Origin of the sequence: Marinobacter sp. RI1, assembly GCF_041155085.1 — a bacterium.
Lineage (GTDB): Bacteria > Pseudomonadota > Gammaproteobacteria > Pseudomonadales > Oleiphilaceae > Marinobacter > Marinobacter nauticus.
The window spans coordinates 1,032,201-1,089,871 of record NZ_AP031605.1 but is presented as its reverse complement, the minus strand read 5'-3'; the positions used below and the strand labels follow the sequence as shown (position 1 = coordinate 1,089,871).

Annotated in this window: 38 protein-coding genes (2 of these 38 cut by a window edge); 23 read left to right on the top strand and 15 right to left on the bottom strand. The window is 58.4% G+C overall.

What is annotated here, in order from left to right; all coding sequences use genetic code 11:
• Positions 1-1,774 carry the 5' portion of a type I secretion system permease/ATPase gene (locus ACAM27_RS04750; protein ID WP_222196558.1) on the bottom strand. 362 nt of this gene lie to the left of the window's left edge, so 1,774 of the gene's 2,136 nt are visible here — the first part of the coding sequence; the start codon lies at positions 1,772-1,774; its stop codon lies beyond the left edge, outside the window.
• Between the two features lie 31 nt (positions 1,775-1,805).
• Positions 1,806-3,638, bottom strand: coding sequence for a TolC family outer membrane protein (locus tag ACAM27_RS04745; RefSeq protein ID WP_236072736.1), 1,833 nt, complete (start codon positions 3,636-3,638; stop codon positions 1,806-1,808).
• A gap of 354 nt (positions 3,639-3,992) precedes the next feature.
• Between ACAM27_RS04745 and ACAM27_RS04740 the strand changes: the two genes are divergently transcribed.
• Positions 3,993-17,525, top strand: coding sequence for an Ig-like domain-containing protein (locus ACAM27_RS04740; RefSeq protein WP_369612636.1), 13,533 nt, complete (start codon positions 3,993-3,995; stop codon positions 17,523-17,525).
• A gap of 43 nt (positions 17,526-17,568) precedes the next feature.
• Here ACAM27_RS04740 and ACAM27_RS04735 read toward each other — a convergent pair whose 3' ends face one another.
• Entirely contained in the window at positions 17,569-19,521 is a 1,953-nt protein-coding gene (locus ACAM27_RS04735; protein WP_369612635.1) for an ion channel DMI1, read from the bottom strand.
• Between the two features lie 161 nt (positions 19,522-19,682).
• Complete coding sequence (gene dauA / locus ACAM27_RS04730; protein ID WP_369612634.1) at positions 19,683-21,419, bottom strand: C4-dicarboxylic acid transporter DauA; 1,737 nt, start codon at positions 21,417-21,419, stop codon at positions 19,683-19,685.
• A 127-nt stretch (positions 21,420-21,546) separates the two neighbouring features.
• Here dauA and ACAM27_RS04725 point away from each other — a divergent pair, with 127 nt between their 5' ends.
• The 3 genes from ACAM27_RS04725 to ACAM27_RS04715 all read left to right on the top strand — a co-directional run bounded on the left by ACAM27_RS04725 (position 21,547) and on the right by ACAM27_RS04715 (position 23,559).
• Positions 21,547-21,729, top strand: a complete 183-nt coding sequence (locus ACAM27_RS04725) for a hypothetical protein (protein WP_011786883.1) — start codon at positions 21,547-21,549, stop codon at positions 21,727-21,729.
• A 91-nt stretch (positions 21,730-21,820) separates the two neighbouring features.
• Positions 21,821-22,753 (top strand): ChaN family lipoprotein, encoded by a 933-nt coding sequence (locus ACAM27_RS04720; RefSeq protein WP_369612633.1) that lies wholly within the window; start codon positions 21,821-21,823, stop codon positions 22,751-22,753.
• A gap of 95 nt (positions 22,754-22,848) precedes the next feature.
• Positions 22,849-23,559, top strand: a complete 711-nt coding sequence (locus ACAM27_RS04715; RefSeq protein WP_023009568.1) for an SIMPL domain-containing protein — start codon at positions 22,849-22,851, stop codon at positions 23,557-23,559.
• Positions 23,560-23,573: 14 nt separating this feature from the next.
• On the opposite strand, the gene ACAM27_RS04710 is transcribed toward ACAM27_RS04715, so the two are convergent.
• Positions 23,574-24,641 (bottom strand): beta-N-acetylglucosaminidase domain-containing protein, encoded by a 1,068-nt coding sequence (locus ACAM27_RS04710; protein ID WP_369612632.1) that lies wholly within the window; start codon positions 24,639-24,641, stop codon positions 23,574-23,576.
• Between the two features lie 178 nt (positions 24,642-24,819).
• On the opposite strand from ACAM27_RS04710, the gene ACAM27_RS04705 reads away from it, so the two are divergent.
• The 7 genes from ACAM27_RS04705 to ACAM27_RS04675 all read left to right on the top strand — a co-directional run bounded on the left by ACAM27_RS04705 (position 24,820) and on the right by ACAM27_RS04675 (position 32,196).
• Positions 24,820-25,890, top strand: coding sequence for an acyltransferase family protein (locus ACAM27_RS04705; RefSeq protein WP_369612631.1), 1,071 nt, complete (start codon positions 24,820-24,822; stop codon positions 25,888-25,890).
• Positions 25,891-25,942: 52 nt separating this feature from the next.
• A complete protein-coding gene (locus ACAM27_RS04700) occupies positions 25,943-26,401 on the top strand; it encodes an ATPase (protein ID WP_369612630.1) in 459 nt (152 codons plus the stop codon).
• A 139-nt stretch (positions 26,402-26,540) separates the two neighbouring features.
• Entirely contained in the window at positions 26,541-27,617 is a 1,077-nt protein-coding gene (locus tag ACAM27_RS04695) for a TRAP transporter substrate-binding protein (protein ID WP_011786889.1), read from the top strand.
• Between the two features lie 104 nt (positions 27,618-27,721).
• Complete coding sequence (locus ACAM27_RS04690) at positions 27,722-28,267, top strand: TRAP transporter small permease subunit (protein WP_011786890.1); 546 nt, start codon at positions 27,722-27,724, stop codon at positions 28,265-28,267.
• Positions 28,264-29,562 carry a TRAP transporter large permease subunit gene (locus ACAM27_RS04685; RefSeq protein ID WP_011786891.1) on the top strand — a complete coding sequence of 433 codons (1,299 nt, stop codon included), beginning with the start codon at positions 28,264-28,266 and terminating at the stop codon, positions 29,560-29,562. Before ACAM27_RS04690 ends, ACAM27_RS04685 begins: the two co-directional genes overlap by 4 nt.
• Before the next feature lie 193 nt (positions 29,563-29,755).
• On the top strand, positions 29,756-31,072 hold the full coding sequence (locus ACAM27_RS04680; RefSeq protein ID WP_369612629.1) for a class I SAM-dependent methyltransferase: 1,317 nt from the start codon (positions 29,756-29,758) through the stop codon (positions 31,070-31,072).
• Entirely contained in the window at positions 31,072-32,196 is a 1,125-nt protein-coding gene (locus ACAM27_RS04675; RefSeq protein ID WP_369612628.1) for an NAD(P)/FAD-dependent oxidoreductase, read from the top strand. The genes ACAM27_RS04680 and ACAM27_RS04675 overlap by 1 nt, the downstream gene beginning before the upstream one ends.
• A 77-nt stretch (positions 32,197-32,273) precedes the next feature.
• Here ACAM27_RS04675 and ACAM27_RS04670 read toward each other — a convergent pair whose 3' ends face one another.
• The 4 genes from ACAM27_RS04670 to ACAM27_RS04655 all read right to left on the bottom strand — a co-directional run bounded on the left by ACAM27_RS04670 (position 32,274) and on the right by ACAM27_RS04655 (position 36,554).
• The gene (locus ACAM27_RS04670) at positions 32,274-33,218 is read right to left on the bottom strand and encodes a porin (protein ID WP_369612627.1); all 945 of its coding nucleotides are present in this window, start codon (positions 33,216-33,218) and stop codon (positions 32,274-32,276) included.
• A 33-nt stretch (positions 33,219-33,251) separates the two neighbouring features.
• A complete protein-coding gene (locus ACAM27_RS04665; protein ID WP_369612626.1) occupies positions 33,252-33,878 on the bottom strand; it encodes a DUF2057 family protein in 627 nt (208 codons plus the stop codon).
• 177 nt (positions 33,879-34,055) lie between these two features.
• Positions 34,056-35,924, bottom strand: a complete 1,869-nt coding sequence (locus tag ACAM27_RS04660) for a choice-of-anchor I family protein (protein ID WP_228224113.1) — start codon at positions 35,922-35,924, stop codon at positions 34,056-34,058.
• 156 nt (positions 35,925-36,080) lie between these two features.
• The gene (locus ACAM27_RS04655; RefSeq protein WP_222179550.1) at positions 36,081-36,554 is read right to left on the bottom strand and encodes a Dps family protein; all 474 of its coding nucleotides are present in this window, start codon (positions 36,552-36,554) and stop codon (positions 36,081-36,083) included.
• A 227-nt stretch (positions 36,555-36,781) separates the two neighbouring features.
• Here ACAM27_RS04655 and ACAM27_RS04650 point away from each other — a divergent pair, with 227 nt between their 5' ends.
• Positions 36,782-37,048, top strand: a complete 267-nt coding sequence (locus ACAM27_RS04650; RefSeq protein WP_114433780.1) for a DUF2061 domain-containing protein — start codon at positions 36,782-36,784, stop codon at positions 37,046-37,048.
• A 33-nt stretch (positions 37,049-37,081) separates the two neighbouring features.
• Here ACAM27_RS04650 and ACAM27_RS04645 read toward each other — a convergent pair whose 3' ends face one another.
• Entirely contained in the window at positions 37,082-38,521 is a 1,440-nt protein-coding gene (locus tag ACAM27_RS04645) for a dihydrolipoyl dehydrogenase (protein WP_228224114.1), read from the bottom strand.
• Between the two features lie 181 nt (positions 38,522-38,702).
• On the opposite strand from ACAM27_RS04645, the gene ACAM27_RS04640 reads away from it, so the two are divergent.
• On the top strand, positions 38,703-39,374 hold the full coding sequence (locus ACAM27_RS04640; RefSeq protein WP_011786900.1) for a LysE family translocator: 672 nt from the start codon (positions 38,703-38,705) through the stop codon (positions 39,372-39,374).
• Here the strand turns inward: ACAM27_RS04640 and ACAM27_RS04635 are convergent.
• Positions 39,319-40,371, bottom strand: a complete 1,053-nt coding sequence (locus ACAM27_RS04635) for a 3-deoxy-7-phosphoheptulonate synthase (RefSeq protein ID WP_011786901.1) — start codon at positions 40,369-40,371, stop codon at positions 39,319-39,321. The genes ACAM27_RS04640 and ACAM27_RS04635 overlap by 56 nt on opposite strands.
• Before the next feature lie 365 nt (positions 40,372-40,736).
• Between ACAM27_RS04635 and ACAM27_RS04630 the strand changes: the two genes are divergently transcribed.
• Positions 40,737-41,531: a secretin N-terminal domain-containing protein gene (locus ACAM27_RS04630; RefSeq protein WP_369612625.1), complete on the top strand. Its 795-nt coding sequence runs from the start codon at positions 40,737-40,739 to the stop codon at positions 41,529-41,531.
• Here the strand turns inward: ACAM27_RS04630 and ACAM27_RS04625 are convergent, their stop codons facing one another.
• Entirely contained in the window at positions 41,532-42,038 is a 507-nt protein-coding gene (locus ACAM27_RS04625) for a DnaJ domain-containing protein (protein ID WP_114433776.1), read from the bottom strand.
• A 285-nt stretch (positions 42,039-42,323) separates the two neighbouring features.
• Between ACAM27_RS04625 and ACAM27_RS04620 the strand changes: the two genes are divergently transcribed.
• Complete coding sequence (locus ACAM27_RS04620; RefSeq protein WP_222534023.1) at positions 42,324-43,421, top strand: efflux RND transporter periplasmic adaptor subunit; 1,098 nt, start codon at positions 42,324-42,326, stop codon at positions 43,419-43,421.
• Positions 43,421-46,510: an efflux RND transporter permease subunit gene (locus ACAM27_RS04615; protein ID WP_014422768.1), complete on the top strand. Its 3,090-nt coding sequence runs from the start codon at positions 43,421-43,423 to the stop codon at positions 46,508-46,510. Before ACAM27_RS04620 ends, ACAM27_RS04615 begins: the two co-directional genes overlap by 1 nt.
• Before the next feature lie 54 nt (positions 46,511-46,564).
• Here the strand turns inward: ACAM27_RS04615 and ACAM27_RS04610 are convergent, their stop codons facing one another.
• Positions 46,565-47,530 carry an AraC family transcriptional regulator gene (locus tag ACAM27_RS04610; protein WP_222534024.1) on the bottom strand — a complete coding sequence of 322 codons (966 nt, stop codon included), beginning with the start codon at positions 47,528-47,530 and terminating at the stop codon, positions 46,565-46,567.
• Between the two features lie 118 nt (positions 47,531-47,648).
• A complete protein-coding gene (locus ACAM27_RS04605; protein ID WP_369612624.1) occupies positions 47,649-49,307 on the bottom strand; it encodes a putative bifunctional diguanylate cyclase/phosphodiesterase in 1,659 nt (552 codons plus the stop codon).
• A 227-nt stretch (positions 49,308-49,534) separates the two neighbouring features.
• On the opposite strand from ACAM27_RS04605, the gene ACAM27_RS04600 reads away from it, so the two are divergent.
• The 5 genes from ACAM27_RS04600 (at position 49,535) to ACAM27_RS04580 (ending at position 55,139) form a co-directional block, all read left to right on the top strand.
• On the top strand, positions 49,535-51,166 hold the full coding sequence (locus ACAM27_RS04600; RefSeq protein ID WP_014422771.1) for a PAS domain-containing methyl-accepting chemotaxis protein: 1,632 nt from the start codon (positions 49,535-49,537) through the stop codon (positions 51,164-51,166).
• Positions 51,167-51,237: 71 nt separating this feature from the next.
• The gene (locus tag ACAM27_RS04595) at positions 51,238-51,549 is read left to right on the top strand and encodes a DUF3301 domain-containing protein (protein WP_023009553.1); all 312 of its coding nucleotides are present in this window, start codon (positions 51,238-51,240) and stop codon (positions 51,547-51,549) included.
• A 111-nt stretch (positions 51,550-51,660) separates the two neighbouring features.
• Positions 51,661-52,587, top strand: a complete 927-nt coding sequence (locus ACAM27_RS04590; protein WP_014422773.1) for a triacylglycerol lipase — start codon at positions 51,661-51,663, stop codon at positions 52,585-52,587.
• Between the two features lie 7 nt (positions 52,588-52,594).
• Positions 52,595-53,677 carry a lipase secretion chaperone gene (locus ACAM27_RS04585; RefSeq protein WP_369612623.1) on the top strand — a complete coding sequence of 361 codons (1,083 nt, stop codon included), beginning with the start codon at positions 52,595-52,597 and terminating at the stop codon, positions 53,675-53,677.
• Positions 53,678-53,756: 79 nt separating this feature from the next.
• On the top strand, positions 53,757-55,139 hold the full coding sequence (locus ACAM27_RS04580) for a sensor histidine kinase KdpD (protein WP_223268814.1): 1,383 nt from the start codon (positions 53,757-53,759) through the stop codon (positions 55,137-55,139).
• Here ACAM27_RS04580 and ACAM27_RS04575 read toward each other — a convergent pair.
• The gene (locus ACAM27_RS04575) at positions 55,072-55,731 is read right to left on the bottom strand and encodes a response regulator transcription factor (protein ID WP_014422776.1); all 660 of its coding nucleotides are present in this window, start codon (positions 55,729-55,731) and stop codon (positions 55,072-55,074) included. The genes ACAM27_RS04580 and ACAM27_RS04575 overlap by 68 nt on opposite strands.
• Positions 55,732-55,937: 206 nt before the next feature.
• On the opposite strand from ACAM27_RS04575, the gene ACAM27_RS04570 reads away from it, so the two are divergent.
• Complete coding sequence (locus tag ACAM27_RS04570) at positions 55,938-57,257, top strand: substrate-binding domain-containing protein (RefSeq protein ID WP_226538119.1); 1,320 nt, start codon at positions 55,938-55,940, stop codon at positions 57,255-57,257.
• Positions 57,258-57,381: 124 nt separating this feature from the next.
• Positions 57,382-57,671 carry the beginning of a pyridoxal phosphate-dependent aminotransferase gene (locus tag ACAM27_RS04565; protein ID WP_369612622.1) on the top strand. Its footprint extends 1,006 nt past the window's final position, so only the first 290 of its 1,296 coding nucleotides appear in the window; it begins with the start codon at positions 57,382-57,384; the stop codon falls past the right edge of the window.

Genomic DNA, 57,671 nt, shown 5'->3' with positions numbered 1-57,671 from the left:
AACCGCTGAGTTCTGTTACCCGAAGCAGTTCCTCATCGGACACCGGCCGGGAAAGCGTGATGTTGTCTCTGAGACTCCCGAAAAAGAGCTCCACATCTTGCGGCACATAGCCAATATTGTTTCGAAGTTCCGCCGGGTCTAACTGACGAACATCCACATTATCCAGCGACAAGGTACCTGCGGAGGGGTGGTGTAGTCCAAGCAACAGGCGCTGCAGCGTACTTTTGCCCGAGCCGTTTCGCCCCAGAACCGCCACCCGCTCACCTGGGTTCAGTTTCATTGAAACGCCGGTGAGCGCGGCCTGCCCGGATTCCGGATAACTGAAATGCACATCCCGAAGTTCTACCCGACCGCTCAAGCGAGGGCGCGAGACCCAGTCCTTTCCGGCTTCACGCTCCTGCGGCAAAGCCATGATATCATCGAGGGTTCGGAGCGCTGTCGCTGCCTGGTGATACTGAGCCAGCAAACCGGCAGCCTGACTGACCGGCGCCATGGCACGCGAGGACAACAGATAAGCAGCTATCAGGCCACCCTGGGTCAACTCGCCGTTGATGATCAGATATACCCCGAGGATGATGATTGAAACCGCAACCAGGTGCTGAACCCACTGCGCGCCATTCTGAAGACTAGCAGAGATGAATTTCAGGCGCGCTCCAACGTTGCTGATATATAGCGATGTGCGCTCATAGGCTTCCTGTATCCGGCTTTCAACGCCGAAACTCTTGACCGATTCCAGGTTCGCGAGACCCTCTACCAGGGTCGCGTTCCGCTGGGAACTCGCCGACATGCTCTCTTCGGACAAGTCCCGTAAACGGCGCTGCGCGATGGCGGCATAAACTACAAGGCCGAGCGCCCCCACCAGCACCGGAATGCCAAGGGGCCAACTGATTAGCACAATCACCACCAGGAACAGAAGCATAAACGGCAGGTCGACCAATCCCACCACGGTCATGGAACTGACAAACGAGCGCACAGACTCAAACGACTGAACATTTGCGGCAAATGCGCCCGCAGATTGTGGACGATGAGCCAGGCTGAGCCCCAACACCCGTTCCATAATCGTCGCGGACAGTTTCGCATCCGCGCGACTGGCGGCCAGGTCAATGAACCATCCTCGCATCAGGCGAAGAACCAGATCTGCACAAAGGGCGATCAGAAGCCCCACCGCCAGAACCCACAACGTATGCGTGGCATGGTTGGGCACCACGCGGTCGTAAACGTTCATGACAAACAAAGGCATGGCAACCGCGAAGACATTGATCAACAGCGCGGCGATACAGATATCACGATACAGCTTGCGATTCTCGCCAATGACACTCCAGAACCAGTGGCCGCCCTGCGCCGCCCGCGTTCTGGTGGCGCGCTGATCGAAGTGAAATCTTGGGCGACAATAGATCACCGTCCCTGAATAGAGTTCGGATAACTCTGCAGAGGAAATCTCCGTTTCTGACTCGGGCAGCTCGGGAAAAACGACCGATGCCAGCCCCCCCTCCGCATCAAGCGAGTGAACGACACACGCACGCTCATTATTCAACAAAAACACTGCAGGCAGCAGCGCGGTATTGATTGATGACAATGATTGTTGACAGACCTGGCTGCTAAAACCCAATCGCCGAGCGGCTCGGCCAAACAGCGAGGGCGTCAGTCGGCCCTGGTCAAGGGGCAATCCGGAAACAATGGATTCTCCGGACGCCTGGCGTCCATGTAATTTGCAAAGAACGCGCAGGCACGTTAGCAAGTCATCCTGCCGGTGATCTATTGCAGAAGTTTCCACGCCTCTCCTTATCTATGCCGAAATGGAGATATCAGTTTCCTGCAACCTCTTGCGCCTGCAGAACACGAATATCGACCCTGCGGTTGGCGCTCACTGCCGCCTCGGAAGGCTGGGAAAACCGGGGCTGATAAAATCCCTGACCTGTGAGCTTTAGTCGAGTTCTTTCAATAGAATAGTCGTTAACCAATGTCTCTGCGACCGCTTCAGCCCGGCGCATCGAGAGTTCCCGATTATAAACCGGCGCCCCCGTTCTGGAAGCATGGCCAACGATCTCCGCTTGCGCATCCGGATTAGACACGAGGTACTGTCCGAGATCCCTCAGGTAAGCCTCACTGGCAGACGAAATGTCGGCAGAATCATTGGCGAACTCAATCACCATTGTTTTTACCACCTCAGGGGGTTCGGCAATGGTACAGCCGCGAATATCCACCTTGCTGCCTGCCGGCGTTCCGGGACACTGATCTTTATAGTTCTTCACCCCATCACCATCGGAATCGAGCAACAACCGGACCGACTGGTCCACTTCAACGGCCGGGCACATGGCGTCTGTAAACGGGAGCGGAGAGGCGCCAAGGTCGTCCAGGGAGGGAAGACCGTTTCGAACCAGCCCCAGAGACACAACCAATTGCCCCATCTCGGCCTGAACGCGCGCCACTGCCAGTTTCTGATCGTAGATTGCATTCACATAGGCACGGCTGGCATCGAAGTATTCGTTCTCCGCATCCAACACATCCAGCAAGGTACGTTCACCAATATCAAACTGATCTTTGTAGGCCGTCCGCACCCGCGCTGACGAGAGCCGATGGTTGTTGAGAATCGGAATCTGACTCTCCAGATTGCGCACATCGTTGAAGGCAATCTGAACTTCCTGGCGAATATCAACGCAGGCCTTGTCACGAAGATCTTTAGCTACGTTGACCTTGTCGTAAGCGCTGCGCACCCTGGCCCGGTCGGCGCCACCGCGATACAGATTCATATTCAACTCAAGACCAACCCGGCCATCGGTCTCGGAATCGTCGAAGCCCAGATCGTCATACGAGCGATGACCATAGCTGGCCACCAGGTCCAGCTTGGGATGAAAGCCTGAGCGACTTTCCTCAACACTGGCCTCTGCCGCCCGGATCTGCCGATGCGCGGCACGGAAGGACGGATTCGCTTCATAAGCAATACCCATAGCCTCCTGTGCAGTCGCTGGTACAAGCTCAACCCCGATCATGACCTCATCCGGCTGACTGGGGGCTTTTTCTCCTATGATTCTGAGATAGCGCGCCCGAACGTCGTGCAAATTACTGGCGACCGTGAACAGATTGGCTTCAGCCAGTGATAAACGACCATTGATCTGTTCGAGGTCTGCTGCTCGCGCAACACCCGCCTCGGCGCTTGAGCTTACCTGTTCATACACATCCTGGTGTGTCTGTAGATTATTCCTGGCCAGCTCCAGAAGCTCTTGCTGACGGCTAACGTCAAGATACGCTCGCAGGGCTTCAAGGCTGGTATCTTCAATCTGGGCGAGCAGCTCAAAATAACTGACCAGTTGTTCCTCTTCAAAGCGCTGAACGGCACTTCGGGTCTGAAAGCCATCGTAGAGCATCTGGGTCAGGGTCAAACGACCATCGTAGCCATCAAACTCACTGACTTCGCCATAATTGCGATGCTCCCAGCCATAACGGGCTGTCGCGTCCAGAGAGGGCTTGTAATCCCCCTTTGCGGCCGATTTGTCGTGGCCGGCAACCAGAAACTGGTGCCAGCTCGCCTGAACTTCCGGATTGTGCTCAATGGCATTTCTGACCGCCTCCAGCACACTGCCCTCCGCAACAAGTTGGCTGCCAGAGGTCTGCGCAGCGGTGATTGCCGGCGCAGTCATACAAGCCAAGATCGCAAACGCAACAGCCCGGCACTCCAAAACCTTTCTGACCATTAAAAACTCCAAAATCATCACACGACTCATGGCACCACGTTGTTCACTGCTGACCAACGCTCAACTTACGAGGCTAACCGCCTTGTCGCCCACCCTGCCCGGACAAAACCGGCCGACAATTGTACAGAAAGTACGCAAAAAAGGATGAATTTTACAACTGTTCACAATTCAACACGGGAAATCTACTCAACCTGTACCTGAGTCCAGTGGGCGACGATTGGCAGACAGTCTACTGTAAACGACACTACGAAGGTTCTTAAATTCATTTGCTTGTTCAGTTTTGCAATATAGAGGAACGCCATGAGCATCACGATCGCGATCGTTGTTAACGTTACCGGAAACGCCTGGGCAGAAGCTCCCGACGGGAGCCGCCGCCTGCTGCAACCGGGCGACGCACTGATGCTGGGCGAGCGACTGATTACAGCTGATGACGGGCGGGTCACGCTGGACTTTGGCTACAACAACGAAGCCACCGTCGATAGCGGCGTCTCCATACTGGCCAGCGCGGAACTGGCCAATAATTTTGCCCCAACAGCGGCCGACAATTCATTGGAAGACAGCAGCGTTGCACAGGCTCTGGCCGCCATTGAAAATGCTCTGGGCTCGAGCCTTGACGATATAGAAGCCCCCGCAGCCGGTATTGACGGTAGCAGTGCGGGCGGCAGCAGCTCCGTTCGCCTCGCAAGGATCGTTGAGAACATCAATGGCGCCGATATCAGCTTGAACCTGCAGTCGCTTGATAGCGAGACGACCCTGACTAATGACGGTGGAGTTACGACCGGGTCTACCGCCGAGGCCCAACCATTACCGGGCAGTATCGCCATTGACAACGTTTCTCAAGTGACTGGCGACAGCAACAACTTGATCATAAACGGCAACAGCAGCAACCTGTTAGCCGGCAACAGCATTATCGTTACCGTGACTGATCAAAACGGGAATTCCGTTTCACAAACAGTCACGGCAGGGCCGGATGGCAAATTTACGTCGATAATCTCCCAGTTTCCGAATCTGGTCGATGGCCCGGTTACCGTCGTGGCTTCGGCACAAGGATCGGATGGCAATCCGGTGTCTGCCACAACAGAAGGCACCCTGGATCTGATCGCCGGCAGCGTATCTGTTACATCAACGATCACGGATCACAGTAGCCAGACCCTGGGCCTGGATGGCACGACCACGGATATTGCACCAGGCAGCGCCGTGACCATTGTGGTTACCGATAGCAATAACAACAGCCTTACAACCACAGCGACGGTGGGGGATGACGGCTCGTTCTCACTCACGGGCGTCGATATATCAGGCCTGGTGGATGGCGATCTGGCCATTACCGTTACCGGCGAAGATCGCAACGGTAATGCCGTTACCGACTCGGCCAGCGGTTCTTTCGACGCGACTGCTGGTGCTCTGACTGTCTCTCTTTACACCGTGGATAACACGGCGCAAACCGCGAACCTGTCTGGTACCACCACGGACGTTGCGCCGAATGAGCAAGTTGCGATTACCATTACCGACTCTGCTGGCAATATCGTGAACGCCATCGCCACCGTCGGTGCGGATGGCTCCTACAGCCTGACCGGTGTCGACATCTCCAGCCTGGTCGATGGCAGCCTGACCGTGGAGGCCTCGGCTCAGGACCGTAATGGCAACGCCTTGACTGACTCGGCCAACGGTGCCCTCGATGCGACCGCCGGTGATCTGACGGTCTCTGTCGGCACCATCGATAACACGGCGCAAACCGTGAACCTGTCCGGCACCACCACGGACGTCGCGCCGAATGGGCAAGTTGCGATTAACATGACCGATTCGGCTGGCAATATCGTGAACGCCACCGCCACCGTCGGCGCCGATGGTTCCTACAGTCTGACCGGCGTCGACATTTCCAGTCTGGTCGACGGTGACCTGACCGTGGAGGCGTCCGCGCAGGACCGTAACGGCAATGCTGTGAGTGACTCGGCCAACGGCACCTTCGATGCCACCGCCGGTGATTTGACCGTCTCTGTCGACACTGTTGATAGCACAGCTCAAACCGCGAACCTGTCCGGCACCACCACCGACGTGGCCCTGAACAGCCAGGTTGACCTAACCGTCACCGACTCCGCCGGCAATGTCGTCACTGCCACCACGACTGTCGGCGCCGATGGTTCCTACAGTCTGACCGGCGTGGACATCTCCAGCCTGGTCGATGGCAGCCTGACGGTCGAAGCCACGGCTCAGGATCGCAACGGCAATGCCGTCACCGACTCGGCGACCGGCAGCTTTGATGCCACTGCTGGCGATCTCGCCGTGACCATTAGCAACGTCGATAATGATGCCCAGACTATCGATCTGTCCGGCTCGACCACGGACGTGGCACCAAACAGCCAGGTTAACGTGACCATCACCGATTCCGCTGGCAATCTCTTCAACACCACCACGACTGTCGGCGCCGATGGTTCCTACAGCCTGTCCGGCGTCGGCATCTCCAGCCTGGTCGATGGCGACTTGTCCGTGGAAGCCACGGCCCAGGATCGCAACGGCAATGCTGTGAGTGACTCGGCCAACGGCACCTTCGATGCCACCGCCGGTGATCTGACCGTCTCTGTCGACACCGTCGACAACACCGCGCAGACCGTGAACCTGTCCGGCACCACCACGGACGTGGCGCCAAATGGACAAATTGCGATTACCATCACCGACTCTGCTGGTAATGCCGTCAATGCCACCACCACCGTCGGCGCCGACGGTGCCTACAGCCTGACCGGCGTCGACATCTCCAGCCTGGTCGACGGCGACTTGTCCGTGGAAGCCACGACTCAGGACCGTAACGGTAACGCCGTCACTGACTCCGCCAACGGCTCCCTGGATGCCACCTCCGGTACTCTGACCGTGGCCATTGCCAATGTCGATAACGGTAACCAGACCGCCGATCTGTCCGGCTCGACCACGGACGTGGCACCAAACAGCCAGGTTAACGTGACCATCACCGACTCCGCCGGCAACGTCGTTAATACCACCGCCACGGTCGACGCTGACGGTTCCTACACCCTGACCGGCGTGGATATCGCTAGCCTGGTCGATGGCAGCCTGACCGTGGAAGCGTTAGCACAGGATCGCAACGGCAATGCCGTCACCGACTCGGCGACCGGCAGCTTTGATGCCACTGCTGGCGATCTCGCCGTGACCATTAGCAACGTCGATAATGATGCCCAGACCATCGATCTGTCGGGTACCACCACCGACGTGGCGCCAAACAGCCAGGTTAACGTGACCATCACCGATTCCGCTGGAAATCTCGTCAACACCACCACAACTGTCGGCGCCGACGGTGCCTACAGCCTGTCCGGCGTCGACATCTCCAGCCTGGTCGACGGCGACTTGTCCGTGGAAGCCACGACTCAGGACCGTAACGGTAACGCCGTCACTGACTCCGCCAACGGTTCCCTGGATGCCACCGCCGGTGATCTGACCGTGTCTCTCGACACCGTCGATAACACAGCGCAAACCGTTGACTTGTCCGGCACCACGACCGATGTGGCGCCGAATGAAGAAGTCAGCGTCACAATTACTGACTCTGCTGGCAATGTCGTCAACGCCACCACGACTGTCGGCGCCGATGGTTCCTACACCCTGACCGGTGTGGACATCTCCAGCCTGGTCGATGGCAACCTGACCGTGGAAGCGTCCGCGCAGGATCGTAACGGCAACGCTGTCTCCGACTCGGCGGCAGGCTCACTTGATGCGACTACCGGTGCTCTGACCGTCTCCATGGACACCGTCGATAACACCGCGCAAACCGTTGACCTGTCCGGCACCACCACCGACGTCGCCCCGAACAGCCAGGTTGAGGTGACCATCACCGACTCGACGGGTAGCACGGTCACTGCCACCGCCATCGTGGGCGCCGATGGCGCCTACAGCTTGAGCGGTATCGACATCTCGTCCCTCGTTGACGGCAACCTGACCGTGGAAGTGTCCGCGCAGGATCGTAATGGCAACGCCGTCACTGACTCCGCCAGCGTCTCCCTGGATGCCACCGCCGGTGATCTGACCGTGGCCATTGCCAATATCGATAACGGTACCAAGACCATCGACCTGTCGGGCACCAGCACGGACGTGGCCCCGAACAGCGAAGTTGAGGTGACCATCACCGATTCCGCTGGCAACGTCATGAACGCGACCGCCACGGTCGACGCCGATGGTTCATACACCCTGACCGGCGTGGATATTGCCAGCCTGGTCGATGGCAACCTGACCGTGGAAGCGTCCGCGCAGGATCGTAACGGTAACGCCGTCACTGACTCCGCCAGTGGTGCCCTGGATGCCACCGCTGGCGATCTCAATGTGGCCATTGCCACCATCGATAACGGTAACCAGACCGCCGATCTTTCCGGCTCGACCACGGACGTGGCGCCAAACAGCCAGGTTAACGTGACCATCACCGATTCCGCTGGCAACGTCGTGAACGCGACCGCCACCATCGGTGCGGATGGCTACTACACCCTGACCGGTGTGGACATCTCCAGCTTGGTCGATGGCAACCTGACGGTCGAAGCCACAGCTCAGGATCGTAACGGTAACGCCGTCACTGACTCCGCCAACGGTTCCCTGGATGCCACCGCCGGTGATCTGACCGTGTCTGTCGACACCGTCGATAACACAGCGCAAACCGTTGACTTGTCCGGCACCACGACCGATGTGGCGCCGAATGAAGAAGTCAGCGTCACAATTACTGACTCTGCTGGCAATGTCGTCAACGCCACCACGACTGTCGGTGCCGATGGTTCCTACAGCCTGACCGGCGTCGGCATCTCCAGCCTGGTCGATGGCGACTTGTCCGTGGAAGCCACGGCCCAGGACCGCAACGGCAATGCTGTGAGTGACTCGGCCAACGGCACCTTCGATGCCACCGCCGGTGATCTGACCGTCTCTGTCGACACCGTCGACAACACCGCGCAGACCGTGAACCTGTCCGGCACCACCACGGACGTGGCGCCAAATGGACAAATTGCGATTACCATCACCGACTCTGCTGGTAATGCCGTCAATGCCACCACCACCGTCGACGCCGATGGTTCCTACACCTTGACAGGCATGGACATCTCCAGCCTGGTCGACGGCGACTTGTCCGTGGAAGCCACCGCCCAGGATCGCAACGGCAATGCTGTGAGTGACTCGGCCAACGGAACCTTCGATGCCACCGCCGGTGATCTGACCGTCTCTGTCGACACCGTCGACAACACCGCGCAGACCGTGAACCTGTCCGGCACCACCACGGACGTGGCGCCAAATGGACAAATTGCGATTACCATCACCGACTCTGCTGGTAATGCCGTCAATGCCACCACCACCGTCGGCGCCGATGGTTCCTACACCTTGACAGGCATGGACATCTCCAGCCTGGTCGACGGCAACCTGACGGTCGAAGCCACAGCTCAGGATCGTAACGGCAACGCCGTCACTGACTCCGCCAACGGCTCCCTGGATGCCACCGCCGGTGATCTGACCGTCTCTGTCGACACCATCGACAACACGGCGCAAACCGTGAACTTGTCCGGTACTACCACTGACGTGGCGCCGAATGAGCAAGTTGCGATTACCATTACCGACTCTGCTGGTAATGCCGTCAATGCCACCACCACCGTCGACGCTGACGGTGCCTACACCTTGACAGGCATGGACATCTCCAGCCTGGTCGACGGCGACCTGACCGTGGAAGCGTCCGCGCAGGATCGCAACGGCAATGCCATCACCGACTCGGCAACCGGCACCTTCGATGCCACCACCGGTGATCTAACGGTGGCCATTGCCAATGTCGATAACGGTAACCAGACCATCGATCTGTCCGGCTCGACCACGGATGTGGCCCCGAACAGCGAAGTTGAGGTGACCATCACCGATTCCGCTGGCAACGTCGTGAACGCGACCGCCACCATCGGTGCGGATGGTTCCTACACCCTGACCGGCGTAGACATTTCCAGCCTGGTCGACGGCGACTTGTCCGTGGAAGCCACGGCCCAGGATCGCAACGGCAATGCTGTGAGTGACTCGGCCAACGGCACCTTCGATGCCACCGCCGGTGATCTGACCGTCTCTGTCGACACCGTCGACAACACCGCGCAGACCGTGAACCTGTCCGGCACCACCACGGACGTGGCGCCGAATGAGCAAGTCAGCATCACCATCACCGATTCCGCAGGCAATGTTGTCAACGCCACCGCCACTGTGGGAACTGATGGCTCCTACACTCTGACTGACGTGGACATTTCCAGCCTGATCGACGGCAACCTGACGGTCGAAGCCACAGCTCAGGATCGTAACGGTAACGCCGTCACTGACTCCGCCAACGGTTCCCTGGATGCCACCGCCGGTGATCTGACCGTGTCTGTCGACACCATCGACAACACGGCGCAAACCGTGAACTTGTCCGGTACTACCACTGACGTGGCGCCGAATGAGCAAGTTGCGATTACCATTACCGACTCTGCTGGTAATGCCGTCAATGCCACCACCACCGTCGACGCTGACGGTGCCTACACCTTGACAGGCATGGACATCTCCAGCCTGGTCGACGGCGACCTGACCGTGGATGCGTCCGCGCAGGATCGCAACGGCAATGCCATCACCGACTCGGCAACCGGCACCTTCGATGCCACCACCGGTGATCTAACGGTGGCCATTGCCAATGTCGATAACGGTAACCAGACCATCGATCTGTCCGGCTCGACCACGGATGTGGCCCCGAACAGCGAAGTTGAGGTGACCATCACCGATTCCGCTGGCAACGTCGTGAACGCGACCGCCACCATCGGTGCGGATGGCTCCTACACCCTGACCGGCGTGGATATCGCCAGCCTGGTCGATGGCAACCTGACGATCGAAGCCACAGCTCAGGATCGTAACGGCAACGCCGTCACTGACTCCGCCAACGGCTCCCTGGATGCCACCGCCGGTATTCTGACCGTGGCCATTGCCAATGTCGATAACGGTAACCAGACCGCCGATCTGTCCGGCTCGACCACGGACGTGGCACCAAACAGCCAGGTTAACGTGACCATCACCGATTCCGCTGGCAATCTCGTCAACGCCACCACGACTGTCGGTGCCGATGGTGCCTACACCCTGACCGGCGTAGACATTTCCAGCCTGGTCGACGGCAACCTGACGGTCGAAGCCACAGCTCAGGATCGTAACGGCAACCCTGTCTCCGACTCGGCCACTGGCAGCTTCGATGCCACCGCCGGTGCATTGAGTGTCTCTGTCGACACGATCGACAACACAACGCAGACCGTGAACCTGTCCGGCACCACCATGGACGTGGCGCCGAATGAAGAAGTCAGCGTCACCATCACCGATTCCGCGGGTAACACGGTCACTGCCACCGCCATCGTGGGCGCCGATGGCTCCTATGCCCTGAATGGTGTGGACATCTCCAGCCTGATCGACGGTGACTTGTCCGCGGAAGCCACGGCCCAGGATCGCAATGGCAATCCTGTGAGTGACTCGGCCAACGGCACCTTCGATGCCACCGCCGGTGCCCTGACCGTCTCTGTCGACACCGTCGATAACACGGCGCAAACCGTTGACCTGTCCGGCACCACCACCGACGTGACGCCAAATGGACAAATTGCGATTACCATCACCGACTCTGCTGGTAATGCCGTCAATGCCACCACCACCGTCGACGCCGACGGTGCCTACACCCTGACCGGCGTAGACATCTCCAGCCTGGTCGATGGCAACCTGACGGTCGAAGCCACAGCTCAGGATCGTAACGGTAACGCCGTCACTGACTCCGCCAACGGTTCCCTGGATGCCACCGCCGGTGATCTGACCGTGTCTCTCGACACCGTCGATAACACCGCGCAAACCGTTGACTTGTCCGGCACCACGACCGATGTGGCGCCGAATGAAGAAGTCAGCGTCACAATTACTGACTCTGCTGGCAATGTCGTCAACGCCACCACGACTGTCGGTGCCGATGGTGCCTACACCCTGACCGGCGTAGACATTTCCAGCCTGGTCGATGGCGACCTGACCGTGGAAGCGTCCACGCAGGATCGTAATGGCAACGCCGTGAGTGATTCGGCCAACGGTTCCCTGGATGCCACCGCCGGTGCCTTGACCGTCTCTGTCGACACCGTCGATAACACGGCGCAAACCGTTGACCTGTCCGGCACCACCACCGACGTCGCCCCGAACAGCCAGATTGAGGTGACCATCACCGACTCCGCCGGCATTGTGGTCAACGCCACCGCCATCGTGGGCGCCGATGGCTCCTACACCCTGACCGGCGTCGACATCTCCAGCCTGGTCGATGGCGACTTGTCCGTGGAAGCCACGGCCCAGGATCGCAACGGCAATGCTGTGAGTGACTCGGCCAACGGCACCTTCGATGCCACCGCCGGTGATCTGACCGTCTCTGTCGACACCGTCGACAACACCGCGCAGACCGTGAACCTGTCCGGCACCACCACGGACGTGGCGCCAAATGGACAAATTGCGATTACCATCACCGACTCTGCTGGTAATGCCGTCAATGCCACCACCACCGTCGGCGCCGATGGTGCCTACACCCTGACCGGTGTGGACATCTCCGGCCTGGTCGATGGCGACCTGACCGTGGAAGCGTCCACGCAGGATCGTAATGGCAACGCCGTGAGTGATTCGGCCAACGGCTCCCTGGATACCACCGCCGGTGCCTTGAGTGTTTCTGTCGACACGATCGACAACACAACGCAAACCGTGAACCTGTCCGGTACCACCACGGACGTGGCACCAAACAGCCAGGTTAACCTGACCATCACCGATTCCGCTGGCAACGTCGTTAATACCACCGCTACTGTCGACGCCGATGGTGCCTACATCCTGACCGGCGTGGACATCTCCAGCCTGGTCGATGGCAGCCTGACCGTGGAAGCGTCCGCTCAGGATCGCAACGGCAATGCTGTCTCCGACTCGGCCACTGGCAGCTTCGATGCCACCGCCGGTGCCTTGAGTGTCTCTGTCGACACGATCGACAACACAACGCAAACCGTGAACCTGTCCGGCACCACCATGGACGTGGCGCCGAATGAAGAAGTCAGCGTCACCATCACCGATTCCGCGGGTAACACGGTCACTGCCACCGCCATCGTGGGCGCCGATGGTGCCTACAGCTTGAGCGGTATCGACATCTCCAGCCTGGTCGACGGCGACCTGACCGTGGAAGCGTCCGCGCAGGATCGCAACGGCAATGCCATCACCGACTCGGCAACCGGCACCTTCGATGCCACCACCGGTGATCTAACGGTGGCCATTGCCAATGTCGATAACGGTAACCAGACCATCGATCTGTCCGGCTCGACCACGGACGTGGCGCCGAATGAACAGGTCGACATTGCCATCACCGATTCCGCAGGCAATGTTGTCAACGCCACCGCCACTGTGGGAACTGATGGCTCCTACACTCTGACTGACGTGGACATTTCCAGCCTGATCGACGGCAACCTGACGGTCGAAGCCACAGCTCAGGATCGTAACGGTAACGCCGTCACTGACTCCGCCAACGGTTCCCTGGATGCCACCGCCGGTGATCTGACCGTGTCTCTCGACACCGTCGATAACACAGCGCAAACCGTTGACTTGTCCGGCACCACGACCGATGTGGTGCCGAATGAAGAAGTCAGCGTCACAATTACTGACTCTGCTGGCAATGTCGTCAACGCCACCACGACTGTCGGTGCCGACGGTGCTTACACCCTGACCGGTGTGGACATCTCCAGCCTGGTCGACGGCGACTTGTCCGTGGAAGCCACGGCTCAGGACCGTAACGGCAACGCTGTCTCCGACTCGGCGGCAGGCTCACTTGATGCGACTACCGGTGATCTGACCGTGGCCATTGCCAATGTCGATAACGGTAACCAGACCATCGATCTGTCCGGCTCGACCACGGACGTGGCACCAAACAGCCAGGTTAACGTGACCATCACCGATTCCGCTGACAATCTCGTCAACACCACCACGACTGTCGGTGCCGATGGTGCCTACACCCTGACCGGCGTAGACATTTCCAGCCTGGTCGATGGCGACTTGTCCGTGGAAGCCACGGCCCAGGATCGCAACGGCAATGCTGTGAGTGACTCGGCCAACGGCACCTTCGATGCCACCGCCGGTGATCTGACCGTCTCTGTCGACACCGTCGACAACACCGCGCAGACCGTGAACCTGTCCGGCACCACCACGGACGTGGCGCCAAATGGACAAATTGCGATTACCATCACCGACTCTGCTGGTAATGCCGTCAATGCCACCACCACCGTCGACGCCGATGGTTCCTACACCCTGACCGGCGTGGACATCGCTAGCCTGGTCGATGGCAACCTGACCGTGGAAGCGTCCGCGCAGGATCGTAACGGCAATGCTGTCACTGACTCGGCAACCGGCACCTTCGATGCCACCACCGGTGATCTAACGGTGGCCATTGCCAATGTCGATAACGGTACCCTGACCATCGATCTGTCCGGCTCGACCACGGATGTGGCACCAAACAGCCAGGTTAACGTGGCCATCACCGATTCCGCTGGCAACGTCGTTAATACCACCGCTACTGTCGACGCCGACGGTGCCTACACCCTGACCGGCGTGGATATTGCCAGCCTGGTCGATGGCAACCTGACGGTCGAAGCCACGGCCCAGGATCGCAACGGCAATGCTGTGAGTGACTCGGCCAACGGCACCTTCGATGCCACCGCCGGTGATCTGACCGTCTCTGTCGACACCATCGACAACACGGCGCAAACCGTGAACTTGTCCGGTACTACCACGGACGTGGCACCAAACAGCCAGGTTGATGTGACCATCACCGACGCCGATGGCCATGTCGTTAATACCACCGCCACCGTGGGCGCCGATGGCTCCTACACCCTGGCTGGCGTGGACATTTCCAGCCTGGTCGACGGCAATCTGACGGTCGAAGCCACGGCTCAGGATCGCAACGGCAATGCCGTCAATGACTCAACCACTAGCATCCTTGATGCGACTGCCGGCGACCTGACGGTATCTCTCGACATCGTTAATAACGCGACGCAAACGGTTAACTTGTCCGGTACCACCAACGACGTGGTCCCGAATGAACAGGTCGACATCGCCGTCACCGATGCCGCTGGCAACGTCGTTAATACCACCGCCACCGTGGGTGCCGATGGCTCCTACACTCTGACTGACGTGGACATCTCCAGTCTGGTCGACGGTGCTTTGACCGTCGAAGCGTCCGCCCAGGACCGCAACGGCAACGCCGTGGCTGATTCGACCAACGGCTCCCTGGATGCCACCGCCGGTGATCTCACCGTGGCCATTGCCAACATCGATAACGGTAACCAGACCATTGATCTGTCGGGTACCACGGCGGACGTTGCGCCAAACGAACAGGTCAACATCACGATTACGGATTCCGCCGGCAACGTGGTAAATACCACCGCGACGGTAGGGGCAGACGGTTCGTATACACTGAATGATCTGGATATCAGCAGCCTTGAAAACGGTCAGATTTCTGTCAGTGCCAATGCGATTGATCGCAACGGTCAGTCGGTATCGGATTCTGACATCGATCTGCTAGACAAGAACCTTGCACCAGAAGCACAGGCAGATAGCTTCGGTGATGGAACGGTTCCGGGGCTGCTCGGGGAGTACTATGCTTACGCTCAGGGTAGTGACGGAGGCAACCTCTCCAATGTTGCCCAGGTCAAAGCCTTCATTGTCGCCAATGAGGCCGATGCCACCTTTATCGGTAGCAATATCGACTATGGCTCTGTGAGCGGAAATCTTGGCGGCAACGGTAAAGTTCAGTCGTTCCTCAAAGACGATGCCGGCTCGCTAAGCACAGATCCCGAAAACAGTTCAGATGCCATCGTGAAGCTCACCGGCAATCTGGAACTGCAGGCTGGAACCTACCAGTTCCGGGTGCGTGCAGATGATGGCTATCGAATTGAGGTTAATGGCCAGACGGTTGCCGAATACAATGGTAATCAGGGCGCGAACACCCGCACGGGCAGCGAGTTCACACTGACGGGAGATGGCCCTCATTCAGTGGAAATCGTTTACTGGGATCAGGGTGGCGCAGCGCAGTTGCGTATCGAGCTCCGGGAGCAAGATGGCGCCTACGAAATATTCGGCTCTCAGCATGCCAGCCATGGTAGCGAGAATCCGGCTTTGGTAGTAAACGAAAACCAGACCCTCGAAATTGATCCAGCCGTCCTGTTGGGCAACGATAGCGACAGTAATGGAGACATCCTGACGATCCAAAGTGTTCAGAGTGCCACCAACGGAACAGTCTCTATTAATGGCGACGGCAACATAGTATTCACCCCGGATGAACACTACTCCGGTAACGCCTCGTTCACTTACACCGCCAGTGATGGCCGTGGTGGTACCGATACCGCCACGGTCACTCTGGATGTGAAGCCTGTAGCTAGCGCACCAACCCTCAGTGTGCACGATGCCGTAAGTGCCCAGATCGGCGAAACAACGATTGCAACAGGCTCATCCGACACCGTTGTTGACCCTGATGCTTTCAATTCAGGTGATGGCATTTCAAGGGAAGCTCTGGAGAGCGAATTGAATGTCGCCCAGAACTACCTGAACAACCGGTTTGATCCCTCAGGAACGGGTGTCAATGATTCCGGAACCGTTAACATCCAGGATGGCAAACTGACAGAGTCCAGCTACAAGCTTGCTGCCGGCACCGAAATCAGCTGGGACTACACGTTTATTAACGGCGAAGACACCAGTTCAGAAGTGTCTCAAGGGTACAATGATATCGTTGCGTTGGTGGTGACCTCCCCATCAGGGGTGCGGGAAACCATCCTGGTTGACTCCTCCGAAAACAAATATCCGGACCAGAGTGCAACCGGCAGTCAGAGCTTCACGGCAAGCGAAAGCGGGCAGTACCAGTTCCAGTGGCTGGTCTTGAATGGACGAGATCAGAATAAGGATTCGTCTCTGACACTGAGTGCTCCGAGTTTCGCCCTCCCGAATGTAGCCGGCAGTTTTGGTGTACCCGTTGACCTGGCCATCAAAGCTGAATTGGCAGACCCGGACGGATCCGAAACCCTGTTGATCACTATTGCGGGTGTTCCGGCTGGAGGTGCGTTGTCTGCGGGAACGCTGAACGCGGATGGATCATGGAGCCTCGTCAGCGGCGACCTGGAAAACCTGCAACTACTGCCTCCGGCTGATTACAACGGTGACGTCCAGCTTACGATTACCGCAACAGCAACAGAATCCGCCAACGATGATTCCGCATCGGTTACGGATACCCTGTCGGTCACCATTACCCAAACAAACAATACCACTTCGGGTACAGAAGGGAATGACACACTGCAGGGGGCGGCGTCCGACGACCTTATGCGGGGTTACACTGGCAACGATTCGCTATCTGGTGGCGATGGGAACGATTATCTATTTGGCGGCGCCGGCAATGATACCCTGATCGGTGGTACGGGCAGCGATGTACTCACTGGAGGCATGGGTGCCGATGTCTTCCAGTGGGAGCTGGGGGACGCCTCCGATGCTGACCCGACTCAAGACGTCATTACCGATTTCGCACTGGATAATCAGGGATATACAGGAGCTGGAGACGGCGATCAGTTGAATTTTACCGACTTACTTCATGACGCAGACGCAGCGTCTATAAGCAATTATTTGATGGCCCAGGAAGAGGACGGCGACACGGTCATCTACGTAAATACCGGAGGCACTCTCGATAACAACACAGACAACGCAAACCAATCCATTGTTCTGAGTGGAGTCAGCATGGACGGGCAGTCGTCCGAGCAGTTTATTGATAGCCTGCTGGCAAGCAACCAGATCAAAATCGAGTAAGCGGAAACCACCGCGCCGGTGCCAATGCACCGGCGCGGACTTGTCAGGCCGTTCTACAAAGGATCACCAGGCGATCCTCTGCCCGGAGATCCAGATACTGGCTCCGGGGCAGGTTTAGCTGCAAATGCCGCCCGCGTTCATCCGCTTCGTCCCGAAAAACGCCCAGGGCAATTTCACCGCGCTCCGCCACAATCTTTTCTAACACCTGGAAATCCGCGCTGGCCGGCAACGGGTAGTCGTGGGGGTTCCGGAACTGGATTTCTGCCCCACCCTCCGTGAACAATTCATCCAGCACCACCCGCAGTTCTCGCCGCAGGGCCACCTGAGCCAGCACATGGCTGAGAATCATCGGGCTGATCAGCATTTCGCTTTTGTGGCCATACAACAGATGTCGGTTATCCGGATCACTCAGTTCCATGATGACCTGCGGGCGCTTGGGGGCGGCCGACAGAACATCTTCCAACTGTAGGTACCCCACCATGGCACGGGCATCAGCTTCCTCACCGGAACCGATTCGGTCACTGCTGAGCAGCATCACGGTATCATAGCCAGCCGGGTCAAGGCGTCTCAGTTCCTCTTCCACCATGTAGTCGGCTTCCAGCAATCGGCCATTTATCTTCGCCAGATCAACGCCATAACGCTGCATTTCCCGGTTCCGGACATCCAGCGGAATCGCCGACACCAGGTCCAGTTCAAAAGCCCGGTGACCATAGCTGGCAAACTCGGCTGCGAGAGTCGGCACCCTGCGGTTCCAGCCCAGCACCAGCACCCGGTGAACACCCGAAACCGGCTCTGTCCGGGCCTGGTTGTGTTTTCGCTCCAATATCGGCAATGCTGCCGCCTTTGGTACGGCCGCTGTATGCTCATAATCCCGTGCCAGCAGTACTACCCGGTCTTCATTACGGATGACTGTGCTGGAATCTGCCAACAGGTTTACCTGCCAACCCCCGCTCGGATTGGGATGCAACAGCCCCAGAACGATGGCATTGGGCCGCTGGCTCGCCAGCTCTGCCAAGGTCAGGCCTTCAGCGGTTTCTCCCCCACGCACAAAAATCTCGTTGCCTTCACCGGCGGTCAGCAACTCGTTGTAGACCTCGGAAAGCTTCGGGTGGATGACGTTCTGAACCATCAACCTGCTGATGGTGGCATCACCGGCCACCACTTCCACGGCCCCGGGGTAGGCCCGCTCGATAACGGGCAGTTTACGCATGTCCTGAATTTCAGCCACCACAAAGGGCAGCCGGGCGTTGTAGTGCCTGGCCTGGGCGGCGATGGACAACAGCGCCTTCACGGTTTCAACATCGGAGGTTATCAGCGAGCCGCCCTCGTGCACCTGGCTGGGCACAATCACCGCCGCCGCATCCAGGCAGGCAACCCGATGCAACGCTTCCGGCTGAATGGCAGAGCCGCTGCGCAGAATCACTTCCCGGGCTCGCCGGCCAATACCAGGCTCCCTGATCAGTTCGTGCAAATGCTCGACACCGGCCTCTTCCGCCAAAAGAACCAGCCGCAGTTTCTGGGCATCATGCTTCTCCAGAAACCGGGCCATACGCCCAGACGAACCAAATAACTCCGCTACCAGCGGCGGCGTCTGGGCGGTCCAGCCCAGCACGACGATATGGTTCTTCAACGTCACCGGGGTGAGGCCACGCTCCAGATCTTCCATCTTGGCAATCAGCCAACGGGTGAGAATGGCCACCAGGGTACCCATGAACACCACGTAGCCCATTATCGTCAGCAGGGTGGAGACAATACGTTGCCAGGTGCCCACGTCATCTCCCAGGTAACCCGGATCGGTCAAGCGCAAAAACGCCCACCAGATGGCGTGCCCGGCACTTTCAAACTCGCCAGCCTGGGGCAACACCACCAGCAGACCGCCAATCAGCGATATCAGCGCAATAAAGCAACCGACCACCAGCAACTGAAAACCAGCCCCCTTGACCAGCTGGCGCTCCACGATGAACTTGATCCGATCAACAATTCGAAATGGCAGCATTCGATCCCTTATAGCGTCGTTCCCGCGGCAAACGGTTTGCCGGTTTCTGATTCTGTCGCCTAGGATAGTTCAAACAGTCCCGGAAGGTGACCCCTGACATGATGCGGCCTTCAGGCGTTCTTGTGTTGATCACTGGCGTGTAATGCCAACTGCCTGTTTTTTTAGGTCTGCCAGTCCATCTCTGACAACTCAGCCAGCGCCGCCTCCAGAGTCGGGTAGAAATAGCTCACGCCGGGCTCCGGTTTTACGCCGGCCCGGGCCAGGGTTCTCAATGGCTGGAACTGCAAATCAGCAAATACAAGGCGGGTACCGGTTTTCCGGCAACTGGCGATCAGTTTGTTCAGCGCCGCCAGGCCGCCAGCGTCGAGGATGGTCACTCCGTCCATGTACAACACCAGGCCCTTAGCCTGCTGGGACAAGTCTGCCAGCTCGCCGAAGATGCGGTCAGCGGCCGCAAAAAACAGCGGACCATTGATCTTGAACACCTGCCAACCCTCCGGCACTCCAACCTGCTGCACTCGTTTGTTGCCGGTAATGTCTGTCACCCTGGTCATTTGTGCCATTTCCCGCATGAACAGCACAGCGGCCAGTAACACCCCGGTGGTGATGGCAATTACCATATCCAGGGCCACGGTCAGGCCGAAGCAGGTCAGGAAAACCAGGATGTCGCTGCGGGGCGCGGTTCTCAGCAGGTGCACGGCTTTCGGCGCCTCACTCATGTTCCAGGCCACCATCACCAGCAACGCGGCCATGGCCGGCATGGGCAGATAGGCAAGGATGCCGGCCAGGGAGACCAGCGCCAGCAGCACCACCAGCGCATGAATCATCGCAGCCACCGGCGATTCAGCGCCGGCCCGGTAATTGGCAGCTGACCGGGCAATGGCGGCAGTGGCCGTGATACCACCAAAGAACGGCACCACGATGTTGCCGATGCCCTGCCCCATCAGCTCACTGTTGGCACTGTGGCGTTTGCCAGTCATGCCATCCAGCACCACGGCGCACAGCAGGGATTCGATGGCACCCAGCATGGCGATGGCAAAGGCCGCCGGAATCAGCTCCCGGAACAGATCCCAGGACAGGCCAAGGGATTGTCCATCCGCCCCGGCCTGCTGCCAGGGCCAGGCGAATTCCGGTAAAAACGGAGGTATGCCAGCGCCGGTGCTACCGTCAGGAAGCAGGTAACTGAAGCGTGAGCCGACGGTCTCAATAGCCGCACCACCGGAATTCAGCCACAAGGCCAGCAGACTACCGACAATCACCGCCGGCAGATGAGGCGGCACCGGGGTTTTCAGCCTTGGCCAGAGCAGCATCACCGCCAGGGTAACCACCGCCACCAGAGTGCTCAGCCCATCCAGTGCCGGCAGTTGCCGGCCCAGAACCGCCAGCTTGTCCCAGTAGTGCTCTGGCATAGCGTCAATGGAGAGCCCGAAGAAGTCCTTCACCTGCAAAGTGGCAATCACCACGGCAATGCCACCGGTGAACCCCAGGGTGACGGATTCGGGGATATACTCAATAAAGCGGCCCAGACGCATCACCGCCATAATCACCAGCAACACACCGGACATCAGCGTAGCCAGCAGCAATCCACCTAGGCCATAGCTCTGGGCAATGGGATAGAGAATCACCACAAACGCGGCAGTAGGGCCGGAAATGCTGTAGCGGCTGCCGCCAAACAGGGCAATCAGAAAACCGGCAATAATGGCGGTATACAAGCCATACTGGGGCGCAACCCCGGAGGCAATCGCCAGCGCCATCGCCAGCGGAATAGCAATGATGCCAACGGTGACGCCGGCCATCAGGTCCTTGAGAAAGCGCCCGCCATGGTAGGGTTCATCTACGCAGGCTTCGCGAACGGCGTGAGCGGTACGAAGAGAAAACAGATGGGCGCGATGGGGCATGAACAGACTCTCTCAGGCCAGGCATTTGGTTACATTATATGCTCATCGTCTGTACACTCAATGTTAATATGATTAACATGCCAGTCTGTAACTATCTTCGCTGAACCTGTTGAGAACCAGAAACACCATGGAAAACCGAACTGCCCGGCTGACCCTGTTGATTGACCCTGAAAAGAAGAAAGTTTTCGAGGCCCTTTGCAAGCAGGAGGACGTGACTCCCTCCCAGAAGGTGCGTCAGTTCATTCGTGAATATGTGGAAGAGCGGCTCGGGCCAGACTGGCGCGAGCACAGCGGCCAGAAAACCGACTGACTCCGGCAACGTACAATCGGATATGAAAGCTTACGCCACCCGCCTTGTCCTGACGCTTGTAACCGTTGCCGCCTTCACAGGATGCACAGTCATGCGCACAGAGAACCGGCCCGCGCCCGTCAGCCAGTACGATGCCGTGATCGTCGACGCCGACACCGGCGATATCCTCACGGTCGCAGAGCTGGCCCGGCAATTGGCAGACACCGATGTGGTGGTGACGGGGGAATACCACGGCCACCATGCCTCGCACCTGTTACAGGCCCGCCTTCAACAGGCGCTGTACCGGCACAACCCCCGGCAGATCCTGACCATGGAGCAGTTCAACCTGAACCACCAGGATGCCCTGGATGCCTACCTGGCCGGACAAACCGGCGAAACGGAAATGATCGAAGACGCGGGCGCCTGGGAGAACTACAAAGGCTCCTACCGGCCCCTGGTGGAATTTGCCCGTGAACACCAGTTGCCGGTTATCGCGGCCAACGCCCCGGCAGATATCGTGCGCTGTGTCGGCCGTGAGGGGATGGACTATCTGCAACGCCTTCCAGAAGCGCAACGCGCCGCCCTGCCCGAACAGGCCTTCCTGGATACCCCGGACTACCGTGACAAATTCGTCGACGCCATTGCCGGCAGCCACGGTGCGGAACAGACAGAACTGACCGGGCGCCTGCTAAGTACCTATCAGGCCCAGCTGTTGCGGGACAACACCATGGCCGATCGGATACTGACTGCACTGAATGAACATCCCGGACATCAGGTTTTGCACACTACAGGCACCTTCCACAGCGAACAGCGGCTCGGTACCGTTGCGGTCCTTGAGCAACGGGCACCAGAACTGAGCATTGCAGTGCTCTCACCGGTTGAATGGTCGCCCCCGGAACAGGCGATGCCGGTGGCAGAAAACCGCCACAAGGGTGACTACCTTTACTTTATTCTGCCCCTGCCTCCGGAATACCGGGACGCGGAACGCCAGCGCAGCGCCATGCAGAAACGCTTCAGCCGCCATTCAGACACCCGCTGCGAGTGATCAAAGTGGCGCGTAAGGCGCGCCTTCCCAGCAGCCCCGGTTCCCGTTAACCTGCGCAGTCATCAGGACGTTTTCCGAACCGCAAGGAGTAAGCCATGAAAGTTGTCTCTGCCCTGATTATCGGCCTGTGCGCCATTGTTGCCGCTTCCCTGTTGAGCCAGGGCTTGATGGGGCTGCGCACGGCCGATCGCTACGTAACGGTCAAGGGCATGGCCGAACGGGAAGTGCAGGCAGACCTGGCGCTCTGGCCCATCCGCTTTGTTGCCACCGGTAGCACGCTGGACGAAGCACAGAACAAAGCCCGAAGCAGCCGGGAAGCCATCATGGCGTTCCTGAAACTGCAGGCCATTGACCAGTCTGCGGTTGAACTCCAGCGCCTGGATGTAACCGACACCCGTGCCAATCCCTACGCCGGCAATAACAACGAGCAACAGTACATCATCAACCAGACCCTGATGGTGCGCAGTACCGATATCGAGCGCATCCGGCAGGCGGCCCAGAACGTCAGCGAGCTGGTGGATTCCGGCGTAGTGTTGTCCTCGGACTACGGCCCGAGCGGCCCCACTTACCTGTTCAACGGCCTGAACGATATCAAACCGGCCATGATCGCCGAGGCCACAGCAGCGGCCCGTGAATCCGCCCAACAGTTCGCTCGGGATGCCGAGGCCAAACTCGGCAGCCTGCGCCGGGCCAATCAGGGTGTGTTCCAGATTCTGGCAAGGGATCAGGCACCAGGCGTGTCGGAGCAACAACAGCCGGTGAAAACCGTGCGGGTGGTCTCCACCTTCGATTACTACCTGGAGTAACCGAAAACAGGTGCCTACTGGGTGGCCACCATTTCGTCGGTCACCTGATAGTCGCCGGCCAGCCAGCGCAGGATCTCGTGAGCCGCGGGGTGATCAAACGCGTCGTAGGTGTGAATCAATGCCTGCTTTTTCTCATCGCTGATTCGTGCCAGCCCGGTGTCCTGCAGGGTCAGCAAATCCCTGTGCAACTGCCCCGCAAGCTCCAACCCCAGCACTTCCCGCGCTGCATGCAAAAACGCCTGGCCATACTGGTAGTCCGGCCCCTGGCGGTAGCATTCCGCCAGTGTGATCGCCGGGATCGTGGTCAGCACCGGCTGCAGTGCCGGATTGATGGCGTGGCCGGACAGGTAGGCGGCATTCCCGGCAGGGCGGCCGGTAAAGCTACGAAGATGCAGATGCCGGGACATGCGATCGCCATCATTCACCGGGTAATTATCCCAGAGCAGTGGCTTGCGCCCCAGCAACTTGCTGACACGTTTGAGATGGCCCGGAGAAACTTCACGGGAACAGACCTCTTCCCCGGTCCAGAAAACTCTCACTTCACGGTCCAGCTCCGCCCCCAGAGTTTCCAGATAGTCCGCCGGCCGCTGCCCGAAGACCCGGTCCAGCACCGGGTCATCGGAGTAGTAGGTGGGGCATACGCTAAGTTTGCCGGCACTGGTATTGGCTTTTACCCAGTCCATGATCTGAGCCTGGGTGCGGGCCAGGTCCGGAGTGTCCGGGTGCATATCATCAAACAGGATAGCCAGCTCCTGGATACCTAGGCGATCCAGCATTGTCAGTTTCTTCGCCAGGGCCTCCCGGGCCGCCTCATCGAAGTTATTGAAGATTTCGAACGGGCTCAGCCCGACACCAAACCGCACACCTTCACGCCGGCAGAATCTGGCAAAGTCCGCCAGTGCCTCAGCCTGCTCCGGAGGGTGCGGTTCCTGCCAGCGACGACGCAGGTAAGGGTCGGCCTTGGGGGCGTACAGATAGAAGCCGTAACCATGGGCAAGCAGGGCATTGACCAGTTGGCGCCGTTCGGACCAGGTCCACAGAGGCCCGTAAAATCCTTCAATAATTCCCAGTTCCACCGTCATAAACCTGTCGCTCCCTGTCTGCCACCCAAGCGAATACTATACCGGACCAGCTGCCTTGATGACGGGATCGTCAGATCTCAGCAAGCATACCGTATGATTAGATCCTAGCCGCTACTGTCACAACCTGCCTAGAATAAACGATCCGGTAATATGTTGAGTTTTCAGGAGCACAACTTTCATGCCCAATGGTCAAGACCGACTGCCCGCACTGGACGCGCTTCGAGGCATAGCGGCCCTGGGTGTGGTGCTGTTCCACTACCTCCCCTACTACGACAAACTCTACGGCCACAGTTTCAGCACGCCGGACACCCTCGGTTTCGGGCGCTACGGGGTTCACCTGTTTTTCATCCTCAGCGGCTTTGTCATCTTCATGACCCTGGAGCGCACACGCAGCGCCAGTTGGTTCGGACTGGCCCGGGCCTTCCGCCTGCTGCCGGCACTCTGGGCCGGCATTGTATTGACCTGGATTGCCGTTCAACTGATGGGGCCAGCTGACCGCATGGTGAGCCCGGGCTCGGCGCTACTGAACATCACCCTGCTGCACGAATACCTGGGCCACCCCCATGTCGATGGCGCCTACTGGAGCCTGGTGATTGAAGCCACGTTCTACGTCTGGATTGCCTTGCTGTTCTACGGGCTGGGAAGCTGGCAGCGCATGCAGCCAATGCTCTGGACCTGGACTCTGGCCAGCTATGCGGCAGTGATCTGGTGGAAAGCCATTCCCGATGGGCTGGAGTTCCTGATCAAGGACCTGTTGTTTACCCGCTACGCGCCCCTGTTCATCAGCGGCATGCTGATCTACCGCTGGCACCGCCACAATCGTTTGCCGGTCGCGGATCTTGCGCTATTGACACTAACCATCAGCCACTGCCTGCTCGCTTACAAGGCACCGTTCAACCTCTTTGTGCTCGGCTGTTATGGCGTTTTCGGGCTGGCCGTAGCCGGCTATCTCAACGTTCTGGCACGGCCGGGAATGCTCTGGCTGGGCAGCATTTCATACACCCTGTACCTGGTGCACCAGAACATTGGTTATGGCGTGATTGATCTGGCTTACAAATCCGGTCTACCCGGCCAACTTGGTGTGATGATGGCCCTGGCCGTCGCGATTGGTCTGGCGGCAGCCCTGCATTACGGTATCGAAAAACCCGCTCTGCGCTGGTTCCGGCAGTGGCGCAAACGTGCCGTACCGGATACTGGTCTGACGTTGATCAACGCCCCGGTACCGAAAAAAGCGGAAAATCTTGACTAGACTGAACACAACAAAAAACCTGAAACCCATTGCCTGACAAGAGTAAGACGCCATGGAAATCAAAACCTTCGCAGACCTGATTGACTGGACACGCCAGCTCCACGCCCACCTTGCCCGGTGCCTGCACGAATCCGCCCAGAAAAATCAGAACGAACGCGCCAGCGCCTTGCTCGATTACATCAGTTCCCACGAGGCACTGCTGGAAAAGGCTGTTGCCGAGTACGAGAAACAGGCCGATCCGAAAGCCATGACCACCCGCCTGTACGATTATGGCGTGCATAAACCCATCGAGAAGAACCGCACCTGCGATACCCGCTATAACGATCTGGACTTTGACGGTATCGCCCGGGAGATCTTTGATTTCCACGACCAGGTGATGGACCTGTACGACTCCCTGATCGGCAAAGCCGAGATTCCCGAGGCCAAATCCCTGCTGGAGGATCTGAAATCCCTGGAGGAGCACGAGGCCATGCTCCTGGCCAGCCAGATCGGTCGAATGAACGACATCTAACGTTAGACCAATGTCGTAGTCCGGCAATTTTTTGCTGCAGCCCACCCGCCATAGTTGCTAATCTGAACTACACTCTTGAGTTCCGGACCCCACGAGGGGCCGGGCTCTACTACAACAATGACAAGAGGTTAGAAGAGCAATGAAGATCCGTTCTGTTCTTTCCGCGGCTGTGCTGGCTGTGGCAACTACCTTTGCCGCCACCCAGGCGCTTGCCCAAGACAAGTTCACCCTGCGACTGGCAGAAACCTGGGGCCCGAACTTCCCCATTTTTGGTGACACCACCAAACGCTTCGCCGAAACCGTTAACAAGATGTCTGATGGCCGACTGACCGTCCGCATCGACTCAGCCAACAAGCACAAGGCCCCGCTGGGCGTATTCGACATGGTCAAGGCCGGTCAGTACGACATGGGCCACTCTGCCTCCTATTACTGGAAGGGCAAGGTGCCGGAAACCCTGTTCTTCACCAGCATGCCATTTGGCATGAATGCCATGGAACAGTATGCGTGGTTCTACCACGGTGGCGGTATGGAGCTGATGCAGGAAGTGTATGAGCCCCACAACATGCTGTCGTTCCCTGGCGGCAACACCGGCGTACAGATGGGCGGCTGGTTCCGCAAGGAAATCAAATCCCTGGATGACCTCAAGGGTCTGAAAATGCGTATTCCCGGCTTTGCCGGCGAAGTCTTCGCAGAAGTGGGTGTTAACCCCACTAACATCGCCCCGGGCGAGCTCTACACCGCTCTGGAGCGCAATACGATTGATGCCGTTGAGTGGGTAGGCCCGGCGCTGGATCTGCGTCTTGGTTTCCAGCAGATTGCTGACTACTACTACACCGGCTGGCACGAACCGGCAACCGAGCTGCAGTTCCTGATCAACAAGCGCGTCTGGGATCGCCTGCCGGCAGACCTTCAGGAAATCATGCGGGTAGCCATGCGTACCGCTTCCTATGACATGCTGGTTCACTCCCAGCACGCCAACGCCGAAGCCTGGGCGAACATCAAGGAAGAGTATCCGAACGTGCAGATCAAGCGTTTCCCGGATGACATTTTCCAGGCCATGTACGAGGCCAACGAGAAGCTGTTGAAAGAGGCCGCGGCAGAAAGTGAGATGGCTGCGAAGATCATTGAATCCCAGCACAATTATCTGGAGCAGAGCCGCGCTTACACCGACATTTCGGAGCGGGCTTACCTCAACACCATGGCCGAAGTCGAGTAAACTATTCGTTTATGACGAATCAGAGCCGGGATCGCTCTTCCAAGTGATCCCGGCTTTTTCATTTCCAACATTCAGAAATTCCGCGATGCGGAGGAAGAAGTTCGATGCGCTGGATTATCCGACTGGACGAGAGCCTGGCCTGGCTCTCCAAACTTTGCGGCTGGATCGCCTGTGTGGCCATGATCCTGATGGCTGCCAACGTCTTCTATGACGTCGTCGCACGCTATGCTTTCAACGATGTGTCCATCGCCATGCAGGAAATGGAATGGCACCTTTATTCAGTCGTCTTCCTGCTTGGCATTCCCTATGCCCTGCGCACTGATGGTCATGTACGTGTGGACGTTTTCTATACCAACTGGAGCCAGAAGCGCAAAGCCTGGATTAACCTGATTGGCGCCGTTCTTTTTGTTATTCCGTTCGCCTACCTGATTGCCACCTATGGCTACAGCTACGCCATGGATGCCTACCAGATGGGCGAAGGCAGCGGCGACCCCGGCGGCTTACCGCACCGCTGGGTGATCAAATCCGTGATTCCTGTCAGCGCTTTCTTTATGGGAACGGCCGGTTTGAACATGGTGACCTACGCCATCCGTGTGATGGCCGGTGACAAGCGGTACGAAGGCGAGCACAGCGCAGGAGGTCTGGCATGATCGGTATGATTATGTTCGGCGTGGCGCTGGTCATGCTGATGTTCGGTTTCCCGGTAGCCTTCACCTTCGGCGGCGTCGCACTGTTTTTCGGTATCTACGCCGAAGGCATGGATCTGTTTGCCTTCATGCCCTTCCGGATCATGAGCGTGATGCAGAACACCGTGTTGATGGCAGTGCCTCTGTTCATCTTCATGGGTGTGGTACTGCAGCGCACCAGACTGGCTGAACAGTTGCTGACCTCCATGGGACGGCTGTTTGGCGGGTTGCCCGGCGGCCTTGCCATTTCCACCATTCTGGTCGGTGCTCTGCTGGCTGCCTCCACCGGCGTTGTCGGCGCCAGCGTGGTTGCCATGGGCCTGATTTCGCTTCCGGTCATGCTCGCGCACAAGTACGACAAGCGCCTGGCCACCGGTACCATCTGCGCCTCGGGCACCCTGGGCCAGATTGTGCCGCCATCGATCATCCTGATCATTCTGGGTGACGTCCTTGGCCTGCCCGTGGGTGATCTGTTCAAGGCTGCGGTCATGCCCGGCGTGGTACTGATTGGCCTGTACATCGTCTACATTCTGATCCTGACACGTTTCAAGCCGGAAACCGCACCGGCCATGCCGGCCCAGGATGAATCGGTCAGCCGGGGCAAGGAAATCCGGGATGCCCTGCTTGCGATTATTCCGCCACTGGCGTTGATCGTGATTGTGCTGGGCTCCATCTTCACCGGCATCGCCACTCCCACGGAATCCTCCGCACTGGGCGGTGTTGGTGCCGTGGTTCTCGCGATCATCTACCGCCAGTTCTCGTTCAAAATGGTCTGGGATGCCGCCAAAGACACCGTCAGCGTGACCGCCATGGTGTTCGCTATCCTGATCGGCGCGACCGCCTTCTCCATGGTCTTCAGCTATACCGGTGGCGATTATCTGCTGGAAGAGTGGCTGATGATGCTGCCCGGCGAACAATGGGGCTTCATTATCCTGGCCATGGTGGTCATTCTGGTGCTGGGCTTCTTCATCGATTTCGTGGAGATTTCCTTCATTATCGTGCCCATTCTGGCACCGGTGGCCGAGGCCATGGGCATCAACATGCTCTGGTTCGCCATCCTGATTGCCATGAACCTGCAAACCAGCTTCCTGACACCACCATTCGGGTTTTCGTTGTTCTACCTCAAAGGGGTGGCACCACCGGAAGTCCGAACCACGGATATCTACAAGGGTATTATTCCGTTCATTCTGATCCAGATCCTGGTGCTGGCGCTGATCGTCATCTTCCCGGAATGGTTCGGCATGAGCGCCACCTACTGACCCCGAATAACCCTGCAACCCTGGCGGAGCCGGCCAATCCCGGCTCCGCCCATCCACCCGCTCTGCCCCTCAGCCTTCAGTCCGCCGACCTGACAAAACCTGATCATTTTCTATACTGAGTCAAAAAGCCGCGACTCTCAGTTCAGTTTTCGGGATTGCACGGACCATAACGAATCAGAGGAGAGAGCATTCCATGGCACAGAGTACCGCTCATAAACCGGAGTTCCCGGACAAGGAAGAACACCGGGCCCACGTCCTCAGCCTGCCCCTGGAGCGCGGTCAATCCGATCGCGAACCCCACAGTTATGAACGCTGGCTGATCCATAAACTGATGCGTATGGCCGGCTCTCCCCCCATTCGTTTCCGGCTCTGGAACGGCGATGTCATAGAACCGGAAGCTCAGGAAGCCCGCTTCACCCTGCACCTGACCGACCACAAGGCTCTCTACTCCCTGGTGGCCAACCCCAATCTGGCCTTTGGTGACCTGTATGCCGCCGGTCGACTGGAAATCGACGGCGATCTTCCAGATCTGATGGAGAGCCTGTACCGGGCCGTCCATGCCGCTCGCCAGAAATGGCCACGCTGGCTGGATGCTCTGTGGCGCAACCACAACCCGCGTGCCACCGGCATCTCAGAGGCCAAGGAGAACATTCACCACCACTACGACCTGGGCAACGAGTTTTACCAACTGTGGCTGGATGAGGCCGAAATGCAGTACACCTGCGCCTATTACGAGCAGGCAGACAACACCCTGGAACAGGCGCAACTGGCAAAACTGGAACACGTCTGCCGCAAACTTCGACTGAAACCGGGGATGACCGTGGTCGAAGCCGGCTGCGGCTGGGGCGGACTGGCCCGATATATGGCCCGCAATTACGGGGTGAAGGTTCATTCCTACAATATCTCACGGGAACAGCTGGCCTACGCCCGAGCTGAAGCAGAGCGACAAGGCCTGGATAACCTGGTTACCTATGTCGAAGACGATTACCGCAATATTGAGGGCCAGTATGACGCGTTCGTTTCTATTGGCATGCTCGAACACGTGGGCAAGGACAATTACCCCGCACTGTCGGAACTGATCAAACGCTCCCTGAAGCCGAATGGGATTGCCTTGCTCCACAGCATCGGCCGCAACCGGCCCATGCTGATGAACGCCTGGATCGAGAAGCGGATTTTCCCCGGCGCCTATCCGCCCAGCATTGGCGAGTTCATGGAAATCTGCGAGCACAGCGATTTCTCGGTACTGGATGTGGAAAACCTGCGGCTGCATTACGCTCAGACCCTGACCCACTGGATGGACAATTTCATCGCCAACCAGGACCAGGTCACCGAGATGTACGACGAACATTTCACCCGGGCCTGGCGACTGTATCTGGCGGGTTCCATCGCCGCGTTCCGGGCCGGTTCTTTGCAGTTGTTCCAGGTGGTGTTCACCCACGGCGACAATAACCAGCTGCCCCAGAGCCGGCAGGAACTCTACACGTTTCCAGCCACGCCAGAGGGGGTCTGATGGAATACTACGACATCATTATCGTGGGGGCCGGCCCTGCCGGCTCAACCCTGGCCCGGGCTCTGGAGGACTCCGGCAAACGGGTACTGATCATCGACAAACAAGCCTTCCCCCGGGACAAGACCTGCGCCGGCTGGGTTACGCCGGCAGTGATGGCCAGCCTGGACATTGATCCGGGGAAGTATTCCGTCGGCCGGACACTGCAACCCATTCGCCGGTTCCGGATCGGCATGATGGGGCAAAGTGCGGTGGAGAACGACCACGGGGATATTGTCAGCTACGGTATTCGTCGCTGCGAATTCGACGACTACCTGCTGGACCGTGCCGAGTGTGAAAAGCAACTGGCAACGGCGGTAAAGTCCATCAACCGGAACAACGGCAACTGGGTGATCAACGATCAATGGCAGGCGCCGCTGCTGGTGGGTGCCGGGGGTCATTTCTGCCCGGTGGCACGGCTGTTGGGCGACGGCCCGGGCAAGCATGAAACCGTGGTGGCCGCCAAAGAAGTTGAGTTCAAGATGACGCCAGAGCAGGCCCGCGTCTGCGAAGCCCGCGGCGACACGCCAGAGCTCTGGTTCTGCCGGGATCTCAAGGGCTACGCCTGGGTTTTCCGGAAAGGCAGCTATCTGAACATCGGTCTGGGCCGTGAGGACAACCACCGGTTATCCGATCATCTGGAAGCCTTTGTCGAGGAAATGAAACAGTCGGGCCGCCTTCCTTCTGACCTGCCCGGCCGCTTCAAAGGTCACGCCTATCTGCTGTATGCCCATGCCAACCGACCACTGCTGGATGATGGCGTGTTGCTGATTGGCGATGCGGCCGGCCTGGCGTATACCCAGAGTGGCGAGGGCATTCGCCCCGCCATCGAATCGGCGCTGATGGCGTCCAAGGTTATCAAGGCCGCCACGGATTATTCCGCGCTCTCGCTGCAAAGCTATGGTGAACGGATTGCCGAACGCTTCGGAACCCGGGCCACGGACCAGGAGCCCGGCTTTGAGGTGCCGGACTGGCTGAAACAACCCATCGCCAGCACCTTGATGCGCTCCCACTGGTTTACCCGCAAGGTGGTCACGGAGAAGTGGTTCTTGCATCAGGAGGTGCCGCCACTGGAGGTCGCGGTTTAGGTACACCAAGGCCGGGCGCTGAGGCCCGGCCTTGGTTTCACGTCTGCACCGACCTGTGGCGCATGTAACGAGCGAGCTTAGAACTTCACGCGCATACCGGCCAGGAAGCCCATGTCGGCGTCGTCACCAGACGCATCTTCAAGGTCACTCTGGGCGATTTCGGCGAACACGCTGACATTCTTGGCTGCCGGGAACTTGTAAGTTACGTTGGCGTACCATTCGGTGATGTCGTCCGCGTCATCTTCTTCCTTATTGCCCATACCGAGTGCGACGTCGGTGGTGGCTGCAACGGCAAACACCGCCGCCAGGTTGTACTGGGTGGTTTCGAAGTCGTCTTCGTCGGTGGAGCTGTAATCAGCGGCCAGGTTCATGAAGCCGAAATCGTAGGAAGCGCTCACACCCCAGGTGTCCGTAGCTTCAGCCGCGCCAGCCGCTCGTGACTGCTGGTAAGCCGCTGCCAGTTCCAGACCTGCCAGTTCAGTAGCAACGAAGAGATCGTAGTATTCACCATCCTGATCCGCAGCATCCATCTCGTGAGAAGCGGCGATATAGACGTTTTCCAGCTCGATATCGACACGAATCGTATCGTCACCTGCTGTTTCTACGCCATCAAACCGGTCTTCATCAATGGTCTCGACTTCGTAGGCTTCTTCAATACCGAATTCGTCACCGGCGAAGTCCTGCTTACCGAAAGAGAAGGAGGTAACGCCGTACTTCAGGCCGACATAAGCCTCTTCCAGATTGCTGGCGTCCTGACTGCCTTCCGCCGCTTTTTTGTAACCCACATCCAGACGACCAAATGCAGTCAGGTCATTGCCCAGGTCGTAGGCTACGTAGTTTTTCAGCTCCATATCGTCGTACTCAACCTCGGCACGCTCATCAAAGCCAGTGGCCTGACGGAACTGAATCTGGAAGTCGCCGTTCAGTTTGTAGGTAAATCCATCTTTCTCGTAAACAGTCGCAGCATTCACAGAACCTGCGGCAACAGTAGACACAGCAACAGCCAGAAGAAGCTTCTTCATTTTCGGAACTCCACGTTCAGTTTGGTTTGGTGTTTATTGGTTGCTGGAATCAACCCAGCTGTCCCACTCTTTTCGAGTTTGTTCGTCAGCTTTCAGATACCAGTAGCGCAGCATCCTGCTGACCATTTCCTGATCCGGATCGACGTGCGAATCCAGCAACAACCCATCCTGGTTGGTTATCAGCCCCGGAGCAGCTACCGCAGCTTCGGCGCCGGAACGGTTGTAGGCCGCCAGCTCACGGGCATAGTCCCGCACCAGCTGAAAGCCCTCTTTCTCGAGCACATCGGCGGTAAACGCCACCTCACGGCCCTGACGATCAGTCAGCTTCCAGTTACCCTGTTGATTGAAAGCGTCCATTTGATTGCGCGACTCGATTTCCGGAGCGCTCAGGGCAAGTGCGGTATCAGCAGCCTCGAAACGGACAACGAAGGCATCGCTGCTTTCCAGCACCTCTTCACGGCCAATTTCGGTGGTGCACTCCACCACCAACTGCTGGGTACCGTCAGCAAGTGTCAGTGACTGGCCTGAGCTGGCGGTCTGTTCGCTTTCCTGAACAGCCTGCACGTTCACACAGGCCCCCAAAGTGAGCTGAACCTCTGCCAGAGCCGGCAACGGCATCAAGGCGGCAAGTAAACAGGTCGTCCAGGCAAGTCTCGTCACGCTTTATTTCCAATCGGTGGTTGGCAGCAATCTTGAGACGACACTATGGCGGGAATTTATTAACGGACTGTTAATAATATGTTTCGGTTATATGACACGATCCTGTGGACACTTTTTTGGCCCGGACACAAAAAAGCCCCGCCATGAAGACGGGGCTTTTTTATTCCGGAAACTGAATTAATCAGTCAGTTCGAGTTTCACACGGTAGATCGCCGTGGTGCCGCTGACTTCGTTGCCGGTGATGAGTAACGGCTCACCAGTAGGTGAGTCATCGGCGGCCACCACAGTGATGCTCTCCACGCCCAGATCCCCTGCGGTTTCGAGTACTGAAGCCGTGTCGACAGTGGTCCAGTCGTCACGGGTATTCAGGTAATCCACCTGAACCGGACTGGCAGGGTCCGTTACGTCGTAGACCAGAATACCGCCCATGCGCTCAAGGCCCAGAAAAGCAAAGGTTTTATTGCCGAACGTCGCCACAGTCACGGCTTCAGGTTCCGGACCTTTGGCGTCCGACCGGGAATCGAACGCCATGCCCTCGTCATGGGCGGAGTTGAAGTGGTCTGAGCAGGGAATAGAACGAGCCGTACCCAGACGACAGTCCTCACTGGCCAGGAACTGCTCGATCGCATCGCCGGAGTCCCATACCAGCTCACCGTCCTCATTCCAGATCGCCAGAGAACGCGCGCCGTAGGAGTACAGCGTGTCATACATCAGGAGGGTGCCGTCAGGATCCTCTGCACCCGACGCGTTGAACATGACGGGATCACCATTTTCCGCAACCCGGTAACCCTGTACCCAACTGATGTTGAGCCTTCCCAGCTGGTCGTCATCACGACAGGCATTGGCTGCCCCGGCTGTGGCACCGCAGTAGTCGAAGACGGATGGATTCAACAGCGCCCCTTCGGCCAGCGCGGTCAATTGAGGTGGCATGTCGTCACCAACCCGGCGGGCAAAACCATCCGGATGTACCAGGTGTTTCACCCGCAACTCTTCGACAAAACCCCTGGAACTATCGCCATTCCAGTAGTCGGCGTCATCTTCACCCCAGGCCCTGGCATCCCCCTCATTGGCCGTCACGATAAAGGTTTCACCATTTGCCTGGTAACTGTCGATGGCATCGGGATGATAGATACCCACCACACCCGGCCATCTCTGGATATTGATGACGCCGTCATCGTCTGAGGCATCAATACCCTGCCCCTCAACACCGTAATCCTTGAAGCCCAGAGGCAGAATACCGGTGACCGTTGCCGCGCCGACATCCAGCTTCGCCAGGGCGTTGTTTTCCTGCAAGGAGACCCAGGCAGTGCGGCTGTCGGCACTGACGGTGATATATTCCGGTTCCAGATCCTGGGCCACGGTGGCCCCCGGGCCGTATATGCGAACACCCGATGCCTTCAGGGCGCCTTCCTGGCTGTTGAAGGCCAGAAAATCGGCTGTTCGTACCGTGAGATTCTCCGGATTGGAAACATCAACTACACTGATCGAGCCTTCCGGATCGATCTGGTAATCATCGCTTGGCTCGCCTTCGTTTGCTGCCAGGACATATTGCCCATCCGGCGTAAAGGTAACCATATCCGGCTGCGCACCTACCTGGATACTGTCACGCAACTGCAGGTCTGCAGCTCCAAATACCGCGACATAACCGGGGGCAGTTTTCGGATTCGATTCAACAGCAACCGCAACGAGCCCGCTTGCCACAGCCACACTGTTAACCACCGCATCAGCGGCAATGTCAGCAACCGTCAGCGTGTCGATTTTCGCTGGATTGACCGGGTCGCTCATATCCAGCACATCCACAGCTCCGGACAAGGCATTAACCACAAACGCCCTGCGACTGGCAGGGTCAAACGCCGTGATTTCCGCGGCAGACTCATCAAACTGCCCGGTGCTGTATCGACCGGCGAATTCAAGCGTCAGGCCAGTGACCTGAGCTTCCGTTGCCAGGTCATCATCGTTGTCCGAGGAATTACAGCCGGAAACCAGCACGGCGCTCACAGCGAGAGCGAGCAATGACAGTTGGAATGGGTGCGATGTCTTGGGCACAGCGGGCTCCTTTGCTTATTTGATGATGAAAGAGCAAAGAAGGCTAGGCGACAGACGTGACGAACGCGGGAAAGGAAAGTGACAGGGCCGTGACGTTTCTGTGACAGCTCCCCGGCCCGATGCCGGGCCGGGGAATGTCGGAGCATCAGCCGGAACTTACTGGCCCAGGTAGCTCCGGTACATCCATACCGTTTTTTCCTGCTGAGAGATGTAGTCACTCATCAGTGCCACGGTACCTTCATCTTCTGCTTCACCGGCCAGGTTCAGCAGGCCGCGCTGCTTGGCGATAAGCTTGCCGAAACTCTCAACGATATTGCCTACGGCTTCTTTGCCATCAGACACGTCCTTGCGCTCCGGCACTTCGGATTTCTCGATGTAGGTGCTGTAGGCATGAGCCGGACGATGGCCCAGGGTGAGCACCCGCTCGGCAATTTCATCGATCTTGAGCAGCAGGTCGTCATAGAGTTCTTCAAACTTGGCGTGCAGCTCAAAGAAGTTCTCGCCCTTGATGTTCCAGTGATAACCACGCACGTTCATGTAGAAAATCTGGTAATTCGAGAGCAGTTCGTTAAGTGCATCTGCCAGCTTCTGGGTTTTGTCTGTGTCGAGACCTATAAAGTTCTTACCCATGTTGAACCTCCTGATTCGTTTTGGGGTTTTGTCTAACTGCCACTGTAAGACAGCTCAGTGTCAGAACGAAAGTTTGGTTATTCAATACCACTCATAGCAGAAACTTATACCAAAAAGCTAAAACTCATAGTCGAACCCTATCAAGAAAAATGTCACTTTCTATTTGGAAACAATTCTCGTTTGTCCTTAAATAGAGTCATAGGCATTTATCAAGCGGAGCTGATCCCATGAGTACCCTGAAACTGTTTGTTCACAATCACAGCTCGAAGGGCGACCAGTCGTTTCTGAAAACGATCACCTTCGCGATTACCCACTTTACTGTGGCGTTCACGGTGGCATATCTGCTGACCGGTGACATCCTGATCGGTAGCCTGATCGCGATGGTCGAACCGGCCATAAACACCGTTGCGTACTTCTTCCATGAAAAGATATGGGCACGGCATCAGCGGAATACAACCGCCAATGCCATGAATCTAGGGCAGAACACGCTTTAATGGCTTGCCCTCTGTCAAAGACGGAGGGTAAAGCTACACACCCGGCCCGCAATCCATGCACCCCTCACCGGGCGCGGGGCCTATCCGGAGTTTTTTGCTCAGGTCTTTCAACGCGGTTCGCACCCCTTCCTCAATCACCGGATGGTAAAACGGCATCTCCAGCATCTCGCTCACGGTCATTCGCTTTTGCACGCACCACGCCAGCAAATGGGCAATGTGCTCCGCGGCAGGTCCGAACATCTGGGCGCCCATGAACAGGCCACTGCCGTGCTCGCCGTACACTCGAAGCAGTCCCCGATTCTTGCCGATAACCTTGCTGCGTCCCTGATCCTCGAATGATACCTCACCAACCGCAAAACAGCCTTGGCAACGCTCATCCACCTGACGAATGTTCAACCCCACCGAGGCAATCTGGGGCTCAGTGAACACCACCGCCATGGGGGTTTTTCTGAAGCCAGTCCGGACTTCCGGCCAGGCCCCGGCATTGTCGCCGGCAATCCGGCCTTCGTCTGCCGCTTCGTGCAGCAGGGGGCGGTCGTTGTTCACGTCACCGGCAATAAAGATATGGCTGTCGCCGCAGCGCAGGGTGAAGGGGTCAAACACGGGCATACCGCGTTCATCCAGGTCGATGCCGGCATTCTGGATATCCAGGTGATCAATGTTGGGTCGCCGCCCGGTAGCTGCCAACAGATAATCAAAGGTTTGCTGATGCTCCTCACCGCCCTCGCTCCAGCTGATGCGAACACCTTCCTCGATGCGTTCAACCCGCCGGGTCTCCGCTTTTGGGCTGATGGCAAACTCTTCACGGAAGGTGTCCAGCGCATACTCCCTCACCTTCTCATCCTGAATACCGCCAATGCCGCCGCTGACGCCAAACATGCGGACCTTTACGCCCAGCCGGCTCAATGCCTGACCTAATTCGACCCCAATCACTCCCGGGCCGAACACCGCCACCGAAGACGGCAGATCCCGCCAGTCGAACACGTCATCGTTGACCACCAGTCGGTCTTTCGCTTCTTTCAGAATGCCCGGGATGTTGGGGCGGGAGCCGGTGGCAATAACAATCCGGCCCGCGGTGACCTCGGTATGATCACCCACGACAAGACGATGACTGTCAACAAATCGGGCATGCCCCATCAACCGGTGTTCCTGCGGCAGCGATTCCATGGACCGCACCACCGGTGCCACAAAGCGATCGCGCTCTTCACGCACTCGCGCCATCACAGCCGGACCATCAATGCGCACATCGCCCGGAAGCACACCGAACGCTTCCGCCTGCCTCACCTGATGGGCCCTTTCCGCGGCGGCAATCAGCAACTTGCTGGGCATGCACCCTACCCGGGCACAGGTGGTGCCGTATTGATCACCCTCAATCAACACAATCCTGTCCGTGGCCCTGCGGGCGCGCTGATAGGCGACCATTCCCGCCGTACCCGCACCGATAACCGCTACATCCACTTCTCGCTTGTCCATCCTGCCTCCTGGAGACTGACTGAAATTTCAGGTGGTTTGGGCTATTAAACTTAAGGAGCCTTTCGGTAAAGTATAGAAAGCTTATTATCCGCTGACAGGGGAATCACAGAAAAAATCCCTGTGGTTACTGGCTGCAGGCGCAACAACCCAAGCACAATTGCAAACACGCGGGAGAATGAATGTGCAGAATTACTGGCTGGAGTTTCTGACCGTTGCCCTGGTGCACCTTTTGGCGGTGGCCAGCCCCGGGCCGGATTTTGCAGTCATGCTGCGCCAGGCACTGACCCAGGCCCGGCGCAATGCCCTGCTGACCGCCATGGGCATTGGCATCGGCATTCTGCTGCATGTGGGCTATTCGCTGCTGGGTATCGGGCTGATCATCCAGCAATCGGTAATGCTGTTTACCGTGCTGAAAGTGATTGGGGCCGTGTATCTGCTCTATATCGCCTGGCACTGCCTGCGGGCCAAACCCGGAGCCATTCACGTGCAAGCGAACGGCGGGCAGGCCCAGACTGGCTGGGCGGCGTTCCGGCTCGGGTTTTTAACAAACGCCCTCAATCCCAAGGCCACCCTGTTTTTCGTGTCCCTGTTCTCCGTCATCATCAATCCAGGCACGCCGGTTCTGCTGCAGGCCGGATACGGCATCTATATGGCCCTGGCCACCGGCCTGTGGTTTGCCATGGTAGCGGTGTTCTTTACCCACCCCCGTGTCCGCCGGGGGTTCAACCGGTTCGGACACTGGCTCGACCGGACCATGGGGGGCATTCTGGTATTGCTGGCCGGGCAACTGCTGCTCTCTACAGTGAGCGGATCAGAGTCTCCGTCTGTTCCCAGCCCAGGCATGGATCGGTAATCGAGCACCCGTAGACCAGCTCTTTGCCGTCGTCCTGGCGGCCGAATTCCAGGAAGCTTTCCAGCATCAGGCCCTTGATGTGCCGATTGCCGTTACGCTTCTGCGCCATCACTTCCCGGGCGATGTCCACCTGCCGCTCGGCCTGCTTGCAGGCGTTATCATGGCTGCAGTCCACCATCACCGCCGTTGATACGCCGGCTTTTTCCAGCTCTGCCACCGCTTTGGCAATGCTCAGTTCATCGTAGTTGGTCACACCCCGGCCACCGCGCAGAACCAGATGAGTATCCGGATTGCCGGCGGTGGAAATCATCACCGGTGCGCCGCTATGGGAGATCCCCATGTGGTGGTGCGGATGCGAGGCCGACTTCATGGCGTGGCTGGCCACGGTAATGCCACCATCGGTGCCGTTCTTGAACCCGGTAGGCATGGGCAGGCCGCTGACCATTTCCCGATGAATCTGGGATTCGGTGGTACGGGCGCCGATCGCGGTCCAGCTTACCAGGTCCCCCAGGTAATCCATCATGAACGGGCTCAGGGCTTCGGTGGCGAGCGGCAGGCCGAGCTCGGACAACGCCAGCAACAACTTGCGAGAACGCTCCAGGCCCTGTTTCAGATCGCCCTGACCGGTGCGTTCCGGATCGTACAGAAGGCCTTTCCAGCCCACCGTGGTACGGGGTTTCTCCAGGTAGGCGCGCATGACAATCAGGAAACGGTCACTGACTTCGTCTGACAGTGCTTTCAGGCGGGTGGCGTAATCCAGGGCAGCCTGCTCGTCGTGAATGGAGCAGGGGCCCATCACGATCAGGGTGCGGTCGTCCTGACCGTGCAGCACGGCGCGGATCTGATCACGGTAACCGGCAATGGCCCGCACCTGTTGCTCATCGGCAGGAAACTGCTGGCGCAACTCGGCGGCGGTGGGCAGTCTCGCTTCCTGGCGGTGCTGGCAGGCGCTTGAAGCTTGCGCATCCAGTGTTTCAGATTTCAGCGGCATGTTCATGTCTGTGTTCCCGTTTCCCTGTGTCAGAATCAAAAAAGCCCCGGCTGGGCTACCAGTCGGGGCTTTTCGGAGTCCGGTGGCAGCCTGGGTTGCTTGCCGGGCTGCCTTCCTCGTTGTATTCGGTCGATGAAGATCTTATGGGCGGCCCGGGCTCTGGCTAAAATAAAAGCCATAACCAAACCACCAAAAATACACAGCAGAACTTGCGGCCTTCAGTTTTTCACCGAAAGCTTTCAGAACATTCAATTGACAGGCTGCGTGTAAGGTCTTCATGCTTTTCACTATATACCTACGGTTTTAACGATGGCAACCCGCAAAACGGATTATTTGATGCGGACGTAGCCGTGATGGCTCTGGAGGCCTGCATGCGAAACACCGAGCACCGCTCCGTTCTCTGGCTGATGACTGCCCTGTTTCTTGCGATGTTAACGGCTTCCACCGTCGTTTGGGCACAATCAGAAGCCAGGGTCTATGAGCTGAATAACCGAACGGCCGACGACATTGCGTTACAGATTCGCGAACTTTACCAGCAGTCGCCGGTTACGGTGACGGCACGTGGACAACAACTGGTGGTCCGTGGCGAACCCGCACTGCTGGACGAAATCGGAACACTGGTGCAATCGATGGATGTGCCGCCGGTACAGATGAGGATCAGCGTACGCTACCGCCAGGACATCGGCGGCAAACAATCCGGAGGCGGCGTCAGCCTTTCGAACGGCTCGGCCGGCGCCAGCGTCGAGCGCCGCACCATCAGCACCAACTCAAGCCGTGAGCGTCAGTTGATCGTGCAGGATGGCCAGTCAGCCCACATTACCTCCGGCAATGTACGAACCTTACCCTTTGCCGTTAAGGGTGGCCGCAACCCCGCCGCCATACTGCAGCAGGTCGAAACCCGAAGCGGCTTTGTGGTAAGCCCCCAGGCCATCTCGAACCAGGCGGTAGAGCTGAGTATCGTGTCCTTTGAGGAAGACCCCGCCGCACTCCCCGGCTACGAAACCGAAGCCCTGATGACCATCCGGCGGGTCGAGCCGGGGCAATGGGTCAGCCTCGGAGGAACTCGCACATCCATAAATCAGGAGCAGCAAGGCATCACCTACCGTGTGAACAGCAAGCGTGCAGAAAACCTGTCCATCGACGTCAAAGTGGAAATTCTGCCCTGATCAGGCCTGATTACGCTTGCCCAGCAAGACATCTCGGGCCTCATTGAGCTTGGCGGCCAGGTAATCGTTGCCGCCGCGGTCCGGGTGCACCTTCAACATCAGTTTGCGGTGGGCTGCGGTCACCTCCTCACGGGAGCAACCGGGGTTAACTCCCAGAATATCGCAGGCTTCCTGCGTGCTCATTGGCCCCCGGGTGGCAGCCTGATCGCCCCCGGCATTCGCATGGCGTGTCGAGTCATTACCGGATGAATCGCCCATGGCCTTGCGAAACATCGGTGCATAACGCAGTAGTGCCGGCAACTTTCTCAACAGGGGAATAAGAGCGGCAATACCTGCCGTGATCACATGCACCCGGCCCGTCAGCACCATGAACAGCAACAGCGCACCGCCAGCCACCAGAATGACTTTCCAGATTGCCGCCTTCTGCCCTTCCGGCGACAGCGCGCCCCATTTTTTCAGGATCACAAATACAGCGGCAGCCAGGGCCAGGCCGAGAATCAGTTGCATTGCATGTATCTCTGTCAGGTTTTAGTCCACCAGTTGGACACTCAACATGGTGCTGTTACTCTAATCCGGCATCCAAACACCAGCGTAATCATTCTGCAGTATTTATACTGCTTCATGAATGCAAACGGGTGACAAATAGCAATAGCTTTTGTAGCATCCTATTCGTTAAATTGAACTGACGTTCTATAACTTTGTCCCCGAGCCCTGATTTGCAAGGATAGCTGTCAGCCTTCCCTTCCGGGCGACTTTATCAGATTCAGGAAATTCACTCCCAGGAACAGACTTATGCGCACTGCTTCCCGTTTCGTCATCGTTCTCCTTTTTCTCGGCGTCGTGCTGGGTGGAATCTTTGGTTACAAGTTCTACCAGTTCGGCCAGATGAAAGAAATGATGTCCCAGCCACAACCGCCGGCCATCATTTCTGTGACCAAAGCAACTACCAAAAACTGGCAGCCGGCGATCAAGGCTGTCGGCAGCATCACTGCTATCAACGGCATCGAAGTGGCCAACGAAGTGCCCGGTGTGATTGAGAGCATTGGCTTTGAGTCCGGCGATACCGTCAACAAGGGCGATGTTCTGGTGCGCCTGGATGCCGCCATCGACGAAGCAGCGCTGCGCACACGGCGGGCAGAAGCCCAACTGGCAGAACAGGAATTCAAGCGGGTTTCGGATCTGCTGCCGAAGCGGGCCGTGTCTCAGTCCCAGTATGATGAGGCCAAAGCCAATTTCGATGCCGCCCGAGCCCGTGTCAACGAGGCCGAAGCTCAGCTCAACAAGAAGGTGATTCGCGCGCCCTTCGACGGCAAGCTGGGTATCCGCATGGTGGATCAGGGTCAGTACGTTGCCACCGGCACACCGATCGTCGAGATCAACATGCTGAACCCTATCTATGTGGACTACACCCTGTCCGAGAAATTTCTGCCGGACGTGGATCAGGGCTACCCGGTATCCGTGACGGTCGCTGCTGTGCCGGACCAGTCCTTCGAGGGTGAGGTGAGCGCTATCAACACCTCGGTAAACCCGGAAACCCGTACCGTGCGTATACGCGCCACCCTGGATAATGAAGAAAACCTGCTGCGCCCCGGCATGTTTGCCACCATTCAGACCGGTCAGCCCCGGGACAATGAAGTGGTTACCCTGCCGCGCACCGCCATTTCCTACAACACCTACGGCAATTTCGTGTATGTGGTTGAAGAAAACGACAACGGTGAACTGATTGTCAGCCGCCGCACCGTCACCACGGGCGAAGTCCGTGATGGCCGCTCAGCCGTGCTTTCCGGTCTGGAAGAAGGCGAAACGGTCGTCGCCAAGGGCCTGCTGAGGCTGCGCGCGGGCCAGCGTGTTGAAATCCAGGACGAGTCCGGCCAGGAGGCGTCTGAGTAATGAAATTCACCGACATTTTTGTCCACCGGCCGGTTCTCGCCACGGTGGTCAGCCTGCTGATCCTGTTGATCGGCGCGCGGGCCGCCATGGAGATGGAAATCCGGCAGTATCCGGAGCTGGAAAGCACCACGGTGACCGTCTCCACGGCTTACCCCGGCGCCAGTTCGGACCTGATCAAGGGCTTTATCACGACCCCGCTACAGCAGGCCATTGCGGAAGCCAGCGGCATTGATTACCTGACGTCCACCAGTTCCCAGAGCGTATCGACCATTCAGGCCAAGATGATCCTGAACTACGACGCCAACGATGCCCTGGCAGAGATCCAGGCCAAGGTGGCCAGTCAGCGCAACGTGTTACCGGCGGAAGCCGAGGACCCGGTGATTACCTCTACAACCGGCGACAGCACGGCACTGATGTACATTGCCTTTTACAGCACCGAGCTGGATGTCCCCCAGATTACCGATTATCTGACCCGGGTGGTGCAGCCCAAGCTGCAGGCGCTGGCCGGCGTGGGCAAGGCTGAACTGCTGGGCCGTACGTTTGCCCTGCGTATCTGGCTGGATCCGGAGCGTCTCGCCGCCGTGGATATGACCCCGGTCGAGGTGGCTGCCAAATTGCGGGCCAACAACTATCAGGCCGCGGTGGGTAAGACCCGCGGCAAGTACACCGAGGTCAGCCTGACCAGCGACACCGACATCGCCGACCCGGACGCCTTCCGGAACCTGGTGGTTAAACAGTCAAACGGCACTCTGATCCGCCTGCAGGACATTGCCCGGGTGGAGCTGGGCTCCCAGACCTACGACAGCTTGGCGCTGTACAAAGGCCAACCAGCCACCTATGTGGCCATTGAGCTGGCACCAGGAGCCAACCCGCTGACGGTGGCTGAACTGGTCAAGGCAGAACTGCCGGATATCGAGAGTCAGTTGCCCAGCGGCCTGAATGTACGCCTGGCCTACGACGCTTCCGACTTTATCGACGATTCTATCAACGAGGTTATCCAGACCTTGCTGGAAGCCATGATCATCGTACTGGTGGTGGTTTTCCTGTGCCTGGGTTCGGTTCGAGCCTCAGTGGTGCCATCTGTAGCGGTTCCGCTGTCGCTGATCGGTGGCGCCTTTGTCATGCTGATGTTCGGCTTCTCCCTGAACCTGCTGACGCTCCTGTCTATGGTGCTGGCCATCGGCCTGGTGGTGGATGACGCCATCATCATGGTGGAAAACGTGCATCGGCATATTGAACAGGGCGAATCCCGGTTCGATGCTGCCATCAACGGTGCCCGGGAAATGGCGACCCCAATCATCGCCATGACCACCACCCTGGTTGCGGTTTATGCGCCCATCGGCTTTATGGGAGGTCTCGTAGGCTCACTGTTTACCGAGTTTGCCTTCACCCTGGCCGGCACCGTGGTCATTTCCGGTATTGTTGCACTGACCCTGTCACCCATGCTGTCTGCCAAGGTACTCAAACCCCACGGCGACCCGGGCCGCTTTGAAAAGGTTGTCGAAAAGAGCTTCAACGGTCTGGCAAACGGTTACAAGGCAGCGCTGGCGTCATTGATGCAAACCAAGTCCGTCGTGGTGTTCTTCGCCTTTGTGGTACTTGGATCCATCTACTTCATGTTGATGATGAGTCAGAACGAACTGGCCCCCACCGAAGACCAGGGCATCCTGTTCTATCAAGGCCTGGGGCCCGAGACCTCCACCCTGGACTACCTGTACGACCACGGTCAGGAAGTTCAGAACCGGATGTCTGAGGTGCCGGGTTACAGCGAAGACTTCATGATTCTGGGCATCACCAGCCCCAACGCCGTCTTCGGTGGCTTCAAGCTGGCGCCCTGGAGCGAGCGGGAGATTACCCAGTTCGAGGTTCAGCCCAAGCTGGATGCTGAACTGAAAAAGGTCACCGGGCTGCAGACCGCGGTATTCCCCCGGCCGTCCCTGCCCGGCTCCGGCGGCGGCCTGCCGTTCCAGTTTGTCATCACCACCGGCGGCAGCTATGAACAGCTGGACCAGGTGGCGGATGAAATGCTGGGCAAGGCCATGCAGAGCGGTAACTTCATGTTCCTGAAGAAGTCCATCAACTTCGACAAGCCGGTTACCCGCATTAATGTCGATCGTGATCGCGTGGCCGATCTGGGCCTGTCAATGCAGGATGTTGGGCAGTCCCTGGCCAGCATGCTCAGTGGCGGCTACATCAACCGCTTCAACATGGAAGGCCGTTCATACCAGGTGATTCCACAGGTGGATGACCAGTTCCGCCCGAGCAAGGAAGCCCTGCAGGACTACTACATCCGTGCCGGCAACGGCGAACTGGTGCCGCTATCCAGCGTCGTTAGCTTTACCGAGGAAGTGGAGCCGTCGAACCGCACTCAGTTCAACCAGCAAAACTCGCTGACCCTGGAGGGCGTGGTGATGCCGGGCGTGGCGGCAGGCACCGCCATGGAGTTTATGGAGCAAACCGCCAGCGACGTCTTCCCTCAGGGTTTCAGCTACGACTACACCGGGGAAACCCGCCAGTTGGCCACCCAGGGCAGCGCTCTGATGGTGACCTTCTTCCTGTCATTGCTGGTGATCTATCTGGTCCTGGCCGCGCAGTTTGAAAGCTGGCGCGACCCGATCATCATTCTGGTATCGGTTCCCATGTCGGTAGCCGGGGCCATGGCGTTCATCGTACTGGGCTTTGCCACCATGAACATCTACACACAGGTGGGGCTGATTACGCTGATCGGGGTGGTCTCCAAGAACGGCATCCTGATTGTGGAATTCGCCAATCAGTTGCAGAAAGAGCGGGGCTTGAACAAGGTCGATGCAGTCATCGAGGCGGCGGCTATCCGCTTGCGCCCGATTATCATGACCTCTCTGGCATTGATCTTCGCCATGGTGCCTCTGCTGATTGCCATCGGCCCGGGTGCGGAAAGCCGGTTTGCTATCGGCCTGACCATCAGTGCTGGTCTGGGCATTGGTACCCTGTTCACGGTGTTTGTGCTGCCGGCGTTCTACATTCTGCTGGCCCGTGACCACCATGGCTCGGCAGCCGATGAATACGGCAACGACGAAGAGTCATCACAGGTGCCGGCGGGCAACCACTAACCCCGCACAGCAACACAAAAAAGCCCGGCATGGTGTCATGTCGGGCTTTTTTTGTCAGGAAGCAACGATCCTGTCCGGCGCTTCCAACGCTGCCTCTCCCGTCTGCAGACGGCGGCGCCACTGGACGGTCTCGCTGGGCAACTCACCGAAATGTTCCCGGTACAGCGCAGCAAACCGCCCCAGATGTGAAAATCCCTCATCGGCGGCGTACCAGGAAATATGGGGCACATCACACTGGCAATCCACCAGCCTGCGCCGTACCCGGATCAACCGACAGCGCTGGTAGAAACGGTAGGGGGTCATTCCGGTTTCCCGCTTCATCAAATAATACAGATTGCGCTCGCTGACCCCGGAATGGTTTGCCAGCTCCTGCAAATCAAACTCCCAGGCGGGCTCCATGCGGATTTTGTCGATAACCCGGAGAAGCCGGCGATCGAGCTCCGGGGGCGTTTCGTTAGGTTCACAACCACCCTCTCGGGCGATGCTGTCCAGTTCGTTAAACAGGCTATCGGCCGCAGCGCAGGCATCGTTGTGATCCTGGAAGAAGTTGGAGCGCAACAGAAAGTGATTCACCCGTTCCGCCATCCAGGCTAACACCCCCTGCCCCGGGGTGACGTTGCTGCGCCACTGTTCCGGGTTTAACAGAATCAGCCGGGACTGCCCGCAGGCGCGCACGGAAATTGCCTGGCTGGAGGTGATGGCGGCCATCGGGAAAGCCGGCTGTCTGCAATCGCCATTCACCAATACATCGCACTGCCCCGATACCGGCACCACCAGCAATGTCCCAGGCAGTCCGCACAGATGCACCTCGGCATCCTGGGCCAGATCCAGGGCACACACGCCCCCACGGTCAACACTCAGGGAAGACAGCGAGCCAGCAACCGTTTGCGGCCGCTCAAGAGTGAGACCAACGTCATCACAGGCCAGCAACTCACGGATAGCCGCCTGCCATTCGCCGGCTGCAGCGCGATTGAGTCGAAGGTAGGCATCCAGATCCGGTTTGGCAGTGAGATTGCGCATACAGCGTGAACAGGCAGTGAGTGAGCTTGCTGTTTTAAGCCAGCGTGCCGCAAACCCCTAGCCAAATCTTGCAAAACGGCAAGAAACGGGACGGAGTTTGCCTGTTAATTGATTCTTATCAATCCAGTGGCAGCTCACTCAGGGGGGACGGCCGGGCCATCAGGTAGCCCTGGCCACGGTGACAGTTCAATTCCTGGAGCTTACGTTTCTGAATCTCGATCTCGATGCCCTCCGCTACCACCTCCAGACTCAGCGCCTCGGCGATGGCCAGAATGGCGGAGACAATCCGCGAATCCCTGCCATCCTGCCCCAGCCGCTGAACAAACTGCTGATCGATCTTGAGCACATTCACAGGTAGCGCATGCAGATACGCCAGCGAGGAATACCCGGTACCGAAGTCGTCAATGGCAACCACCACGCCCTTGTCACCGAATTCCCGGAGTTTGTCCAGGCAACGGCGTGACAGGTTCATCAGGTGGGTTTCAGTAATCTCGATTTCCGGCTGCCAGCCAACCTGTCGAACCCGTTCGAAGAAAGGCTCCAACAATCCATCCAGCCGGCCATCAGCAATCTGGCGGGCGGAAATGTTAATGGCCAGGCGTCGGCCTCGGCCATGATCGACAGCGCAGGCCTCCAGATCCCGACGGATGCACCGGATCAGTTGCTCGGTCAGTTCGTGGATGTGCCCGCGCTGCTCGGCCACCGGGACAAAGTCCCCCGGAGACACCGCCCCCAGCTCAGGATGTTGCCAGCGCAAAAGAGCCTCCATGCCGGCCATGGCGCCGGTGGCAAGATCGTACTGGGGCTGGTACACCACCGAGAATTCCTCCGGCGCCACTTTCAGGGAAGCCACGAGGGCTTCGGACAGCCGTTGTTGCTGCTGGCCATGCTGGATTTCGCTCGCACTGTAGATCCGATAGCAGGCCCGCCCGGCCAGTTTGGCGGTATACATGGCCCGGTCGGCATTCTGCAGCAATTCACCCGCGGTCTCGCCGTGATTCGGATAGATAGCGGCGCCCACCGAGGCGGAGAGAAAATATTCCCGGTGCTCCACCATCACGGGTGCCCGGAACACATTGGTCATGCGCTCACACATCGCATTCAGTTGATCTTCGGTATCCAGTTCGATGATGGCGGCAAACTCATCCCCCGATAGCCGGGCAATCACATCGCTGTTACGAACCACGGCCTGGATACAGGCCGCAGCCTGTTGCAGCACCCGGTCGCCACAATCGTGGCCATGCAAGTCGTTCACAGACTTGAAAAAGTCCAGATCGATATAAAGCACCGCAAACAGGTCGGCGGTATCTTTACGCTGGTTCACCCGGGCCTTCAGGAATTCCTGAAACAGCGAGCGGTTGGGTAGTTCGGTGAGGGGGTCGTAGTAGGCCAGAGTTGCCAGCCGTTCATCGCTGGCAGCCAGCTCACCCACATCCATGAACACCCCGGCATACAGGCGCTTGCCCTGATAGTCCACGGGGTAGATAGTCAGCCACTGGGGATAGTTCTCGCCGCTCTTGCGCCGGTTCCAGATCAGGCCTTCCCATCGACCGCTCTCATTCAGGCTTTCCCACATGGCCTGATAGAACTCAGGCGAGTGCAGCCCGGAACTGAGCACCGACGGTGCCCGACCCAGGACTTCTTCTGGGCGGTATCCGGTCACGGCCTGGAACATCCGGTTCACATAGGTAATCACGGCGTCCGGAGTTGAAAGCATGATGGCTCGCGGATGATTATCCACCAGGGCTTTGAAGTCCTGTTCTGTCAACGCCTGCATACGCCAAATACCTTCCGTGTCCGACCTGCTACAGGCAGGCTCTTTTGTCCCAGCATAGGCAGAAAACGTCGCAAACCTATCCATATTTTGCAAAACCGCCTTATCTTTGACGAAAGGCTGAGAAAATGTGAACACAATTTCAACATTTGCAATATTCGGATACCCCGCCAACGAATACAGGTCGATAGTAGGTGCAAAACGAAACAAACGCCCCGCAGGAGCGCCCCATGCGCAGGAACGAACCGGTTACCGGTCACGAGCGCGAATACCCCGCGCACTATCACCTGATTACCACCACAGATCTGAAGGGCAAGATTACCGCTGCCAATGAAGAATTCGCGGAAGTCGCCGGCTACAGTATTGATGAACTCGTGGGACAGCCCCACAACCTGATCCGGCACCCGGATATGCCCCCCGAAGCCTTTGCCAATCTCTGGGAGACTATCCGCAAGGGCGACTCCTGGCGCGGTATGGTGAAGAACCGCTGCAAGAACGGCGACCATTACTGGGTGGACGCCTATGTCACGCCAATCATGAAAAACGGCGAACTGGTGGAGTTCCAGTCGGTACGCTGCCAGCCCCGCCGCAGCCAGGTCCGGCGTGCGGAAAAGGCCTACGCCGCCTGGAACCGTGGCTCCCTGCCCCGGCGTTTCCTGGCGGTGTCACCCCCACTGATTTCCAAACTCGCCTGCCTGTACGGCCTACTCGCAGGCAGTCTTCTGGTGTTTGGCCTGACCTCCCTGTCGATACCGGAAATGGCCGTGCTGCAAGCCCTGGTCCTGTCTGTTTTCGGTGTTCTGTTCTGGCTTACCCTACCCATGATGCGAACCGCACGGGAAGCCTGTTGTGACGCCCACCCCGTGATGCCCTGGATCTATACCGGACGGCGCGACGAGGGCGGCTGGATCGAATACGATCGGCAAAAGCGCGATGCCACCTTGCGCGCGGTCTCGGCACGCATGCACGCCAACATCGGCAAACTGCATGGCCGCAAGCAGCGCACCATGGAGTGGGTTTCCAGTTCGGTGGCGAGTATCCGCAGCCAGCAAGGCGATATTGAGCAAATCACCCGGGCCTTCGAAGAACTGGCCCAGAGCGTCCGTCGTGTCAACGAGATGACCGTTCGAACCCAGCAGGCCAGTGCCGACGCCCGCCAATCTGCCAGTCAGTGCCAGCACCAGATGGATAGCGTCAATCATTCACTATCACGGTTACGGCAGCAGCTAACCAGCGCTAACGACGAGATGGATCGACTGACCGAACGCAGCAATGCCATCAGCATGGTGCTGGAGGTGATCAGCGACATTGCCGAGCAGACCAACCTTCTGGCCCTGAATGCTGCGATTGAAGCCGCACGGGCCGGCGAGTCGGGCCGTGGCTTTGCGGTGGTGGCGGACGAGATTCGGGGCCTGGCCCAGCGCACTCACGATTCCACACGCCGTATCGACACTATGATTGAGGAATTGCAATCGGAAACCCGGATGGTGGTCGACGTCATCGGCCAGGGCAGCGCTGCCTGTGAGCAGACTGCCACCATGGCCGACGAAGCCCGTCAGGCCCTCACCACGACCCTGAAAGACATGAACATTATTGATGACTGCGCCCGTGAAGTGGCTGGGGCAACCGAACAGCAATCCGCACTGGCAGCTCAGGTGGAACGTCAGGCCGAACATCTGCTGCACCTGGGCAATCAATCGGTTCAGAGTAGCGAAAGCGCCCGCCAGGAGTCCGAGCAACTGGGATCCAATGTTGACCAGGCGCAGTTGCTGACCAGTCATTTCCTGCAAATGCTGTGCGATAAACTGCTGAACAAGGGCGCTCAGGCATCGACCCGGCAATTTCCTGAACCGGCACAATAGGGTAGTCTGGCGATTCGTGAGGGGGTGGAGGCTTCGCCCCCTTTGCAATCACCCACAGGATTCCCCGTGCCTTGACCCTAGCAACCCTCTTCTGGCTGTTTGTCGCCGGTTTCGCCATCTGGTACTGGTGGCGGGCCAAAGCCATCAAGGATTTTGTCTTGCAGGCTGCTCACCGGTACTGCAAATCCATGGACGTAATGCTGCTGGACGACGCCGTTTATCTGCGCGGACTCTGGTTCAAGCGCGATCAGAACGGAAAACTGCGAGTGTGGCGGCGTTTCCTGTTCGACTTCACCACCACCGGCGAAGAGCGTTACACCGGCCGTATCATCATGCTTGGCCAGAGCATCATTCACACCGAACTTGAACCGCACCGATTCTGACCGACTGTCACCGGAGCCGCCTCACCCAAATGGGCGATTACCGGCACCTGTGTTCGTCCGTGATACTCCCTGTTGCATGTCGACAACCAACAAAAACAACAGGAGTCATCTATGCGTTTTGCCATGCCCATCCGGCTTGTGGCCGGAATTCTCATGCTGGTGTTCTCGGTACTGAGCCACGCCAGCTACACCCAGACCCGTCATCCGATTGTGCTGGTACACGGTGTAACCGGCTTCAACACTCTTGGCGGTCTGATCAACTACTTCCACACCATTCCCTGGAACCTTGAACGCAGTGGCGCAAAGGTCTATACCGCCAGCGTGTCCTTCGTGAACAGCAGCGAACAGCGTGGCCAGCAACTGGCCAATTACGTCAACAGCCTGGGCCACAGCAAGGTCAATCTGATGGCGCACAGTCAGGGTGCCCCCACCTCCCGGGTGGCAGCGGCTCTGATTCCCCACAAGATTGCCTCGGTCACGTCGATTGACGGCGTAAACAAGGGCTCCAAAGTTGCTGACGTTATCCGGGGCATCATCCCTCCCGGCAGCTATGTTGAAGGGGGCGCCGACGCCATTGCCAACGCCCTGGGCGGGCTGATTAATGCCCTGTCCGGAGCCAGCAACCCCCAGGATGGTATTGCCGCCCTGGAAACCCTGACCACTCCGGGCACCACCAGCCTGAACGACGCCCTGGGTTGGAAAGGGGTTAATCGTAATGCCTGCGCGGGTACCAGCGAAGATGTCTGGATCAGTGGCCAGAAGATCAAGTTTTTCTCCTGGACCGGACGCGCCGTATGGACCAACGTGTTCGACATTACCGATCCGTTCCTGGGCGTGACCTCCCTGGCCTTTGGCAGCGAGCCCAATGATGGTCTGGTCGGCGTCTGCGCCACCATGATGGGCAATGTCATCGGCACCCACTACGACATGAACCACGTTGATGCCATCAACCATCTGCTGGGCGCCCGTTCTCTCTGGACCAACCCGGTCTCACTCTACCGCAGCCAGGCCAACCGTCTGAAAAACCGCGGTCTGTGAGGTGGTTATGAAGCACCAGTCCACCCGGAAACTGCGGTGGCTGCTTCCCGTTGCCCTGCTGGCCATTATGGCCAGCAGCGGCCTCTGGTACTGGCAGGCACCGGGTTCAGAACCCAGGCCAGACCCGGCAAAAACCTTTGCCAGTGCGCCTGCTGTCACGCCACCGGCGGTCACCCAGGCATCGGCCCCGGTTCCTTCCAATAAGAAACCGCCACACCAGACACCCGCCAGCCTTCCCGACCAGAACTTTGCCCGTTCCCTGGCCGGCACGGATATCGACGGCGCCCTCAAGGCAGACCGCAACGGCGAGTTGATTCTGGACCTTGGCGTTCGCGACTTCTTCGATTACTTCCTGAGCGCCGTGGGTGAAGTCTCACCAGAGGCCGCCATCGGACAGATCCAGTCCCTGGCCCGCAACCATCTGCCGGAACCGGCCGCCAGCGATGCCATGGTTCTGCTCGACCAGTACCTGGCTTACAAGCAGGCTGCGTTACAGCTGATGCAGACGGAACTGGATCCGAGCCGACAACACGACCCTGGCTACCAGCTAACCGCCCTCGGCGATGCCCTGAGCAGTCTGAAACAACTGCGCCGTTCGACCTTCAGCCCGGACGCACATCAGGCGTTTTTCGGCGAGGAAGAGGCCTACAGCGAGTACACCCTGGCGGCCATGAGTATCCAGCAGCGGGAAGATCTTTCCGATCAAGGCAAACAGGCGCTGATTGAATGGCACCGCAAACAGCTGCCGGAGTCGCTTCGGGCAACCGAGCAACGACTGCAGAGCGAAACCCGCGAGCATCAGGCCCGACTGTCTGCCCTGGAGAATACCGAATCACCGGAAGCCGCCGGCCGGAAGCTGGTGGAGCTGGGCATGGACCCGGAAAGTGCCGAAGGGGTCGTCAGTTACCTTAAACAACGTGAAAGTTTTGATCAGCAGTTTTCCGAGTTCGAACAGGCTGTTGACGCCGAGGATCTGGAAGGCCTGGCCGGAGCAGATCGTCAGAAACACAAGGATGCCCTGCTGGAGCAATACTTCCCCGATGAACAGAGCCGAACCTGGGCCCGACTCAGAATGCTGAACCAAAGCTGACCACTCTGTGCTCTGGCTCCCGAAATCCGGAGCCAGAGCGTTCTAGAATCGGAGCTTGTGTTCCGTGGATATCCCGACCATGACGGCCGAACAAATCCAACAGCAACAGGCCAGAGGATTCCTGACCCTGCGTTTTGTGCCGGCACTGGAAGCCGACTACCGCAAAGCGCGTTCTGCGTTAATCCGCCAACGGGCGAGACTGGCATCTATCGCTGGTCTGCTGCTCTTTCTGGTGTACGCCCTGGTAGACCTGATGACCCTGCCAGCCGAGCTGGCCCGTCTCACGGCTGGAATAAGACTGGCCATTACCTGCCCGATCATCGCCCTGGTTCTCTGGCTGGCCCACCGGAAAACCCCCGACGACCACCACTTCGAGCGGCTGTACGTGTTTGCCTATATCGCCGGAGGCCTGAGCGTCATTGCCATTATCCTGGCCGCCCGCTGGCACAGCTACCCTCTGCCTTATGAGGGCATGATACTCATGCTGATGTTCGGATACTTTGCCATGGGACTGCCTTTTTTTTCCGCCTCGGTGGCCTCCTTTGTTCTGGTGTGGGCCTACCTGCTGGCAGAGCTCTGGGCCGGCAACCCTGCCACCGCCACCCTCACCAATCTGTTCTTTCTGATGACCGCAAATGTCATTGGTATGGTCGGCGCCTGGATCAGCGAGTACCGTCACCGTGCCCACTTTCTCGACCGCCAGCTCCTGGATCTGTTGCACCAGTCAGCCAGGGACGAGAGCCGTCGGAAAACCGAGCTGATCACTGCGGCCAGCCATGATCTGCGCCAACCCCTGAATGTCATCGACCTGACGCTGGAAACGCTGCAACCTGAACGCGAACACTCCGAGGTGATGAATCAGCTTCGTGATACCGTGGGTCAGCTCCGTAATCTGCTGGGAACGGTGTTCGACAGCGCCCGACTGAACGAGGGCATGATTCAGCCGGAGCTCCAGCCTGTGCAACTGAACCATACGTTGCAGGAGCTTGAAGATCTGCTGTCAGACACCTTGTCCCGTCGCGACATCCGCCTGGACATTGCCCCGGCCGAGCCCGGGCTGGCCTTGACCGCGGATCCCAGCTTGCTGTTGCGAGTATTGCAGAACCTCGTCATCAATGCCGCCGACCACAGTGGTGGCCAGCGCATTCAGGTCAACACGGTCACCACCGGGAACTGGGCCCGCATCCGGGTGTGCGATGACGGGCGTGGGCTGCCGGAAAGCCTGCACACACAGGTCTTCGACCCCTACATCCGTGCCGGTGCCAGCCACCAGGCGGGGCTCGGGCTGGGCCTGACCATCGTGCGCGAATTCTCCCGGCTCATGGGCGGGCAATGTGGAACCGAATCATCTTCGGGCCGGGGCGCGGTATTCTGGGTGGCACTGCCGATTGCTATTACAACCAGCCCAGGGCCCGGGCCCGGTTCACGCATTCAGTCCGATTGTGCACCCCCAGTTGGGTAAAGATCGCTTTCAGATGGGTTTTGACCGTGTGTTCGGTCAGGCCCAGGCTCTGGCAGATGCGTTTGTTGGGAAACCCCTGGGCGAGAAGCGTCAGCACTTCGAACTGACGCGGCGTTAACGGGGCTTCCGAAACCAGGGGCGCCATGCCCCCGGGGAAATAGCCCTGTCCCCGCCGTACCGATTGCATCATACGAACCAGCGCCGCGCGCCCGGCTGATTTGGCCAGAAACCCGGCCGCCCCGGCCGTTCGCACGGCCCTGACGGTGCTTTCGTCCTCACTGCTGGAGATAATCACCACCGGCGGGGTGTTCCGCAAGCCAGCCAGACGCGGCAACAGCGAAAGTCCGGCTTCTCCGTTAAGTGCCAGGTCAAGCAATACCAGATCGACCCCGGTGCCATGCACCAGTTGCTCGGCCGCGGCCTCCAGCGTGCCCACCGTGACCACCGAGAGAGCCAGTTCCTCCTGCCGGATCAGGCCCGCCAGCGCCTGCGCAAACAGGGCGTGGTCATCGACCAGCAAAACCTTCTCAAAGGCTGTGGTTCGATGATGTTCTGCCGAAGATGAGCCATGCCGGAGCGATGTCACATGCATGATGGTGCCCCGCTGTGTTTGTTTTTGTTACTGCGGACACCCCACTATAATCCAGCAAGCCCGGCGCCTCAGCGGCCTGCTTAACACTTTCTTACAAAAGTATTGAACCTTTCGCGCCATCTGATCTCGCCTGAAACATAAATGTCATATTTCTGAAGCATCCTTCCGGCATCACAACCATATGATCTGAAAAGGTTTTCAACACGATGCCTGATTTCACAAGGAAGACCGCCGGCCACTGGCTGGCAATGCTTGCAAGCGCCAGTCTCTGCGCCAGCGCCTACGCCCATGAGCTGGAAATTCACGGCTCCAACACCGTCGGCGCCACACTGGCACCCATGCTGGTAAGCGGCTATCTGGCACAGCAGGGTAATGGGTCGGTCAGTCGCCGGGCCACGGGCACCGAGAACGAGCAGATTCTGCTGACCGAGACCGAACAGGGTTCCATCAGTGTTCTGGTGGCCGCCCACGGCTCCAGCACCGGCTTCCGCACCCTGGCCAGCGGTCAGGCGCAGATCTGGGCATCCTCCCGGCCGGTCAAAGCCGCTGAGGCGGAACAGGTTCGCCAGAAGGCCGACCTGACAGCCCTGGAGAGTGAACATGTCATCGCTATTGATGGCCTTGCCGTACTGGTGCACCCCGACAACCCTGTCAATGCCATGAGTATCGATACGCTCGGGCGCATTTTCGCTGGCCAGATTCGTAACTGGTCGGAACTTGGCGGGCCGGACCGGCCAATACGGCTCTACGCCCGGGATGATCGTTCTGGCACCTGGGATACCTTTAAATCCCTGGTTCTGGGTAAAGGCTACCGCCTGGACGAATCCGCCAAACGCTACGAATCCAACGACCAGCTGTCCGATGACGTGTCCCGCGATCCCGGTGGTATCGGCTTCTCCGGCCTGGCCTCGGTGCGCAACAGCAAACTGCTGGCGATTTCCGAGGGCAATGCCCCGGCCCTGAAACCGAATCAGCTCACGGTTGCCAGCGAAGACTATCCGTTGTCCCGCCGACTGTTCATGTACACCATGGGGGAGAAAACGCCGGTCTTTGCCAAAGGCTTGATCAACTACGCCCTGGATGAGGACGGCCAGAACCTGGTGGCCGAATCCGGGTTCATTTCCCAGAATCCGATCGCGGTAAAACCGGAATTCGACACCTCCGTACCAGAGAGCTTCCGGCGACTGACCAGCAATTACCAGCGCCTGACCGTCAATTTCCGCTTTGCCGAAGGCCGCACCAAGCTCGACAACAAGGCCCAGCGGGATCTGCTACGGGTGAAGCATTACCTGCGACAGCATAATCGCGACGCCAGTGATCTGCTGTTGATCGGTTTTGCAGATGCACAGAGTCACGAACTTCGGGCCCAGATGATTTCCGAGCTGAGAGCGTTGTCGGTGCGCAAGGCACTGGGCCAGGCAGGTGTGGCGAACGTTGCCTACACAGGTTATGGCCACTACATGCCCGTTGGCGGCAAGGGAAACCTGCGCAATGGCCGGGTAGAAGTCTGGATCAAGAACCCCTGACCAGCCGGGGATTCGACCAAAGTCTGCCTGCAGACTTCGGCAATCCCCTATCCGCACCCCCATCACAGATATGTTTGGGTTTCCTATACTGCCGTTGTCACCCTCCAACCAACAGACCGGGACAATGGACATCAAAAACGACCACCGTTACGCGATTAACCTGAACGTACGGGGCATCCAGCCCTCCGCAACCCTGCGCATCAACGAGCTCAGTAACCAGCTCCGTTCCGAAGGCAAGGACATCACCAAACTGGGGCTGGGGCAGTCGCCGTTCCCGGTACCGGATCGCGTGGTCGACGCCCTCAAGGAGCACGCCCACGAAAAAGATTATCTGCCGGTCAAAGGTCTGAAGGGCCTGCGTGAAGCCATCGCCGGCTACATCAACCGCAGCGAGCGCATGCGCTGTACCTGGGA

Excerpts from the sequence above, each read along its gene's own strand:
- ACAM27_RS04745 (WP_236072736.1), bottom strand. The coding sequence starts at position 3,638 with ATGACTGCGCCGGCAATCACCGCTGCGCAGACCTCTGGCAGCCAACTT.
- ACAM27_RS04740 (WP_369612636.1), top strand. The coding sequence starts at position 3,993 with ATGAGCATCACGATCGCGATCGTTGTTAACGTTACCGGAAACGCCTGG.
- ACAM27_RS04735 (WP_369612635.1), bottom strand. The coding sequence starts at position 19,521 with ATGCTGCCATTTCGAATTGTTGATCGGATCAAGTTCATCGTGGAGCGC.
- dauA (WP_369612634.1), bottom strand. The coding sequence starts at position 21,419 with ATGCCCCATCGCGCCCATCTGTTTTCTCTTCGTACCGCTCACGCCGTT.
- ACAM27_RS04725 (WP_011786883.1), top strand. The coding sequence starts at position 21,547 with ATGGAAAACCGAACTGCCCGGCTGACCCTGTTGATTGACCCTGAAAAG.
- ACAM27_RS04720 (WP_369612633.1), top strand. The coding sequence starts at position 21,821 with ATGCGCACAGAGAACCGGCCCGCGCCCGTCAGCCAGTACGATGCCGTG.
- ACAM27_RS04715 (WP_023009568.1), top strand. The coding sequence starts at position 22,849 with ATGAAAGTTGTCTCTGCCCTGATTATCGGCCTGTGCGCCATTGTTGCC.
- ACAM27_RS04710 (WP_369612632.1), bottom strand. The coding sequence starts at position 24,641 with ATGACGGTGGAACTGGGAATTATTGAAGGATTTTACGGGCCTCTGTGG.
- ACAM27_RS04705 (WP_369612631.1), top strand. The coding sequence starts at position 24,820 with ATGCCCAATGGTCAAGACCGACTGCCCGCACTGGACGCGCTTCGAGGC.
- ACAM27_RS04700 (WP_369612630.1), top strand. The coding sequence starts at position 25,943 with ATGGAAATCAAAACCTTCGCAGACCTGATTGACTGGACACGCCAGCTC.
- ACAM27_RS04695 (WP_011786889.1), top strand. The coding sequence starts at position 26,541 with ATGAAGATCCGTTCTGTTCTTTCCGCGGCTGTGCTGGCTGTGGCAACT.
- ACAM27_RS04690 (WP_011786890.1), top strand. The coding sequence starts at position 27,722 with ATGCGCTGGATTATCCGACTGGACGAGAGCCTGGCCTGGCTCTCCAAA.
- ACAM27_RS04685 (WP_011786891.1), top strand. The coding sequence starts at position 28,264 with ATGATCGGTATGATTATGTTCGGCGTGGCGCTGGTCATGCTGATGTTC.
- ACAM27_RS04680 (WP_369612629.1), top strand. The coding sequence starts at position 29,756 with ATGGCACAGAGTACCGCTCATAAACCGGAGTTCCCGGACAAGGAAGAA.
- ACAM27_RS04675 (WP_369612628.1), top strand. The coding sequence starts at position 31,072 with ATGGAATACTACGACATCATTATCGTGGGGGCCGGCCCTGCCGGCTCA.
- ACAM27_RS04670 (WP_369612627.1), bottom strand. The coding sequence starts at position 33,218 with ATGAAGAAGCTTCTTCTGGCTGTTGCTGTGTCTACTGTTGCCGCAGGT.
- ACAM27_RS04655 (WP_222179550.1), bottom strand. The coding sequence starts at position 36,554 with ATGGGTAAGAACTTTATAGGTCTCGACACAGACAAAACCCAGAAGCTG.
- ACAM27_RS04650 (WP_114433780.1), top strand. The coding sequence starts at position 36,782 with ATGAGTACCCTGAAACTGTTTGTTCACAATCACAGCTCGAAGGGCGAC.
- ACAM27_RS04645 (WP_228224114.1), bottom strand. The coding sequence starts at position 38,521 with ATGGACAAGCGAGAAGTGGATGTAGCGGTTATCGGTGCGGGTACGGCG.
- ACAM27_RS04635 (WP_011786901.1), bottom strand. The coding sequence starts at position 40,371 with ATGAACATGCCGCTGAAATCTGAAACACTGGATGCGCAAGCTTCAAGC.
- ACAM27_RS04630 (WP_369612625.1), top strand. The coding sequence starts at position 40,737 with ATGCGAAACACCGAGCACCGCTCCGTTCTCTGGCTGATGACTGCCCTG.
- ACAM27_RS04625 (WP_114433776.1), bottom strand. The coding sequence starts at position 42,038 with ATGCAACTGATTCTCGGCCTGGCCCTGGCTGCCGCTGTATTTGTGATC.
- ACAM27_RS04620 (WP_222534023.1), top strand. The coding sequence starts at position 42,324 with ATGCGCACTGCTTCCCGTTTCGTCATCGTTCTCCTTTTTCTCGGCGTC.
- ACAM27_RS04615 (WP_014422768.1), top strand. The coding sequence starts at position 43,421 with ATGAAATTCACCGACATTTTTGTCCACCGGCCGGTTCTCGCCACGGTG.
- ACAM27_RS04610 (WP_222534024.1), bottom strand. The coding sequence starts at position 47,530 with ATGCGCAATCTCACTGCCAAACCGGATCTGGATGCCTACCTTCGACTC.
- ACAM27_RS04605 (WP_369612624.1), bottom strand. The coding sequence starts at position 49,307 with ATGCAGGCGTTGACAGAACAGGACTTCAAAGCCCTGGTGGATAATCAT.
- ACAM27_RS04600 (WP_014422771.1), top strand. The coding sequence starts at position 49,535 with ATGCGCAGGAACGAACCGGTTACCGGTCACGAGCGCGAATACCCCGCG.
- ACAM27_RS04590 (WP_014422773.1), top strand. The coding sequence starts at position 51,661 with ATGCGTTTTGCCATGCCCATCCGGCTTGTGGCCGGAATTCTCATGCTG.
- ACAM27_RS04585 (WP_369612623.1), top strand. The coding sequence starts at position 52,595 with ATGAAGCACCAGTCCACCCGGAAACTGCGGTGGCTGCTTCCCGTTGCC.
- ACAM27_RS04580 (WP_223268814.1), top strand. The coding sequence starts at position 53,757 with ATGACGGCCGAACAAATCCAACAGCAACAGGCCAGAGGATTCCTGACC.
- ACAM27_RS04575 (WP_014422776.1), bottom strand. The coding sequence starts at position 55,731 with ATGCATGTGACATCGCTCCGGCATGGCTCATCTTCGGCAGAACATCAT.
- ACAM27_RS04570 (WP_226538119.1), top strand. The coding sequence starts at position 55,938 with ATGCCTGATTTCACAAGGAAGACCGCCGGCCACTGGCTGGCAATGCTT.